The 57018-nt window shown below is 43.8% G+C and carries 56 protein-coding genes (2 of these 56 only partly in view); 26 read left to right on the top strand and 30 right to left on the bottom strand.

Going from position 1 to position 57018, the window contains the following annotated elements:
* A protein-coding gene (locus tag AC6R05_RS24255; RefSeq protein ID WP_500648972.1) for an NAD(P)H-binding protein crosses the window boundary here: on the bottom strand, positions 1-328 show its 5' portion. It extends 338 nt beyond the left edge of the window; 328 of the gene's 666 nt are visible here — the first part of the coding sequence; its start codon is at positions 326-328; its stop codon lies off the left edge, out of view.
* Positions 329-502: 174 nt separating this feature from the next.
* Here AC6R05_RS24255 and AC6R05_RS24250 point away from each other — a divergent pair, with 174 nt between their 5' ends.
* Positions 503-1072, top strand: coding sequence for a TetR/AcrR family transcriptional regulator (locus tag AC6R05_RS24250; protein WP_500648971.1), 570 nt, complete (start codon positions 503-505; stop codon positions 1070-1072).
* A 95-nt stretch (positions 1073-1167) separates the two neighbouring features.
* On the opposite strand, the gene AC6R05_RS24245 is transcribed toward AC6R05_RS24250, so the two are convergent.
* From AC6R05_RS24245 to AC6R05_RS24220, 6 genes are all read right to left on the bottom strand, one after another.
* Positions 1168-1662, bottom strand: coding sequence for a hypothetical protein (locus AC6R05_RS24245; protein ID WP_500648970.1), 495 nt, complete (start codon positions 1660-1662; stop codon positions 1168-1170).
* Positions 1659-2897, bottom strand: a complete 1239-nt coding sequence (locus AC6R05_RS24240; protein WP_500648969.1) for an anaerobic sulfatase maturase — start codon at positions 2895-2897, stop codon at positions 1659-1661. The genes AC6R05_RS24245 and AC6R05_RS24240 overlap by 4 nt, the downstream gene beginning before the upstream one ends.
* A 178-nt stretch (positions 2898-3075) precedes the next feature.
* Complete coding sequence (locus tag AC6R05_RS24235) at positions 3076-4848, bottom strand: arylsulfatase (RefSeq protein WP_500648968.1); 1773 nt, start codon at positions 4846-4848, stop codon at positions 3076-3078.
* Positions 4848-5252: a DUF4345 domain-containing protein gene (locus AC6R05_RS24230; RefSeq protein WP_500648967.1), complete on the bottom strand. Its 405-nt coding sequence runs from the start codon at positions 5250-5252 to the stop codon at positions 4848-4850. The genes AC6R05_RS24235 and AC6R05_RS24230 overlap by 1 nt, the downstream gene beginning before the upstream one ends.
* A gap of 271 nt (positions 5253-5523) precedes the next feature.
* Positions 5524-5967: a hypothetical protein gene (locus AC6R05_RS24225; protein ID WP_500648966.1), complete on the bottom strand. Its 444-nt coding sequence runs from the start codon at positions 5965-5967 to the stop codon at positions 5524-5526.
* A 36-nt stretch (positions 5968-6003) separates the two neighbouring features.
* Complete coding sequence (locus AC6R05_RS24220; RefSeq protein ID WP_500648965.1) at positions 6004-7419, bottom strand: coniferyl aldehyde dehydrogenase; 1416 nt, start codon at positions 7417-7419, stop codon at positions 6004-6006.
* A gap of 358 nt (positions 7420-7777) precedes the next feature.
* Between AC6R05_RS24220 and AC6R05_RS24215 the strand changes: the two genes are divergently transcribed.
* Positions 7778-9022 (top strand): iron-containing alcohol dehydrogenase, encoded by a 1245-nt coding sequence (locus tag AC6R05_RS24215; protein WP_285401276.1) that lies wholly within the window; start codon positions 7778-7780, stop codon positions 9020-9022.
* Between the two features lie 110 nt (positions 9023-9132).
* On the opposite strand, the gene AC6R05_RS24210 is transcribed toward AC6R05_RS24215, so the two are convergent.
* Positions 9133-9561 carry a DMT family transporter gene (locus AC6R05_RS24210; protein ID WP_500648964.1) on the bottom strand — a complete coding sequence of 143 codons (429 nt, stop codon included), beginning with the start codon at positions 9559-9561 and terminating at the stop codon, positions 9133-9135.
* Complete coding sequence (locus AC6R05_RS24205; protein WP_500648963.1) at positions 9558-10019, bottom strand: DMT family transporter; 462 nt, start codon at positions 10017-10019, stop codon at positions 9558-9560. Before AC6R05_RS24205 ends, AC6R05_RS24210 begins: the two co-directional genes overlap by 4 nt.
* A gap of 96 nt (positions 10020-10115) precedes the next feature.
* On the opposite strand from AC6R05_RS24205, the gene AC6R05_RS24200 reads away from it, so the two are divergent.
* From AC6R05_RS24200 to AC6R05_RS24190, 3 genes are all read left to right on the top strand, one after another.
* Positions 10116-11009 (top strand): LysR family transcriptional regulator, encoded by an 894-nt coding sequence (locus AC6R05_RS24200; protein WP_500648962.1) that lies wholly within the window; start codon positions 10116-10118, stop codon positions 11007-11009.
* Positions 11010-11161: 152 nt separating this feature from the next.
* Positions 11162-11632 (top strand): Dps family protein, encoded by a 471-nt coding sequence (locus AC6R05_RS24195; protein WP_150873190.1) that lies wholly within the window; start codon positions 11162-11164, stop codon positions 11630-11632.
* A gap of 206 nt (positions 11633-11838) precedes the next feature.
* The gene (locus AC6R05_RS24190; protein WP_500648961.1) at positions 11839-13104 is read left to right on the top strand and encodes a flagellin N-terminal helical domain-containing protein; all 1266 of its coding nucleotides are present in this window, start codon (positions 11839-11841) and stop codon (positions 13102-13104) included.
* A gap of 105 nt (positions 13105-13209) precedes the next feature.
* On the opposite strand, the gene AC6R05_RS24185 is transcribed toward AC6R05_RS24190, so the two are convergent.
* The 3 genes from AC6R05_RS24185 to AC6R05_RS24175 form a co-directional block, all read right to left on the bottom strand.
* The gene (locus AC6R05_RS24185; RefSeq protein WP_500648960.1) at positions 13210-14262 is read right to left on the bottom strand and encodes a hypothetical protein; all 1053 of its coding nucleotides are present in this window, start codon (positions 14260-14262) and stop codon (positions 13210-13212) included.
* 256 nt (positions 14263-14518) lie between these two features.
* The gene (locus AC6R05_RS24180) at positions 14519-14803 is read right to left on the bottom strand and encodes a MazG nucleotide pyrophosphohydrolase domain-containing protein (protein WP_150873184.1); all 285 of its coding nucleotides are present in this window, start codon (positions 14801-14803) and stop codon (positions 14519-14521) included.
* A gap of 26 nt (positions 14804-14829) precedes the next feature.
* Positions 14830-15561, bottom strand: coding sequence for a PhzF family phenazine biosynthesis protein (locus tag AC6R05_RS24175; protein ID WP_500649033.1), 732 nt, complete (start codon positions 15559-15561; stop codon positions 14830-14832).
* Positions 15562-15795: 234 nt separating this feature from the next.
* On the opposite strand from AC6R05_RS24175, the gene AC6R05_RS24170 reads away from it, so the two are divergent.
* The gene (locus tag AC6R05_RS24170; protein ID WP_500648959.1) at positions 15796-16272 is read left to right on the top strand and encodes a peroxiredoxin; all 477 of its coding nucleotides are present in this window, start codon (positions 15796-15798) and stop codon (positions 16270-16272) included.
* A gap of 56 nt (positions 16273-16328) precedes the next feature.
* Here the strand turns inward: AC6R05_RS24170 and AC6R05_RS24165 are convergent, their stop codons facing one another.
* From AC6R05_RS24165 to AC6R05_RS24145, 5 genes are all read right to left on the bottom strand, one after another.
* Complete coding sequence (locus AC6R05_RS24165) at positions 16329-17552, bottom strand: MFS transporter (RefSeq protein ID WP_500648958.1); 1224 nt, start codon at positions 17550-17552, stop codon at positions 16329-16331.
* Between the two features lie 411 nt (positions 17553-17963).
* Positions 17964-18521: an alkyl hydroperoxide reductase subunit C gene (ahpC, locus tag AC6R05_RS24160; protein WP_032553653.1), complete on the bottom strand. Its 558-nt coding sequence runs from the start codon at positions 18519-18521 to the stop codon at positions 17964-17966.
* A gap of 240 nt (positions 18522-18761) precedes the next feature.
* Entirely contained in the window at positions 18762-19931 is a 1170-nt protein-coding gene (locus AC6R05_RS24155; RefSeq protein WP_500648957.1) for a MerR family transcriptional regulator, read from the bottom strand.
* 61 nt (positions 19932-19992) lie between these two features.
* Positions 19993-20499: a GNAT family N-acetyltransferase gene (locus tag AC6R05_RS24150; protein ID WP_500648956.1), complete on the bottom strand. Its 507-nt coding sequence runs from the start codon at positions 20497-20499 to the stop codon at positions 19993-19995.
* A 187-nt stretch (positions 20500-20686) separates the two neighbouring features.
* Positions 20687-21988 carry a serine hydrolase domain-containing protein gene (locus AC6R05_RS24145; RefSeq protein WP_500648955.1) on the bottom strand — a complete coding sequence of 434 codons (1302 nt, stop codon included), beginning with the start codon at positions 21986-21988 and terminating at the stop codon, positions 20687-20689.
* A 105-nt stretch (positions 21989-22093) separates the two neighbouring features.
* Here AC6R05_RS24145 and AC6R05_RS24140 point away from each other — a divergent pair, with 105 nt between their 5' ends.
* From AC6R05_RS24140 to AC6R05_RS24130, 3 genes are all read left to right on the top strand, one after another.
* Complete coding sequence (locus tag AC6R05_RS24140) at positions 22094-22996, top strand: LysR family transcriptional regulator (protein WP_500648954.1); 903 nt, start codon at positions 22094-22096, stop codon at positions 22994-22996.
* A complete protein-coding gene (locus AC6R05_RS24135; RefSeq protein WP_500649032.1) occupies positions 22990-23688 on the top strand; it encodes an IclR family transcriptional regulator in 699 nt (232 codons plus the stop codon). The genes AC6R05_RS24140 and AC6R05_RS24135 overlap by 7 nt, the downstream gene beginning before the upstream one ends.
* Positions 23689-23828: 140 nt before the next feature.
* Positions 23829-24518 carry an SDR family oxidoreductase gene (locus tag AC6R05_RS24130; protein WP_500648953.1) on the top strand — a complete coding sequence of 230 codons (690 nt, stop codon included), beginning with the start codon at positions 23829-23831 and terminating at the stop codon, positions 24516-24518.
* 78 nt (positions 24519-24596) lie between these two features.
* Here AC6R05_RS24130 and AC6R05_RS24125 read toward each other — a convergent pair whose 3' ends face one another.
* Complete coding sequence (locus tag AC6R05_RS24125; protein ID WP_500648952.1) at positions 24597-26735, bottom strand: TonB-dependent receptor; 2139 nt, start codon at positions 26733-26735, stop codon at positions 24597-24599.
* 140 nt (positions 26736-26875) lie between these two features.
* Here AC6R05_RS24125 and AC6R05_RS24120 point away from each other — a divergent pair, with 140 nt between their 5' ends.
* From AC6R05_RS24120 to AC6R05_RS24100, 5 genes are read left to right on the top strand one after another with little or no spacing between them, the layout of a single operon-like run.
* A complete protein-coding gene (locus tag AC6R05_RS24120) occupies positions 26876-27832 on the top strand; it encodes an ABC transporter substrate-binding protein (RefSeq protein ID WP_500648951.1) in 957 nt (318 codons plus the stop codon).
* Entirely contained in the window at positions 27816-28805 is a 990-nt protein-coding gene (locus AC6R05_RS24115; protein ID WP_500648950.1) for a FecCD family ABC transporter permease, read from the top strand. The genes AC6R05_RS24120 and AC6R05_RS24115 overlap by 17 nt, the downstream gene beginning before the upstream one ends.
* On the top strand, positions 28802-29764 hold the full coding sequence (locus AC6R05_RS24110; RefSeq protein ID WP_500648949.1) for a FecCD family ABC transporter permease: 963 nt from the start codon (positions 28802-28804) through the stop codon (positions 29762-29764). Before AC6R05_RS24115 ends, AC6R05_RS24110 begins: the two co-directional genes overlap by 4 nt.
* Positions 29764-30582, top strand: a complete 819-nt coding sequence (locus AC6R05_RS24105) for an ABC transporter ATP-binding protein (protein ID WP_500648948.1) — start codon at positions 29764-29766, stop codon at positions 30580-30582. Before AC6R05_RS24110 ends, AC6R05_RS24105 begins: the two co-directional genes overlap by 1 nt.
* Positions 30582-31445, top strand: a complete 864-nt coding sequence (locus tag AC6R05_RS24100; protein WP_500648947.1) for a (2Fe-2S)-binding protein — start codon at positions 30582-30584, stop codon at positions 31443-31445. The genes AC6R05_RS24105 and AC6R05_RS24100 overlap by 1 nt, the downstream gene beginning before the upstream one ends.
* A 66-nt stretch (positions 31446-31511) precedes the next feature.
* Here AC6R05_RS24100 and AC6R05_RS24095 read toward each other — a convergent pair whose 3' ends face one another.
* Both AC6R05_RS24095 and AC6R05_RS24090 read right to left on the bottom strand, forming a co-directional pair.
* Positions 31512-32207 (bottom strand): pirin family protein, encoded by a 696-nt coding sequence (locus AC6R05_RS24095; RefSeq protein WP_500648946.1) that lies wholly within the window; start codon positions 32205-32207, stop codon positions 31512-31514.
* Positions 32208-32230: 23 nt separating this feature from the next.
* Positions 32231-32674 (bottom strand): DoxX family protein, encoded by a 444-nt coding sequence (locus tag AC6R05_RS24090; RefSeq protein WP_500648945.1) that lies wholly within the window; start codon positions 32672-32674, stop codon positions 32231-32233.
* 299 nt (positions 32675-32973) lie between these two features.
* Here AC6R05_RS24090 and AC6R05_RS24085 point away from each other — a divergent pair, with 299 nt between their 5' ends.
* Positions 32974-33465, top strand: coding sequence for a VOC family protein (locus AC6R05_RS24085; protein ID WP_150873126.1), 492 nt, complete (start codon positions 32974-32976; stop codon positions 33463-33465).
* A gap of 124 nt (positions 33466-33589) precedes the next feature.
* Here AC6R05_RS24085 and ocd read toward each other — a convergent pair whose 3' ends face one another.
* Positions 33590-34612, bottom strand: coding sequence for an ornithine cyclodeaminase (gene ocd / locus AC6R05_RS24080; RefSeq protein ID WP_500648944.1), 1023 nt, complete (start codon positions 34610-34612; stop codon positions 33590-33592).
* 169 nt (positions 34613-34781) lie between these two features.
* Here ocd and AC6R05_RS24075 point away from each other — a divergent pair, with 169 nt between their 5' ends.
* Both AC6R05_RS24075 and AC6R05_RS24070 read left to right on the top strand, forming a co-directional pair.
* Entirely contained in the window at positions 34782-35210 is a 429-nt protein-coding gene (locus AC6R05_RS24075) for an Lrp/AsnC family transcriptional regulator (RefSeq protein ID WP_500648943.1), read from the top strand.
* Between the two features lie 1042 nt (positions 35211-36252).
* On the top strand, positions 36253-37893 hold the full coding sequence (locus tag AC6R05_RS24070) for a methyl-accepting chemotaxis protein (protein WP_500648942.1): 1641 nt from the start codon (positions 36253-36255) through the stop codon (positions 37891-37893).
* Positions 37894-38017: 124 nt separating this feature from the next.
* Here AC6R05_RS24070 and AC6R05_RS24065 read toward each other — a convergent pair whose 3' ends face one another.
* The gene (locus AC6R05_RS24065; RefSeq protein WP_500649031.1) at positions 38018-38977 is read right to left on the bottom strand and encodes a nickel/cobalt transporter; all 960 of its coding nucleotides are present in this window, start codon (positions 38975-38977) and stop codon (positions 38018-38020) included.
* A gap of 130 nt (positions 38978-39107) precedes the next feature.
* The gene (locus AC6R05_RS24060; protein WP_500649030.1) at positions 39108-39830 is read right to left on the bottom strand and encodes a DUF1007 family protein; all 723 of its coding nucleotides are present in this window, start codon (positions 39828-39830) and stop codon (positions 39108-39110) included.
* A 433-nt stretch (positions 39831-40263) separates the two neighbouring features.
* On the opposite strand from AC6R05_RS24060, the gene AC6R05_RS24055 reads away from it, so the two are divergent.
* The gene (locus AC6R05_RS24055; protein ID WP_285400729.1) at positions 40264-40599 is read left to right on the top strand and encodes a hypothetical protein; all 336 of its coding nucleotides are present in this window, start codon (positions 40264-40266) and stop codon (positions 40597-40599) included.
* Between the two features lie 99 nt (positions 40600-40698).
* On the opposite strand, the gene AC6R05_RS24050 is transcribed toward AC6R05_RS24055, so the two are convergent.
* The 3 genes from AC6R05_RS24050 to AC6R05_RS24040 form a co-directional block, all read right to left on the bottom strand.
* Complete coding sequence (locus tag AC6R05_RS24050; protein ID WP_032550735.1) at positions 40699-41106, bottom strand: hypothetical protein; 408 nt, start codon at positions 41104-41106, stop codon at positions 40699-40701.
* 87 nt (positions 41107-41193) lie between these two features.
* On the bottom strand, positions 41194-41400 hold the full coding sequence (locus tag AC6R05_RS24045; RefSeq protein ID WP_150873119.1) for a helix-turn-helix domain-containing protein: 207 nt from the start codon (positions 41398-41400) through the stop codon (positions 41194-41196).
* Between the two features lie 10 nt (positions 41401-41410).
* Positions 41411-41959 (bottom strand): DUF2975 domain-containing protein, encoded by a 549-nt coding sequence (locus tag AC6R05_RS24040; protein ID WP_500648941.1) that lies wholly within the window; start codon positions 41957-41959, stop codon positions 41411-41413.
* A gap of 308 nt (positions 41960-42267) precedes the next feature.
* Here AC6R05_RS24040 and AC6R05_RS24035 point away from each other — a divergent pair, with 308 nt between their 5' ends.
* The 3 genes from AC6R05_RS24035 (at position 42268) to katG (ending at position 46673) form a co-directional block, all read left to right on the top strand.
* Entirely contained in the window at positions 42268-43173 is a 906-nt protein-coding gene (locus AC6R05_RS24035; RefSeq protein ID WP_500648940.1) for a 2OG-Fe(II) oxygenase family protein, read from the top strand.
* A 305-nt stretch (positions 43174-43478) separates the two neighbouring features.
* Positions 43479-44174, top strand: coding sequence for a VC0807 family protein (locus AC6R05_RS24030; protein ID WP_032550739.1), 696 nt, complete (start codon positions 43479-43481; stop codon positions 44172-44174).
* Between the two features lie 297 nt (positions 44175-44471).
* Positions 44472-46673 carry a catalase/peroxidase HPI gene (katG, locus tag AC6R05_RS24025; protein WP_500648939.1) on the top strand — a complete coding sequence of 734 codons (2202 nt, stop codon included), beginning with the start codon at positions 44472-44474 and terminating at the stop codon, positions 46671-46673.
* Positions 46674-46768: 95 nt separating this feature from the next.
* On the opposite strand, the gene AC6R05_RS24020 is transcribed toward katG, so the two are convergent.
* From AC6R05_RS24020 to AC6R05_RS24005, 4 genes are all read right to left on the bottom strand, one after another.
* Positions 46769-49078, bottom strand: coding sequence for a molybdopterin-dependent oxidoreductase (locus AC6R05_RS24020; protein WP_500648938.1), 2310 nt, complete (start codon positions 49076-49078; stop codon positions 46769-46771).
* 323 nt (positions 49079-49401) lie between these two features.
* Positions 49402-51015: a BCCT family transporter gene (locus AC6R05_RS24015; protein WP_500648937.1), complete on the bottom strand. Its 1614-nt coding sequence runs from the start codon at positions 51013-51015 to the stop codon at positions 49402-49404.
* A 70-nt stretch (positions 51016-51085) separates the two neighbouring features.
* Positions 51086-52210: a mandelate racemase/muconate lactonizing enzyme family protein gene (locus AC6R05_RS24010; protein ID WP_500648936.1), complete on the bottom strand. Its 1125-nt coding sequence runs from the start codon at positions 52208-52210 to the stop codon at positions 51086-51088.
* A 12-nt stretch (positions 52211-52222) separates the two neighbouring features.
* Complete coding sequence (locus AC6R05_RS24005) at positions 52223-53578, bottom strand: FAD-dependent oxidoreductase (RefSeq protein ID WP_500648935.1); 1356 nt, start codon at positions 53576-53578, stop codon at positions 52223-52225.
* Positions 53579-53724: 146 nt separating this feature from the next.
* Between AC6R05_RS24005 and AC6R05_RS24000 the strand changes: the two genes are divergently transcribed.
* From AC6R05_RS24000 to folM, 5 genes are all read left to right on the top strand, one after another.
* Positions 53725-54378, top strand: a complete 654-nt coding sequence (locus AC6R05_RS24000) for a GntR family transcriptional regulator (protein WP_500648934.1) — start codon at positions 53725-53727, stop codon at positions 54376-54378.
* Between the two features lie 402 nt (positions 54379-54780).
* Positions 54781-55287 (top strand): 2-amino-4-hydroxy-6-hydroxymethyldihydropteridine diphosphokinase, encoded by a 507-nt coding sequence (gene folK / locus AC6R05_RS23995; RefSeq protein WP_500648933.1) that lies wholly within the window; start codon positions 54781-54783, stop codon positions 55285-55287.
* A gap of 103 nt (positions 55288-55390) precedes the next feature.
* A complete protein-coding gene (gene folX / locus AC6R05_RS23990) occupies positions 55391-55768 on the top strand; it encodes a dihydroneopterin triphosphate 2'-epimerase (protein WP_500648932.1) in 378 nt (125 codons plus the stop codon).
* A gap of 11 nt (positions 55769-55779) precedes the next feature.
* A complete protein-coding gene (gene folE, locus AC6R05_RS23985) occupies positions 55780-56418 on the top strand; it encodes a GTP cyclohydrolase I FolE (RefSeq protein ID WP_500648931.1) in 639 nt (212 codons plus the stop codon).
* On the top strand, positions 56415-57018 hold the 5' portion of the coding sequence (gene folM / locus AC6R05_RS23980) for a dihydromonapterin reductase (RefSeq protein ID WP_500648930.1). The gene runs 113 nt beyond the window's last position; only the first 604 of its 717 coding nucleotides appear in the window; the start codon lies at positions 56415-56417; its stop codon lies beyond the right edge, outside the window. Before folE ends, folM begins: the two co-directional genes overlap by 4 nt.

Below are 57018 nucleotides of genomic sequence, written 5' to 3'. Positions count from 1 at the left end.
TGAGGTGTTTTACACCCATGTTCTTCATGCTTTGCGCTGTAGAAACAACAAGATCCACATCAATAGAACGCAATTTTTCTTTTGTTCCTGCCTTTTTAATCGTGGTTCCTAAAGCGATAACCCCGACTTCCGGGGAGATAGAATCAAGAGCGCTTGTTGGTACATTTAAGCGACTGTCGATTATCTGCTTTAACTTATGATGTTCTCTGTTAACCTCACGTCGAGACAGCGTATAGACGGTGCCGAAGTTCTCACTGTCTAATAAAGCGCTCAAAGTTTCTCGGCCAACTAAGCCACTTGCTCCAGCAATGATGATTGTTCTGTTCATATTTAATCCACCGTCTGTTTATGTTTAACACTAACGTTGCCTCGACCGTGTATATACTAGAACAAACATACCGACCGGTCTAGTCAGAATTTTGTTAAGTTTGTCAGAATTAGACTGGACGGTCGGTTTAGTGAGCGTATAATGCTACTAATCATTTAGATTCCGAGCTGACTTATGAAAGACTTAAAACAAAAACTTTTGGACGTAGGCTTTGAGCTTATAAGTGAACAGGGTTTTGCAGGCCTTGGGTTGATGAAGATTATTAATAGCGCTGAAGCAACGAAGGGGTCGTTTTACCATCACTTCAAATCGAAAGAAGACTTTGGGTCTGTGCTATTGACGAATTACTTCGAAGATCACCTAGAAACCCTCGATAGTTTCTTGATGGATACCTCTCTTTCTTACCAAGATCGAGTTAAAGCATACTTTGACTATTGGTGTTCAGAGAAACTGACTTCAGATTTTCAAATAAAATGCTTGGTCGTTAAATTATCTGGTGAAGTGTCTGGTACTTCAAACCAAATGCAAAAAGTGCTTAATGAAGGTGCAGAGAAGATCATTAGCCGCATGGGACACTTTTTTAAAGAAGGTGTTGAGAACGGAAGTTTCAATATGGTTGATGGCTATGATACGGCAAGAACACTGTATGGCTTGTGGCTAGGAAGCACTCTATTGGCCGCTATGCAGAAAGATCGTTCACTGCTGGATAACGCAATGAAAGAGACAATCAAACTGACGCACTAATGAGTCTACTTCTTCTCACATTTTGTAAAAATGCCTGATAAAAAGCTCATCATTCGATGAGCTTTTTGTTTTTCTATTTGGTATCAAAAAACCTATTACTGTCTAACAACCTCAAGAACAGAGGCAGGAATGATGGTCTCAAGCTCAACGTATTGGCTAAGATCTAGAAAAGCAAAACCGCTATAAGCTAAACTGCTCCAACCTAAGATAGATAGAACAAGCAGACTGAAAGTTTTCACCCCACTTTGATTTAATCTTTTTGAAACAAAAGTATAGCTAGGAATTCCAACCAATACTGGTGCCAAAATCGCCATCGACAATTGGCCGTATTGATTCCACTTTCTCATAAATTTTCTTAGCTTAGGGTTAAACACCACTTCTTTTCGTTTCTTGAACAGACGTGAATACACTGGAGCAATTTGCCAGCCAGCATACGCAGCGAGCATCGCTGGGATAAGGTTAAACACCAGCATTTCCGGGTAAGAATATGATAGAAAGGCTGCAATAGCTGGCCCTGAATAGGTCTTCCAAAGGCTTAAGAGAGCCATCGACAAACCGATGGCCAAATAGGTTTCAAATGCTAACGTCATGCTTTATCTCCACGCAATGGCTTACCGTTACGCTTCAATATGCCGGTAATAATGGGGTTGATATGAGTAAAGAAATCCATCCAACCTGAACACAAGTAATTAAGACCCACTTCACCAGTTGCAGTCGTTAGTATACGATTTTTCGGACATTCTCCGTGACACGCAAAGCGGTAATCACACTCTCGGCATTGTGTTGGCAACGACTTACTTTTTGCAAAACCGAATTGTTGCTGTTTAAACGAGAAAGCAAGAGAGCCCAAAGGTTTCTTCTCAATGTTTCCAAGTAAAAACTCATCGAACACATAATGGTCACAAGAATAGACATCACCATTTGGTTCAACGGCTAACCCTTTTCCGCAAATCTCGCTTAAAGTGCACATGCTGCTTTCATACCCCATCCAAACGCCGAAGAAATTGTCGAAATAAGGAATGAACACTTGGCCAAAATCGTGCTTAAGCCATTCATCAAAAATCGTTGTTAGAAAATGCCCCCACCCTTTGGCTGACACACTCCAAGGCTCTACCAACCCTTTAACTGGAATGATTGCCAGGTCACCATAGCTGTGCCACTGGCTATTTGTTGACGCAGAGAGTTTATCTACAACGGGAATGAACTGAATTTGAGACGGCTGCACCTCATCACGTAAAAACCGATAAACTTCAAGCGGCTTTCGGCTACTGACATCGTTAACACAAGTCAGTGTTGCGAACTGAACTTTATGCTTCTGAAGAAGCTTAATTCCACGCATCGTTTTTTCAAACGTACCTCTGCCTGCTCGATTTTTACGATAATAATTATGGATATCTTCAGGGCCATCAATGCTAACGCCAACTACAAAGTCATGTTTCTTAAAAAATTCACACCACTGTTCATTCAAGAGCGTGCCATTCGTCTGAATATCATTTGTGATGGTAGAAACTTCCGGGCAATACTTTGTTTGTAACTGAACAACCAATTCAAAATACTCAACGCCTAACAATGTAGGTTCACCGCCATGCCATGAGAAAATGATCTCCTCAGTATTTTGAGCTTCAATATACTGCTTAATGTAATTTTCGAGTGCGACTTCATCCATGGATACGGAAGAGCGCGATGAATAGTCCAATAAACCTTGCTTACCTAAGTAGTAACAGTACGTACAATCAATATTGCACACCGCACCGATGGGCTTTGCTAAAGCTTGAATTTTGCTGTGTGCCTTACCATTAAACTGTGGTGCTGAGATAGCTTTCATAGTTGCTCCCAATTATTGAAGAGTTTCCTTCTCTATCTAAATCCCGTTGTTTATTTCGAGGTATTGATGGCACTATACACAAAACAAACCGACCGGTCTACATTTTAATTTTAACTAAAAAAGCCCCTAAGAAAACTCAGGGGCTATAAGCCAACTTAACATCGTTATGTCTGTATTATTAATGCGACATGGTATGACCTGCCGCGCCTAACCACGGGTTCCAATCTTCAGCAACATCAACAATGTTATGGTCTTTCTTGTACTGCTCGTAAGTGACCATCATATCTTGATAAATCTCAGGATATTTATCTTCGATTGGCACAGCTTCAGCCGGGTCTTCTTTAATGTTATATAAGTGCCACTTACCATCACCGTACATACCAGTGCGGAGCTTCATTAACTTATAGTCACCTTGAATAACAAAGCCGTTCCCAAACAACTCGAATGCAAACCAATCATCTTCAGAACGCACGGTATCTGCTTGACCAGACAAGAAAGGCACCATAGATTTACCCGAAGGCAACGCGACTTGACGCTCTTTATAATCAGAACCAGGATGCGCGACACCTGCATAGTCAAGTATGGTCATCGGTAGGTCTTTCACGCTTAATGTTGTGTTAGACATTGCACCTTGCTGATCGAACCCTGTACCTTCGGGTGGACTCACTATAAGCGGAACTCTCACACCACCTTCGGAAACAAACCATTTCCACCATTGCAGTGGACCTGTCGTAGCGTTTGCCCATTCACTGCCTAGCTGTCGGCTTGAACGTGATGTACCGATTGCTTCATCAGACATATCAAAATGGTCTTCTGTCCAGTTCTTCCATAAGCTGTTGGCCAGTGGACCCATAGCGTCTGATCCTTCTGGGCCATTATCTGGCATATAGATAACCAATGTGTTGTCCAGCTCGCCCGTTTCTCTTAGGTAATCCAATACTCGCCCGATATAAAAGTCTTGAGCTTCAATCATCGCTGCGTATGTTGCCATTAGTCGTGCTTGAGTTTTCTTCTCGGCATCCGTTAAATCATCCCATTTTTTAGTAATTGGGTTGTCTGCTGGATAAGGGGTATTTTTCTGGTACACGCCAGCTTCGATCATCTGTTCGTAACGTTGTTTTTTAAGGCCTTCATATCCCAAGCTTTCATACATTTCTGTGTACTTATCAATCAATGCCGCAGGTGCTTGAAGTGGGAAGTGCGCCGTTGTAAGTGCGAGATAACCAAAGAAAGGTTTACCAGAGTCCTTGCCCTCTTCGATGTATTCAATCATTTTCCCTGTATAAAGATCATCAGAATAGATCCCTTTGACACGCTCGACTTGCTGACCATTCTCATAGAACTTTTGTTTCGTCACAGGCGGCTGTTTTCCTTCAGCCAGTGCTTTTTCAGCGACTTTTACCGATGGGTACATATCGGTATCATCCCAGTGTGCTGAACCACCTGAATAGACGCCATAAGTTTGGTCGAAGCCCCAATCCTGTGGTGGATTACCATGACCATCACCAGACCCCAAGTGCCATTTACCGGCATGATAGGTGTTGTATCCATTGTCTCTTAGTAGTTCAGTAATTGTTACGGCATCACGAGTCAGATAACCCTCATAACCTTTTTTGCCTTTTGATGGTGGGTAGATTGAGTAGTCGAACGACCCTAAACCCACTTCAATGCTATTGGCTCCAGTAAAGAGTTGACCTCGTGTTACCGACGAAACCGGAGACGCGTGAAAATTATTGAAGCGAATACCTTCTTCCGCGAGAGAATTCAGAGTTGGAGTGTTAATCTCAGACCCAAATGGTTGAAGATCGCCCATTCCGATATCATCACCAACAATAAGCAAAATGTTAGGTTGGTTTGCCTCTGTTGTAGCTTCTGTTGACGCTGCGCCTAATGATGGAAAGGCGATGAACGGAGTAATTAGACCCAAGGAAATTACAATTTTAGTCTTCATCAGTAAGCTCCAACTTTATTTTTCTGTTGAAAATTCGCGTTTGTTGAACCTTTAAGAACCACATAACCAGAGAACGCAATCACAGCTTCGATAACCGTGTATCCAACCAAAACAATATTTGGTGTGCCATCTACAAGCATGCTCACCACTCTTGCGGCAGCTAAACCACTCATAAACACAATCAAGCTATGCAGAGCTGATAACGTGTATTTGTTATTAAATGCTGCAACTAACCAAAACGTTCCCATTGCCACATAAAGACCCATGGTAGCTCGGAAAATGTTGGTCATTTCGATGCTGTTGACATCGATACCAAAGAACAACTCTTGAAACAGCCCGTAAGTTAAGGCTACAGGGAAGATCCCAAGAGATGCGACGAGTAGGAAAATATTTTCTTTTTTCATGTTAATAAACCTTCATTTAGTCAATAGCTTATAATTCATTTGGTAAATGTCAGTCCATTGACAAGCTCTTCCCTAAATCTAAAAATGGACAGTATTTAGATCAAATCTGAGGTTAGGTATTTCCATCTTGGTTACCTCTGGCATCAGTAGCGACCGACACACCTAAACTGACCAGTCGGTCTAGGTAATAGTTACGATTTGCTAGTACATGAGTCACATAAAGAATGTGCAGTCGCGTTAATTTAGAAAGTTGTAAGCAAATGAACTTGAATTAGCGTAAGTGCGCCGGTGTCTTGCTCTTATCACGGGTTAAGTAGTAGTAAACGTAGAGAAGCGAATAGACAGTAACAAAACCATCTAAAGCAAACACGCCACTCCAACCTAAGAACCACTCGTAATCATTAACGTGTACGTTATAGAGAAATAAACCAACGAACATTGCTTTTTCAAAACCACTGTAAATCATGGTAGAAGTTCGCAAAGGCTTGATGTAAGCCGAGACCATGAGCAAAACGCCGATACATCCAACCATGACACCCCAATGTTGATAAGTGGCTTGCAAATACTCCTTGTTCACCATCATTTGCTGGTCGTAAAAAAATAGGTTGACCATACTCCACTCGGGTGCGAGAAACGTCGCAAACGCACTTGCAGTCAGGAGGCCTGTAATCAATAAGTAACCACGGATTGTTTTTTCAAAAAAGCGTTCTAACATTTGTCTTTCTCTCACTATTGGATTAACGGTTAGCGATTACTTCCCAAGCATGGCTAATACTGCTGACTTGAATTCGTTATCTTCCGCTGAGAACAAATGTTTAATTTGGTGCTCATGACCACTTGTCATGACAGTCTTAGCATGTGAGAAGGTAATAAAGCCTTCTTTACCATGGTAATTACCCTTACCAGACTCACCGATACCACCAAATGGCGCATCATCGACCGCTAAGTGGAATACACAATCATTAATACACATACCTCCAGAATGGATAGTCTGTTTAATTCGCTTTTGTAGTGCTTCATCGAATGTCATTAGGTACAGCGCTAACGGTCTCGGCTTACTATTGATCAGCGCAATCGCTTCATCGATTTGTTTATACCCAATAATTGGAAGTAACGGACCGAAGATTTCTTCATCCATAATGTTAGATTCAAGTGACGGTTCAACCACTAGATGAGTCACTAGTCGGTGCTCGTTTTCATCGATGCTATCTACGTGGCAAGGCTCTACTCGTGTGCCTTTGCCAATTTCAGTATTAAGCAGCGAAATAACGCGATCATACTGACGGGAGTTCGCCACTGAAGTAAGATTTTCTGAGTGAATACCTTTAGGGAATAGTGCTTCATATTGACGCTTATATTCTGAAATGAATGCTTCTTTCTTGCCTTCCGGAACCATTACATAATCAGGAGCAACACAAACCTGGCCATTGTTAAGGCTTTTACCGTAAATAATTCGTTCTACCGCTAACTCCATAGAAACATCATCCGCTACGATCACAGGTGACTTACCACCAAGCTCAAGAGTTAAAGGCGTAAGGTTTTCTGAAGCAGCTTTCATGACTAGGCGTCCTACAGCTGTTGATCCGGTGAATAGCAAGTGATCAAAAGGAAGCGCTGTAAATTCTGCAGATAAACCAGCCTCTCCTTCTACAACCACGACTTCGTCATGACTAAAGAGAGTAGACAGCATTTCACTCAATACCTGGTTCGTATTTGGAGTGAACTCGCTCATTTTGATCATTGCGCGGTTACCCGCAGTGATTGCAGAAATAAGTGGGCCAACAGATAACATAACAGGGAAGTTCCATGGAGTTACAATACCAACCACGCCTTTTGGCTGATACACCACTTCGACTTGAGACAACGAAAGTAATGCTCCCGCACTACGCACTGATGGCGCCATCCACTCACTGATATGCTCAATGCTGTAATCAATATTCGCAACACACGGAAGCACATCTGCAATCAGTGTGTCTTGCACACTACGTTGACCATAGTCTTGGTTCATCGCATCACAAATTCGGTCGCTAAAATCAATCAGTGCCTCTCTTAGCAAATTAAGCTTCGTGACACGGGCGTCTAAGCTCGGCATTGGATCCGAATTGTACGCGTCTTTCATATTCTTATAGTGATGCTTCATTTCATTAAGTGAAGTAATGCTGTTCATTTTCTATACCTTTCTCGTTGGGTTGATTACACAATAATACAAAACAAACCGGTCGGTCTAGTACTTTTGCGAATAAATTTGTCCGAGGAATGTTAGACATAATGCTCATTTATTAGTGATGGATAAACTAAACGTCTTATTTTCAATAAATTAGCGTTCTAGACTCCCAGTTTTGACAGATGATTTATCAATTACTGATAACCGACATAAAGAAGTTTTTAAAAAAAACACACAAAAAACACTAGACCGACCGGTTTGTTTAAGTGTAGGGTAAATGCATACAGTAAAGAGAATGATGGAACTTACTCAAGGGAATAGAAACTTTACACCAAATTTTAACTTACAGTAGGTAACTCCGATGCTATATAAAACTGAACGATTTTTTGTAAACACATACCATGCACTTGCAAGCACCGCTTTCCCTCGCATGCCTGTTCCAGTACCAAATGTTTTAAATGGTGACAAATCACTTGATGCACTTGCGGAACATTTGAAGAGCAAAGGGATTCAACGTCCTGTAATTTTTACAGACAGCTTTTTTTGCACCCTTCCATCATTCCAATTGCTTATTGATGCACTCGAGAAAAGAGACATTGATTACAAAGTTTTCAACGAGATTCAGCCAGACCCTTCGTATGCCATCGTCGAAAAAGGTATCGCCGCATGCCACGATCACAACTATGACTGTGCTATCGCAATTGGTGGTGGTAGTTCAATCGATGGCACTAAGATGATCAACGGTTGTGCTAAACACAATTTAGATCCTCGTAAGATCACTCACGGTTTAATGAGTATGCTTCAGTTACGTCGCAAAGGCGCTTACTTCGTTGCCATTCCTACGACGGCAGGCACAGGCTCTGAAGCAACAACAGTAACGGTCGTGACAGACGAAAAAACCAACCAAAAGAATGCACTAGTAAGTTATGGAATCGTACCTGATTTAGCGGTTTTCGACTCAAGACTGACAATGGCATTACCTCCTCACATTACCGCAGCAACAGGAATGGACGCGCTTACACACGCGATGGAGTCATTTATGAGTACCTATGCGACAAAACAAACGGATGAAATGAACTTAAAAAGTATTCAGCGTATTTTCGAGTTTTTGCCTCGCGCATACAAAAACGGCACTGAAGATGATGAAGCAAGAAGTGAAATGGCATTAGCATCCTTTGACGCAGGTAAAGCATTCTCTAAAACGTTACTTGGTTGGGCTCATGGTATCTCTCACCAGTTAGGAGCGTTTTACAAAGTTCCGCATGGTTTAGGTTGCGCGATTGCCTTACCACACGTTCTTCAATTTGCATTACCAAAAGCGACACACCGCCTCGCAATTATTGCAGATGCTCTAGGTTTAGAAGGCGTGACAGAATCTGAGAAAGCACAAGCTGTCGTTGACGCTGTATTTGAGTTAAACCAAACGTTAGACATTAATTCGCAATTTAACATGCTTGAAGAAAAACACGTTTCTCAAATAGCACGTAACATCATTAAAGAAGGTAACATGGCCTACCCTTCACACCGCAATTTTGACTCATACGCTCACCTAGAAAGCTTCTTACTTGAACGCAGAGACTACGTACACAAGCCAATGGCTGCATAAAACATAAAAACACTTAAGTAGGTAATAAAATACGCCCGAGTCGACTCCGCTCGGGCGATGATTTTTCAGCTTTTAGTCATCTAAATTCGTATACCCCTGATCAATACAGGCTAGGTTTGATATTTAACTTTCGACACCACACCGACAATCACTAAGCCAGCTCCTAGTACTTGTAGGCTTAGGTTTTCCAACCCTGCGCTGTACATGTCTATTGCTAGACCAAACAACATCTGTCCACATACCACCAGCACAATTGAGTTTGTTGAACCGAGCTTAGTCATAACAAAACTATTAACGGCAACATATAGCGCACCAATCACACCACCTAAATACAGCCAAGACTGACCTGACGTCATTTGCAGTGGTCCCCAAAAAGATACAGAAACCATAGTGAAAAGGGCCGATAAGAACAGAAAACCAACCGTATGATTAACCAGCGACGCATAAAACGCCCCATATTTCGTGGAAAGCTGCCCATTAAACACTCGGCTCAATGTAATACAGAAGCCGTTCAATACGCCCAAGAAAACAAAAATCATTGGCTACCCGCCTTTCCGAAGATAATCAACAATGCGCCTGTTGTTACGAACAATGTAGGAACTAAATTGGCAAGCGACAGCCTCACACTAGGTTGATTGAAAAGTCCAAAGTGCTCGATTAAAAGTGACGACGCAAATTGCCCTATTAATGCCAGAGCTAAGGTTCCAGTAAGACCAATATCGCTCTGCACTGTTATCGATGCTAACACCACGGTAAAAGCACCCGGTATTCCACCAAACCAATATCGCTTCTTCACTTCTACTTTTTCGTGCGATCTGCCACGGCTCTTGAATATCAAATACAAAAGAAGAGCCAAGACGCTACCAACGCCATGAGCAATCCAAGAAGCAAAAAATGCAGACGTCGTTGCGGCCAACTCACTATTCACATTGATCATCAGAGCCAACAAAACGCCGCTGAATACGGCCATAGAGCTCCAGCCTAATTTTTCTAACATAACCATCCCTCACCTAAAGTTAGAGCAGATTATAATTAGATCGATTAATGAGTATAATAGGCAGTTAATAACAACTAAGTTGAGTAAAATTCAACAATGAGAGATGTATTTTCAGCCATTCCTGTTTTTGTTGCCGTCATTGAGTCAGGATCTTTTTCAGCTGCTGCGGATCGTTTAAACATGACCAAATCCGCGGTCAGCAAGCGGATTTCCAGTTTAGAGGATAACCTTGGTACGCGCTTATTCCATCGCAGTACTCGCAAACTTACACTGACGGAAGCTGGGGAACAATTTTCTGACTATGCGCGCAACGCCCTATTCATTGCTCAACAAGGGATCAATGCAACCACTCTCCATCAAGGGAAACCCAAAGGCACATTGAAAATCAATGCACCTATGACGTTTTCTAGATTGCACTTAGTCCCGTTATTAAAAGAGTTTCTTGACCAGTACCCGGATATCAAAGTGGTACTGAGCATGGATGACAAAGTCGTAGAGATGATTGAAGGTGGTTACGATGTCGGCATCCGAATCGGTGAGCTCAAAGACTCATCACTGATTGCCAAAAGGCTGGCTAAATGCCACAGCGTAGTGTGCGCCTCGCCAGAATATCTGTCTAAATCTGGGACTCCGAAAACACCCTCTGATTTAAAAGACCACAATTGTATCTACTACAGCCTATTCCAAGCCGGTGTTGAGTGGACTTTTTATCGTGATAACGAGAAATTGAAAGTAGAGCCAAAAGGTAACTTTGTGGTCAACAACAGCGATGCTATTTGTGAAATGCTGTTGCAAGGGCTAGGAATATGCCAAATGCCCACCTTCATCGTACGAGACCATCTAGATTCTGGGCGATTGATAGAAGTGCTTCAAGAGTACAACCTACCCGATCACAATATTTATGCTGTCTACCCAGAACGTCGTCATGTACCAGAGAAAGTCAGAGTATTTCTTGACTTTTTAGAGAACAAGCTGAGCTCGGTATATTAAAAGTCACTGCGAACAACAAACTTTCAGCACCCAAACTTACGATAGTTTTTACCTATCAAAAACATAGAAACAGTCCATTTTTATTAGCCATCTGTACGACATAAACTGTACCCAACAAAACAAAATAACCTAACAAGAACAAGGTACACAAAATGACTAAGAATTTTATTGGACTAGATAATCAACAATCACAACAACTTGCCCATGAGCTAAATTCACTGCTTGCTCACTACCAAGTTCTGTACATGAACGCGCGTGGGTACCACTGGAACATTAAAGGCGAATCTTTCTTTGAGCTACACGTGAAATTTGAAGAGATCTATACGGACCTTCAAACCAAAATCGATGAGATCGCAGAACGTATCCTTACACTAGGTCATACACCCGATCACGCATTCAGCCGCTACCTTGAAGTAAGTTCAATCAATGAACACCAAAATGCCACGCAAGGGAAAGACTGCGTCACTGGGCTGGTAAATGGTTTCAGCGAGCTATTAGTCAAACAGCGCGACATTCTTGAACAGGCAGGCGACGCATCTGACGAAGGTACAGCTGCACTTATGGGTGACTACATCCGTGAACAAGAGAAGCTAATGTGGATGCTGAACGCTTATCTTCAATAATCTAGCTGATTACTTCTAAATTGAAAAAGAGCTTAAAGCGATTGCTTTAAGCTCTTTTCGTATTGCCGGCAAAATTTTGCCGAAAATCAAAAACATAATCAAAACTAATTATTTGAAACCATCAAAGCCACCCAAATAAGCAACCGAGAGCATGGTATTAATGTTGCATATATAGAAAACAAAATAACCAACAATCTATAAATACCATGGCTTTAACCGTTCAAAGTAATTATGTCGCAGCAGAAGCACGAAACAGACTCAGAAGTTCAGAACAAGGATTAGCTTCCTCCATGGAAAAGTTGAGCTCTGGGCAAAAGATTAATCAAGCCAAAGATGACTCAGCTGGCTTGCAAATATCCAATCGCCTAAGCACACAAAGCCGTGGGCTGGATGTTTCGATGCGGAATGCAAATGATGCAGTATCAATATTGCAAGTTGCCGAAGGGGCGATCTCAGAGTACACATCGAGTATTCAGCAAATCAGAGATCTCGCTCTTCAATCTGTAAATGGCACAAATACCCCAGAAGACATTGAAGCAATTGAGAAAGAAATTCGAGCACTGGGTGACGAACTACACCGTATCACTCAAACCGGCCATTACGGAGGGTTGAACCTGCTCAATGGCTCAAAAGAAAGCTTACGTTTTCAAATAGGATCTAAAACAGGTGAAACAATGCTTTTCGGGTTACCAAATTTAGAAGCATTAAACGAAGAGCGAATTATTCGAACTACCCCTTCATCTTACACTGGAGATCCTATCCCTTTAGATTGGCGTACCGAAAAAGGAGATTACATTGACTTTCTTTTTGTTAAAAATAGTGGGGAGAGAAAAACACGGATAGAAATCCCTGAAGGGCAAAATATTGAAGGTGTAGTCAACTACCTCAACAATCAGTTTGACGAAAAAGTGAGATTTTTCATCACAGACCTTGAAGATGAAGATGGTGTAGAACAAAGCATCTTAGCTTATGCCTATGAAAAAGGCTCTGAGTACTCCAATGGAGAAATATTTGGAATATCAGGTGAACACTTTGCCAATTTAACCAAGCCAGATGGTTCTAGAAGTTATTTACTTAAAGGAGGAAATCCATTTGTCGCTTTTGGCTTGGACCGTAGCCTGACTGAGTTAATTCAACATGACTTCGAACACATAGAAGATTATGAACCGAATGAGACAGACTACATTAATGACCGTAATGCTTTGATTTACACGTGTGACCTAATCCTTCATCAAGTTAATAAGCTTCAAGGAAATATCGGGAGTACACAAAATCGGTTAGATAAAGCAATCAATAACTTGTCCAACCAAGAGATCAACATTAATGAAAGCAATAGTCGCATAAAAGACACTGACTTCGCTAAAGAAACGACAAACATGCTCAAAGAGAGAATACGTACAACGTCAACAACTAGCATGCTTGCTCAGGCAAACAACATACCTAAAAGCATCACTTCACTACTAACAAGCTGACGCTAGCTTCCCAGTTTAAACAATAGCGTTATCGTATCCCCTAACCCAACATAGAGTAAGGGGCATTCTCATACCTATTTTTTGATATTAGTACAGCAGAGCCATTTAACTCTTTGCACCATCAAAACAAGATAAGACATCTTGCTCGAAGTACGGCTCTTGGTTTACCCAGAACATGTAGTCGACTTTTAAAAACTTCGTAGCAAATGAGACTAAGCTTGGTACTAGGTTTTCACGCCCGCTTTCTACATCCATACTATTAGTTTTACCAATGTAGTTGCCATCTTGAACTGCAATACTCATGGGTACCGAGTAGTCACTCTCATGCATCATCGCAAGCGCATGGTTTAGCTGTCCTTTGCGTTTTGGCATCAAATCTGGTGCACCGAGGCCAACACCAATGCTCTCGCCATATTCGTAAATCGACTTAAGATAACCTTCATCTTCCCACGGCAGCCATTCGCCAGGCATAAAGTTCGCGTACTGAATTTTAGCGGAATGCTCGAAACCTGAACTCAAAGCATCCATATTCGACTTTATCGCTGCTACATAAGCCTCATTAGTGAAGCCCGGAGATATCTCGCTTGTCACGCCGATGGCTGATTCTTGAAGGTTTATGCCTTCAATACGGCCGTCGAACGCCTTACCCAATGCAACAATCAGTTTCGCAAAACGTTGATTGACGTCTTTGTTCCACCTTTTTGCCACCCAGCCTTCATGCACGCCATCATCCGTAATCTGTTTAACAACGCCACCATCGTACTTTTCCGTCAGAAGGTATTCAGGGACACCTTTAAAGGTGGTTGTAAACGTCGCATCCTGAAGCTGGAGAAATAGCTTTTTTCCGTGCGCTTCTAGATATTGGAGATCCGCTTCGATTTGAGAAAAGTCATATTCGCCCTCTACAGGCTCTAACTCCGCCCACGGATACATGATCTGAGCGCCAGCAAAACTATTAGATTTCAGTAATGGGTGATTTTGGATGCCGGCCCTGTCTCTCGCAAAATAGACAAAATGGCGAATATCGCTCTTTTCGATAGGACAAACTGCACTTTCATGCTTCTTGTATTCATTCGCATATCTCTCGCTAGGCTTGACCCATTCAGCGTGAGCATTGGAAGCACTACATATCAGTGCAGCTAGAATTATTCTCTTCATCAATAGTCTCTAGTTCAATCATTTAGCACCATAGTACAAGGGTAGTGGCGCCTATAAATCGGCTTTTTTGTGCCACAAGCATAAAGCGTAAGACGAAACGATCTACCTCTGCATTGTCATAACTTAGAGATACTGGTTCATAGTTTGGTAAAAAATTAGTAGAAGCTGCTTTGCACGTGATTATGTGACCATCCAAAGCAAGTTCGATAAAAAACATAGACGTTGAGCTCCGATTAAACGGATACGCTAAAGAGCATTAGCGGTTGTACTTAGCCTTGTTTAGAACTTCTTTAAGTTCGTGAGTTTTCTCTAAGTCCACGTCGTAGATGTTTGCCAAAGCACAGACGTAGTAGAGAACATCATACAACTCTTCAGCAATCGAGCCCTTTAACTCTTCTAATGCTGGTTGACCACTTTGCCCTTTACGAATGGCTTCCGACACTTCCCCAACTTCTTCTATCAACTTTAAGAAATAGTGATCCGACAACTCAGGGGCATGATCAAACGCTTTGATGTGGTTTTGTAATTCAGATAATTTCATAACTTCCTTATACGGTTATCTATTGCCTATGTTCGAAGAGTCACATTGGCCACAATGGTAATGAGCGAGTCCGAAGTCTTCTCGACATGAAAAAGGCCACCCGCTTTGGATAATTGGCGAACACTGAGAGCTTCCACGCCAAGCTTATCAAACCAATACGGAGCTAACGAGCATTGTGCTGACCCTGTCGCCAAATCTTCATCTATACCGATGTTGGGTGCGAAATACCTTAAAACGTACTCGCTATCGCCACTCGACGAAGTAACAATCAGAGCATGATGTTTACGAATCTGCTTAATTTTTTGTTGGTCAGGTAGAAAGTTGGCAACAGATTGTTCATCGGGCAAAACGATCACTAAATCGCGAGTAAAAAATACGTCATCCACTTGCATGAAACTGCCATTTAATGATTCAGGAATGACACCAGACTCACCTTTCCATGCCGGTAGTGTCATGCAATAACCCTCATCTCGCTTCTGAACCGTTACTGTGCCGTACTGACTGTGTAGATTTACTTTATTAAGTTGATACGTGGTGATAACAAAGGCACCGGCTCCTAAACTACCATGACCACACAGGTTAATTTCACTTTCCAATGAAAACCAACGAATCTGGAATTGTCCATTCGACTCAATCAAAAACGAAGTTACCGGTTGCCCTAGTTGTTGACTCAATTGGAGCAGTTCTGCGTCAGTCAACCACTCATCGAGCATCACCACACCGCAAGGGTTTCCAGATTGAAACTCCCCAGAAAACACATCGAAAATCATCGTTCTAATAATGCACCTACCTATCCTGTTTTAACCTTCAGCGAGCTATCAACGGTCATCAACTTGGAGAAAACGCTTAAGTAAACACCAAGATATCGCGAGTGATACGAATAGTCTATGACTCACTTTTAGTAATAGTCTCAATCCCTTACTCTCTGTCGGTGGTTCAATTCGCTATTGCTCGCTACACTGTTCAGTACAAACACAACAAGGAAAGCAAACATGATCCAGCAAGGCCAAACACTACCGAGTGCAACTCTTAGCGAACTGACCGATGAAGGAATGCAGAATCACTCAACTGAAGAGATCTTTGCAAACAAGAAAGTCGTACTTTTTGCAGTACCAGGCGCATTTACACCAACGTGTTCTGAAGCCCATCTACCCGGCTATGTCGTTTTAGCAGACCAAATCAAAGCTACTGGCGTTGACGCGATTGCATGCGTGTCTGTTAACGACGCATTTGTGATGAACGCATGGGGTAAGGCGCACAATGCAGACGAAATTCTGATGCTTGGCGATGGTGATGCAAGTTTTACTAAAGCTCTGGGATTGGAAATGGATACTGCGAGCTTTGGCGGTGTGCGTTCTCAAAGATACGCAATGATCGTGGAAAATGGCGTAGTCACTCAACTCAATGTTGAAGAACCAAAACAATTTGAAGCAAGCAAAGCCGAGACAATTTTAGCTGCTTTGAAGTAATCCGAAATACCGGATAGATAAAGTGAGGGCTCAGCCGAAACGCTGAGCCTTATTTTTTAATGTGTTGAATCTTGTTTTATGATTTTATTCAGTGAGAAAACCACTAACGCGAAGGCTGCAAATAGCGCATACACTAGTGATACTTGAGTCAGATCCGTATTATCGACTAGCTTTGTAAACAAGGCTGAGATAAGTGCACCAGCACCGAAAGTCGTCGCCGTGTATAGGCCGCTTGCAATGCCTGCGTTCTCTTTAAACTCTGCTAGTGCATTGGCAGGGCTGCTACTCAAAAGAATGGTACAGCCGATAGCGATGATCACCATTGGACCAATTAATGAGTACCACGCGTCAACACCGCTCATGGCAAACATCAATGCGCCACCAGCCACAATAAGTGTCAGTGAAAGTGCAATCAGCGACTTAATACTCATCAAAGCATTCACTTTTGGTGATAAGAAGCTTCCGACCATAAACACAATGGCAATCACCATGAACATCTGGCCAAACGCGACTTGTGATACTTGGAGTTTACCCATTAAGTACATAGGTGCGACCGTTAAAAGATAGATAAACAGACTCTGTGCAACCAAGGCAAAGAACAAGTAGGTTCTAAAACGAGTGTTAGTCAACACTGAAACGTAACGCTTAGTTAGAGAACCACTAATCTCGGACTGGCTGACCGTCCCCTTAGTTCTGTCATTAGGCAATGTTAGAACAATCCAAACCATGCTTATCGCACCCAACGTGGCCATGATGGTAAAGAGAGTGAACCATTCATTGTTTTCAATAATGTAGGCACCAGCTAAAGGCGCACTTACCGGCACAAACGCCAAAATGCCATTCAAATAGCTGTAGGCTTTGTTCAGTGTTTCACCCTCAAATCGCATACGAATGATTGCAAATATGGCGGTGAAACACGCGCTCCCACCAAAGCTTTGAAGTGCGCGATAGGCTAAGAACTGAGTCGTCTCATTTGCCGACACCCCAGAGATTAAATAAGAGCTTAAAGCGAACAACAAAAGACCAATCAGAGCGATATTTTTCTTTCCGATGGTATCAGCCATACCACCCCAAAACAGTTGCCCTAGTCCCCAGAACAGCATGTACACACTGATCGCTAGCGACGGTACTCCTTGGTTACCGAAAAATTCGCCAATCTGATATACCGCAGGTAAGAAGATGTCCAAGCCAAGTGGCAAAAGGGTAAAAAGAGGTAATCCGGCTAGTAAAGTTAATCCCACGCTGTATTTTGACGTAGCACTTTGAGTTGCTGTATTCATTGGTGATTTCCCATTGCAAACAAGCGGAATAGATTTTTCGTAGCTTGCTTTGTGTAAAGTGTATGGACGTACAATTGCTGTAATACGTCGATAGGGAGATCATAGGTGAAGAGATTAGTGACAACTAGACGAACAATACCTACATAATTGTTAGATAAAAACTAATAATAAACTTTCTACAGATGAAAAAAGCCACTCCTAAATCCATAGGAGTGGTGTCGAATTTGCGACAAGTTTCTAACAAGAACGTGTTGGACAGAGGGAGAACTTACGCCACACCATATGACTTACTTTCGTAAAACCAAGCGAACATATCTCGGTATCATGGTGAAGCGTTAGGATTTAGGGCGGCGCGCCAAAGCCCTTTAGGAGGCAGGCTAAGGCGCGCCTGTAGAACGGGTTAGCAGATGCTTAGATCTTACCTACTAGGTCTAGAGATGGTGCTAGTGTCTCTTCACCTTCTTTCCATTTAGCTGGACAAACTTCACCTGGGTTGTTGGCAACGTACTGAGCTGCTTTAACTTTGCGTAGTAGGTCTTCAGCATCACGACCGATGCCTTCAGCAGTGATTTCCATTGCTTGGATAACACCTTCTGGGTCGATTAGGAACGTAGCGCGGTCTGCTAGGCCTTGACCTTCACGCATTACGTTGAAGTTATTGGTGATAGTGCCAGTCTGGTCGCCTACCATGAAGTACTCGATAGTACCGATTTTGTCAGAAGTGTCGTGCCATGCTTTGTGAGAGAAGTGTGTGTCAGTTGATACTGAGTAAACTTCCACGCCACGAGATTGAAGCTCTGCGTATTTCTCTTGTAGGTCTACAAGTTCAGTAGGACATACGAAAGTAAAGTCTGCTGGGTAGAAGAAGAATACTGCCCACTTACCTTTCACGTCTTGCTCTGTAATTTCTACGAATTCGCCGTTTTTGAATGCCGTTGCGTTGAATGGTTTGATTTCTGTGTTGATCATGAATTTACTCTCTCAATAATTCGGTTGTGTTTGCGCTCTCTTGCGCTGTTGGGGTTATATTGCATCGAATCTTTAGGAGGGTAAATTTGGACTTTTCTATCAATTCAGTAGGTAAAACCTATCAAAAGAAACCTGAACAAAAACGGCCCAGTAAGTACCAATAAAAAACGGACCCAAAAGGTCCGCTAATTATTATGATGCTCTTCAACTAATAAACGCCTACCTATCAGATCCAGAAAATCACCCTTTCGCCAGTACAAACATGTGATAGCCAAACTCATGAGCGCGCTGTGTACATAAGTTAACTTCATGCTTAATATCCTTAAACGCTGCCGATCCCGCCATTTCGCTCTCAAGCTCAGCGACTCTTTCACCTAATGGGCCGTAATAGTTCAACCAAGCTTCCTCACTCATTGGAAAATGATCGACGACCTGATAACCCGCCTTGTTCATCTGCTCAATGCGCATTTGTACCAATTGGATATCCGGGTACTCTTGGTTCCAAAAGTCGATAGATTCTTTGCTCGGCGAATCCGTGCGCCAAACCATGTCGCTGATCATGAGGTAACCATTGTCACTTAGCAGATCTTTCCACGCAGAGAGGGCTTTCTCTACACCCATGATATAAGCGCTGCCTTCGGCCCACATTAAATCAAAGCTTCGTTTATCAAACGGTAGCTCAGTCATACTCGAACATTCCGTCTCGAGACGCTGAGACAAGCCGAGTTTCTCAAATCGTTCGGTTAATCTGTCTAGTGCTGACTGTTCATTATCAATCGCGGTAATCGTCGCTTCAGTCTGTTCTGCCAATACTTGGGTGGCCAACCCTTTACCACAACCAATCTCTAAGATCGTAGTCGGCTTAGTCGGTACTCGAGACAGTGCTTTATTAGTTTCTTCTTCGCTGCCTGGCCCCCATCGCTCTAGCGTTTCAAATACACGCATAAAGTCAGCCATATAGAGATCATGTTCGTTCATATCTTTTGATAACCATTTCAATCGCAACGCTTCTTTCTCACTAAAGCCTTGCTTCATTAACCAATCAAGATGAGCATCTGGAGCCAGCTTATCTAGCCCTTCATGCCATGCCTTTAAGTCACCTTCTCCGAGCATCGCCGCTAATAGGGCTCGTGACTTTTGTTTCTGCTCTATCTCTTCATCTAACGCTTTGAGTCGATTCTGAAGTAATTGCCTGTCTACCTTAGCCTCAAGGCAAATCTTGCACTCCTGCAACGTCAAACCACCCGCTTGTAACTGCTGAATCAAGCGCACACGCTGCACATCTTTGTCGTTGTATACGCGATACCCGTTCTCTAATCGGCGACCAGAGATAAGGTTTTGCTTCTCGTAATAAAGCAGTGCAGTTCGCGATAGCCCTACTTTCTTTGCCAGCTCAGATATTTGATACATGGTTTACGCTCATTCTTTTTAGCTTAAGTTCACTACTTTAAACTATGAAGTTATAGACAAGTCAACCAAAGAACGCTGAGTGATAACTCACTTCGCCCTCAGGGAACTCACCGTTGAATGACAATGCTAGGAAGTACTCGGCTGGCACTCCTGATAACGTTAACTCTGGCTGTGCTTTGAAGCCGAATCGACCGTAATATTGGGGTTCACCGAGCAACACAACGCCCTCAAAGCCTAAGTTTTGAACTTGTGAAAGTGCCTCACGAATCAAAGCACCTCCAATACCTTTACCTTGATGAGAAGGAGCTACGGATACTGGGCCTAAACCTAACCATCGGCTTTCGTTCCCACCAATTAGCACTGGAGACAACGCAATGTGTCCGATGAGTTGTTCTTCTTCCTGGTAAACAAGAGAAAGCGTTAACGCGTTTGCCTCTCGCAGTCTGTTCACGATCAAATGTTCGGTCGGTTTTGCACCTGGTTCATGGTGAGGGTGATTTTCAAATGCTTGGTAAGTGATTGAGTCTATGTAATTTAAGTCTGGCTCTGTTTCATGTCTAATGTTCATATCTGTTCATCCGATTAATGAATATTCGCCGACAACGATTTAACGTCTCAGCGTTTTCAATAATCAAACTATAAAGTGTAAAGCCATAGACAGGTCAACATCGTGTCGCAACTTTTTTATCTACCGATACGAATATCCATCAGATAGAACTAAGGCGCTCTTCTGAACGCCTTGTGTAGTTGGATAATTAAAGAGAGTTTGCCAGAGACTCAAAAGCATCCAGTCGAATCTTGGAAGTCTCCCTTGCTGCATTGGAAGCACTGTCGGCAGAAGAGAACGTCGCTATAACGACATTTTTATCTTGGTTGATGTAAAGGAACTGACCAAATACACCTCGGTAGGTCGCGATATTTTTCTCAGAGTCGTGCACCCACAAGAAGTTCTTGTATCCCTCTAGATGAGAGTCATACACTGCGCCCTCTTTCTGTTTGTAGATACTGTTGTTTGTGGCTTTTCTATCTTGCTCATCAACATTAAACGAATCTTTCACCCACTTCTCGGAGAATACTTGCTCGCCATTGTATTGCCCATTGTTGACCATGGCCAAACCCACGCGAGCAAAATCGCGCAATGTTGTGTTGAACCCGCCGGTTGCGATTGGGTTGTAGCCGATGTCAGCCATAAAGAAGGCATCATGCTCAGTGCCAAGCTTGTTCCAAATATTGTCTGCAATGAACTCGTTCAGCGGCTGACCCGATACTCGCGCAATCACCCACCCGATCACATCCACATTTGGACTGTGGTACTCGAAAGTGTTGTTGATTGGTAAATCTTCAGACTGTTCAAATATAGCTGCAAAACTGAGTAGGTCACGCGGCGTGTCATCTTTGGTTGGGTCGATAGCCATCAAGTCATACCCGGGCACAAACCCTAAGCGGCGGAAATATTCATAATGCACCTCGCCTGGCGCGATGTTGACGTAGTCTTCACGGTAGTTGAGCGCAGACGTCATATTTAGAACGGTGCGCAGTGACTGTTCACCAAAGTGAGTGCCAGCAAGCTCAGTCACATATTTGCTCACCTTTTCGTTCACATCGACTTTGCCTTGCTCTACTAATAAGCCCAGCGCTTGGCCAACAAGAGATTTGGTGCTCGACGCCCAAAGGTGCTTGTCTCTATGTCCAAAGTCACCAAAATATTCTTCATGTAGGACTTTGCCATCTTTAATAATGATGTATCCGTCGGTGAAGTCATTGATCATAGCGTCTCGAAACGTGTATTCGTTTTCGCCATATTTAAACTTGTGCTCAACAACTTCAGGACTCAAATTCTGTGGGATTTCGCTAATCGCACCGTCTCGCGGGACCATCACCACCGGGTGAATACCCATATTTTGAAACGACCAATGGTTGTAAGGGTGCTCTGTGTAGTTGCTTAATGTGACTTGATCAGCTGGCTTTGCAGGTACTGTCGACATGGGTTTGATTTCTGCAACCGCTGCGATAGAGAAGGTGCTCGCGATAACCGCGGTAAGTAATGATGGTTTCATGTTCAAACTCTCCAAGAATGGTCTTTATGTACGCAGCAAGAATATCGTGATAATTTCGAACATATAAATCCATAATGTACGCCCAAAACGTACAAAGGTGAAATCATGATCTCGATTGAGCAAGTTACCTGTTTCACTGCCGTATATGAGCGACAAAGTTTTAGTGCTGCCAGCACTCAACTCGGTAAAGCACGTTCTACGGTACGTGAACGTATTAATGCGCTGGAAGATCTCATGGGAGTCGAGCTGTTTATTATTGAAGGTAAGAAAGCAAAACCCACTGGTATTGCACACAGGCTTTACCCTCGCGCTCGCTTGCTAGCTCGTCAATCATTAGAATTTGAGAACATTGCCTTTTCAGCTTACAAAGGTGAGCTCAGTCGAATCAGTATCTACCACGACTCTTCAACGCCAGTTCAACTACTCGCACTCATTGATAGTAGCGTTAAACAAAAGCACAACGAGATAGCGATTGATTGGTTACAGAAGGATCGAAGTGAGAGCTTAAAACGTGTTGAAGATGGCGATGCATTTGTCGCTATCATGCCCGGACTTGGTAATCTCCACCCGACTTCCGGTGTGGGTAACATCAACTTGGGGACTTGTGAATTGGGTCTGTTTACAGCACAAAGCTCCTCTCTACTCGATCGTCCTCTATCGATAGCAGAACTGAGTGTTGAGCTTCAACTTATCACGGAAAATGATCGTTCAAACGGGCTACGGCACACTAACGTCAGTTGTCACAGCGAGATAGTCTCCAGCAAAACACTGCTCATAGAGAAACTAAAACAATCAGGCTGGACAGTATCCACAAAAGCGGACATGCAACCCTACATTGATAAGGGGGAGATCAGACAGCTGAATCTAATTGAAGCACCAGAGCTGATTAGGCAAGATTGCGTTTTGTTTTATAACCTATCTTCTGAAGCCTCTGAACTAGAGTCAGACATCATCGCAACAATTACGCAAATCGCGAAAAATCACCTGAAAGGACAAATCATATCGTGAGTAATACACGCAAGATTCAGTCAGTAGAGCGCACTTTCTCGATACTTGAGGCTCTATCTCTAAGCCCAACAGAGTTATCGCTTCAAGAGATCAGTGTAAGTGTGGGACTAAACAAAACCACAGCGCATGGCTTACTTGCGACACTACACTCGCTTGGGTATGTCACCAAGAACAAGGCGGGTTACAGTTTAGGTTTGCGCTTTAGAGAGCTCTCAAAGCCATTGGAACAGAAAGACGAAGCGATCCGTTCACACTTCTATCCTTTAATTGAGCGTATGGCACAAATGACAGATAACACTGCTTATCTCGCTGTGCAAAGTGGCGAGCAAGAGTATCTATACATCGATGCCGTTGAAAAGAGCAACCCATTAACCATTCGCAGTCCACGTGGTAAACGTGAAGGACTCATATCATCAGCAATAGGAAAAGTATTCCTGACATTCGACGAGTCTCTACTTCGTCAGCTAAGACTCAAAGGGCAGATATCGTCACAACTAGAGACAGAGTTAACAGAGGTCAAAAAACGGGGCTTCGCACTCGACTTAGAACAAGCTGAACCAAATCTGCACTGTCTGGCAATTCCTTTATATCAAGAAGGCGAATTAGTTGCTGTAGCGGGAGTCAGTGGTGACGCTAAGGAACTCAACCGTTCTCGTTTGGAGCACTTCGCCAAGCTGTTTCTAAGTAAATGATCAAGGCAAAGACGGGCGAACTCGTTTACCTCATCATTCGACATTGTCGAATATACTGCCTTTAGTTATTGCTTTTATGCCTGTTGGTATCGAGGTCCAATAAAATAATCGACATCAAAGTAATCAATTGAGGATAAGAAATGTCGACTGTTTTAATTACTGGCGCGAATCGTGGTCTAGGACTGAAATTTGTACAACAGTATCTAAACAAAGGGTGGGATGTTATTGCCACCTGTCGTTCACCAGAGAGTGCTAAGACTTTAGTTGAGCTGTCACACACGGCCAACGTTGAACTGATGAAACTCGATGTGACAACAGAAGAAGATATCATTCAGTTGGGTAAATCTCTCGAAGGTAGAGCCATTGACCACTTAATTCTAAATGCTGGCGTATTAGGAGAGAACTGCTCAACACTTGGCGAAATGACACAATCCAAATGGCTAGAAGTGTTGAATGTTAACACCGTAGCCCCTGCACTGATCATTCAAGCATTGAGAAACAATGTCGCTTCAAGCGAGCTAAAAACCATCGTAGGAATCTCCAGCCGAGTGGCCAGTATTGGCGACAACGGTTCTGGCAACATGTATAGCTACAGAACGTCTAAAGCTGCGCTCAATCAGATCCTAGTATCCGCAGCGAGAAACCTTGCAGAGTACGGCGTAAAAACACTCGCGGTACACCCTGGCTGGGTTCAAACGGACATGGGTGGAACAGATGCTACTTTCACTCCTCAAGAGAGTGTCTCAGGGATTATCGCTCTTGCGGAATCGCTACCGTTCGAAGAGTCTGGTAGTTTCAAAGTATTCGATGGCTCAGAGGTTGAATGGTAAGCCTCTAACCTTCATAAACGAAAACAGCCCCAAACTGTTCAGTTGTGGGGCTGTTTTTTGTCGATTAAAAGCTAGAGGTTAGTACTTCACTTCATAGTTTAAGTGGAAACGGCGCCCTGGAGCATTGTAGTAACGGTTCTTGTGTTTGTCCGATTGTGCGTAAGGTGTCATGTATTCTTCGTTAAATAGGTTTTCAATTGCGAAGCTTACCGTACCAAACGGTAGATCGTAGTCCATACCTGCATTTGCAACAAAGAAGCTATCAACAGCGTATTTATCACCAGAAGTAATTTCATCTTCTAGATCACGGTTGCCAGAGTAAACAAAGTTCACGTTGTAACGGCCAAAGTCGTTAGTGTCGTAGAAGAATGCCGAAGTGATCTTCAATGGAGAAATACGGCTACCGTCTAGTGGCTCCCATTCACCTGTTGTATCAAGCTTACGCTCACCTTCTTGCCATGAAACAGTGTTCTCTGTACGTAGGTTAGCCATGAAGTTGTAGCCTAGTGTTGCCTCTGCGCCCCATACTTTCTCTGGAGCTCGTACGCTTTCTAGCTGACCTTGGTCGTTTGCATCAAGCGTCGCACCTAGGTCTGATTCACTGTAGAACGCAGCAAGAGAGTAATCCGCTTCAGCAACTAGACCACGAATACCCACTTCATAGTTATCAGTAATGATAGGCTTGATCGCCCCATCTACTGAGTCACTATCACCATCACGAATATCACGAAGCGCTTCATTAGTTGACATACCTTGAGCGTATGACGCAAACACTTGGTGATCATCTGTTAGATAGTGCGTAATACCAACGTTAAACAGGAACTCATCGAAGCTTGGAGTACCACCTTCAACGGCTTTACCAGCGTTGTCATAAGTATTACCTACGATAAAATCATCGACACTTAAACGCACATATTCGTAGCGGATACCGTAAGAAACAGAGGTATTCTCAGAAACATCACTTACAAACTGAGCAAAAGGTGCAATTGCAAACTGTTCTACATCAGGTGTGTTATTTACGTAGCCTACGCTATTTGGTTGCTTGAACGTTTGTTGTTCAGCATCCATACCCCACGTTACAAATGCCCAGTCAACATCACTTGAGATGTTTAATTTCATGCCGTAACGATCGAAATCGGTTTCGTTATGACCGTAAGATATTGGGTTACCCGGTTGCGTTTTATCTGCCATACCAAAGGTGTAAGTCTCAGTATCTTGAGTCATCCAGTAACCCGTTACATCAAGCATACCTAGACTAAAGCCAAGGTCTTGGTAACGAGCTTGGTAGTTAGCAAAAGTACGTGATACTTCATTCGCGTCTGCGCCCGCCGCTTTTGCAGCTTCATGGTCATAACCATAACCCGCGCCACAATGCTCAGCTTCTACAGGGTTATTGCCGTCAATAGCATCACCAGTAGGACACCAACCGTCGTTGTCAGTGATATTACGAATACCAAAAGTCAGCGTTAATGAGCGATCTTCATCGATGTTACGGTTCCAAACACCATTAAAGTTGATGTTATCCATATCATCTTCGTTGTTGATAGAAGGCAGACGATCACCATTAGCATCGTAGCTACCACCGCGTTGCTCATAGCCTAAACCAACACGCCATTGATCTTTTTCATCACCACCTTGAGCTTCTTGGTAAACATTCCATGAGAATGCATCGCTACCAAACTCTTGGAAACTTGTACCAACTTTAGTGCGGTACGAAACCTCACCTTCTTCTGGCATTTTGGTAATAACATTGATAATGCCGCCCTGCGCGCCAAGGCCGTACACTGCAGAACCACCACGAATAACTTCGATTCGCTCCACGTTTTCTGGGTCAATTGACGAGAGCTCTTGACCAAAGTCCAGGAAACCATTGTTTTGAGCCACACCATCAATAAGTAGCAGAACACGACGACCACGAATCTGGTTTTGGCCTTTGCTGCTTAGGTTACCGTGAATAGACGTTCCCATGCCTGGAACAAGAGTTGAAAGCACGTCGTTAATACTGCGGCTTTGTTTCAATTGAGTCGACAATTGCTCTTTGTCGATCACCGTAACCGAGCGTGGAACGTCATTTAAAGTCTGTTGACTACGGCTCGCTGTAACAACGATAGTTTCCATTTCTTTAGTTTCAGAGCTTTCTTGTGCAATAGCTGAGAAAGTTGATACAGAAATAACACTTGCTACAGCCAAATGTAGCTTGTTTTGTTTAAATTTCATCGAATACCACTACCTATATAAATCGAAGATATTTCTCTACAAATCATATATGCCCTATGTTATTGAGGGCTTTATCAATGCGTGGTAGTCTAGCACGCATGTAAATAATGTAAATATCAACAATTATCATTTACCATCTCATGAACATTAATAAATCCACAGATAAATTCATAAAATCAATATTATTTGGGGTACTTATTTGTAAATCTTGGCCAGCTCTATCCATTACGAATGATGACTTAGGTCAAGTTATTAAACAGGCTGAATATGATCACTTCCCACGAGTCGCAAGTGTTTCAAATTTTGGTGCTGAACTGCTACTTGCTCTCGGTGAAAAGCCAGTCGCTTTGTCTGACTTCCCTCAAGGACAACCTGAATATTTAGATGCTCTGGATGACATCCCAGCACTAGGGAATCGCTCAAGAACCAGTTTTGAGGCTCTCTATAACTCTCAACCTGATCTTGTAATTGGGTTAAGTCGAATGCTGGCGCCTTACCATCAGAGATATACAGAAATTGCCCCATCATATGGATTCGACTTAATTACATTAGAAGATGGTTACTCAGCGGTAGAAAAAGCAAGCTATGCACTCGGGAGAGCCGAACAAGGGAAAAAACTCAATCAATGCTTTGATCATTTTATCTCTGATTTGCAAAGCCAAATCGGAAACAGAGAACTATCGGGGCTATTTCTCACTAGCGCCGGTGTAACTCCACGAGCTTATTACTCGCACTTTGGCGCAGTGTCTCTCATGGAAGAACTAAAGATAAAAAGTGCTAGCGGAGCGTCTCCCTACTCCAGCAAAACGCCATTTTCCGGGCAAATAGGTTTGGAGTGGCTAGCACAATTGGACCCCGACATCATTTTTATGTACGAAACCGCTAAGCCCCAATTTACCGACTCAAAAGTTTGGCACAGTCTCAAGGCGGTTAAAAATAACCGAGTGTACAAAGTATCAATGAGCTGGCGAGAGCCCGAAGGACCCATTTCTCGTATCTGGGTGACTATGGATATTGCACATAAGGCCTATCCAGCGCTGTTTGAAGCACCAACTACTGAGCGTGTATATGAGGTGTTGAATGAATCTTGCTCTTAATCCCACAACTTCAGTTGTTGGTACGATTAAGCGTCTTGCGACTGTGCTTGCGTTTGTTGCAATCGTTTTACTCTCTTTAAGCACAGGTATTTACCAGTTCAGCTTTAACGACCTTATCGCTTTTGTTACCGATACTAGCTCAAGCAAAGAAGCGCTCGTCTTTTGGGAACTGCGATTACCAAGAACGCTTATCGCCTTATTTGGCGGAGCAGCTCTGGCAGTTTCTGGGTATCTAATGCAAGACATTGTGCGCAATCCGCTGGCTTCACCAAACCTTACTGGTGTTATGTCGGGAGCTGCATTAAGCGTATTATGCGCGACCATGTTTTTATTGCCATTACCGCCGCTATTTTGGGGCGTTCTTGGCGGCCTACTCGGCGGTGCGATTACGTTATCAATCAGTTGGAAAAACGGCGTTACCCCTGCCCGCCTTGCATTGGCAGGCATTTCGGTGAGTGCTTTTTGCCAAGCTGCGGTGACTTATATCCTTCTTTCAGACCGAGTAGACAATGAAGCCCTGTTCTTTTGGCTAACTGGCAGTAATGCCGGTGCAAACTGGGAGGTATTCACTCCACTTGTTTACACTGTCATCCCGCTATTTGTCCTTCTGGCTATCACCCATCGTCAACGCGCTTACTTGCTGCTTGATGATACCGTCGCTCGCGGGCTAGGCATTGCAATTAACCAGTATCGCCTTGTGTTTGGAATCATCTCTGTGGTTCTGACTGCGGTTTCTGTTGGTGCCTTTGGCCCTGTTGGCTTTGTTGGATTGGTTGCCCCTCATGTCGCACGAATGATGGGTTTAGGGCTTGGTGGTGCATGCTTGATTGGCTCAGCACTTGTTACAGCCGCGGATTTATTAGCACGAACTCTACTTATGCCATTAGAAATTCCTATTGGCGTGATTACCGCACTCATTGGCGCACCATGGTTTCTGACTCTGATCATCAAAAAGCTAAAGGGACACTCATGATACGTCGTAGTTTAATCCCAGTTATGGTCGCCCTAATTCTCGCACCAATAGCTTTTATCTTACAAAGCGAAGAGCTACGCCAATCAGGTGCTCTATTCATCGCCCAAGGAACCTACCATCCATTTTGGTCACTAACATTGCCACGTTTTTTACTCGCGTTAATGGCGGGCATGATGCTGGCAATTTCTGGTTACCTTCTTCAAACCACGCTCAAGAACCCACTTGCTGACAGCGGCATTCTAGGCGTGAATGCCGGTGCATCACTTGGTGCGGTTTGCGCCATTCTTCTACCCTCATGGTTTGGATGGGAGATATCGGTCGAGAAAGCACTACTTCTGTTTGCTATGGCTGGCGGTTTGCTAAGTGCCATTCCAGTATTAATTGCGAGTCGACTAGGCAACGCGAGCTTAACCTTGCTAACTGGTGTTGCTATTACGGCGATTCTTGGCGCTGCAAGCTCAGCGCTGATTTTCACGATTGGTCAGGGCAAAACAGACATCGCATTACAGTGGATGGCGGGTGGCATGTACGGTCGAGGCTGGGAGCAAGTCTCTTACCTATTACCTTGGTTCTTTGGCTGCATTGTTTTTGTCGCTTTGGTTTATATTCCACTGAAATGGGTTCGTTACGATGACTCGGTGCTCCGAGGCATAGGCATCAATGGGGCACTGCTACGAGTGTGTTTGCTTATTGGTACTGTGTTGATCACGGTACCAGCCGTATCTGCCGTTGGTCCAATAGGCTTTATTGGCTTGGTCGTTCCCCATGTTGCGCGCCTTCTTTGTGGAAACCATCCGCTGTATAGCATCATTACCACACTTATTTTAGGCTCTTCGTTCTTGGCGCTATCTGACTTCTTAGCTCGTCACTTGCTGTATCCAACCGAAATTCCAGCAGGTGTTATCACGGCACTCTGCGGCGTACCATTTTTCTTATTCTTATTAAGGAAGCACTCATAATGACTCTGTCGAACCAACCGCAAACCTCATCTGGATTAGAAGGTCAGTCGTTAACGTCCGGTTATAACGACACGATGATCCTTAATGATGTGAATATTCGCCTACAAGAAGGCAAGGTCACTGCATTTATTGGCCCCAACGGCTGCGGCAAGAGTACCTTAATGAAAACACTGACCGGAGCTATCAAAGCGAAGACCGGTAATGTGAGTTTCAAAGGGAAGCCGCTGAATCAATGGAAACTCAAAGAGCTAGCAAAGCACGTTGCGATCTTGCCCCAACACCCTGCAGCACCTGAAGGCGTATTAGTTGAACAGTTAGTAGCGCTTGGTCGTGTTGCTCATAAGAAATGGTATCAAGGTAACAGTGAAAGAGACCAACAAGTGATTTTAGAATCGCTTGCCTCGGTTGGCCTTCATGGTTATGAAAAGCGAGACGTTAACTCCCTATCTGGTGGCGAACGACAACGTGTTTGGCTTGCAATGTGTTTGGCTCAGGAAGCGCAGTGGTTATTACTTGATGAACCGACAAGCTACCTTGATCTTGGCCACCAGCTAGAGCTTCTAGAGGTTCTGGATAAGTTGAATAAACAACGAGGGCTTACCATCGTTTATGTACTTCATGAATTGAGCCAAGCCGCGCAGTTCTGTGATGAATTAGTCCTAATGAAAAAAGGCCAGATTCTCAACCAAGGCGCGCCACTTGACGTATTAACCGATGAGACCCTGAAGTCAGTCTTTAAAGTCGATGGAACAATGGAAGTGATTAATGGCTTCACCTACTGTTTGCCAAAATCGTATGTTCGTGAGGAAGCGATCTAATGGAAACAATACAACAACAATTTCTACCACTGATTGAGTTGCCACAAGATGCCAATACGATAACACTTAAGCAGCAACAAGCTATCTTGCATAAGCACGAACCATTCTTGCGTTTAACCGTGACTACTCACCCAGTAGGAACCAAAGGTCGTGATTGGTTTGAGACAAAGTTTTCTGAAACACTGCATGCTTACGCGGAATCACTAGAGGCCAAGCTACCATTCAGCACACCAGTATGGCACAAAACGTTTAATGCGATTCTGTTCTCTTCGCTGGTCGCGATGCGTGTGGTGTTCAACCGTGTACCAAAGCTCTCTTTGGACAATATCTATATTTCAGTTGCTGATGACCACCGCATCGACAAGGTCGAAATCTTAAATTCAACCCCTTATTTCAGCTTGGATGATTCCGGGGAAAAAGTGGCGTCACAGGAAGCGCTTGACGATAAGTTGGTGGAAACCATTCTCGCGCTTTCTGCTTCATTATCGGATAAGTTTAAGAAGCACAAAGTAAACCCGCGAGTGTTTTGGGGCAACATCCTTTATGCCTGTAACATCAGCTTTTCAAAGCTTGCAAACCAGCCTCTTGATGAGAAAAAGCACCTGATAGATGAAACTGTTGTTTCCGAGTGGCAGCGAAACCTGTACAGCAAAGTGTTACCGAAAGGTGGTGAGCTAAACGAAATCAAGAAAGTGACGTTCAATGGTTTCCAAAAGATCTATACCCGCAGAGAAACCTGCTGCTTGAAGTATAAATTGGATGGTAAGGATAAATGCGCAACCTGCAATCTGCATGATGAAGAAACTCAGCAACAGCTGATGCTAGATAAGCTCAAGAAAGCGATCGAGCACACTGAAAATTAAGGACTTATCTCGCCTAGAACGGCAAAAAGCGACCCATTTTAAATAGGTCGCTTCATTTCTTCTTCGTTATGGCAGATCAAATACAAGTGCTGTCACTGGCTCTGCTGATTGGTTGGTGAAATTCAACTGACTCTGAGCTTCAACTTTAGCGCCATCACCTTTGTTTAGCTCTACTTCATCAACCGAGAGCTGCCCAGCGACCTGATGAACGTATACTTTTCGCCCCTCACTGATCGAAAACTCAATGTTCTGCCCTGGCTCAAGGATAAGCTGGTGTAGTGAGGCGTCTTGTTTTATGTGCAATGTACCATCTCGACCATCGGGGGTTGCTATCGCGGTAAGGCCAAGCGTTTTACCAAAGTCTTTCTGCTGGTAACCCGGCTTATTGCCGACAGTATTTGGTTGTATCCAAATTTGTAGGAACTTTAAGTCGTCACTCTGTGAACCGTTGTATTCACTATGATAAATACCACTCCCGGCAGACATGAGTTGGAACTCTCCAGCAGGTAACGTTTGTACATTACCCTCGCTGTCTTTGTGCTCAATTACCCCCTCTAGCACGTAACTAATGATCTCCATGTCGCGGTGTCCATGAGTATCAAAGCCCGCGCCCGGTTTGACTAGGTCATCATTGATCACACGCAATGCCGAAAACCCCATGTGTTTTGGATCGTAGTAGTGACCAAATGAGAATGTATGTTTGCTATCTAACCAACCGAAGTTTGCTGTTCCTCGATCGTTTGCATGACGTAATGTGATCATAATAACCCCCTTCAATTCCTGGTTTAAGCCAGTTTCTTAGCTATAGCTTCGTCAAGTGCTGCTTTTCCTGCACCCGAGAAAGCCAAAGACACACTTGCGGCTAGTAGTGCTAAGCCAAACTCGTAGCCGTTGTTTGACATGAATAGACCGTTTTCAAAATGAACCGCGAAGATGGCAACTAACATGGTTACCGCTAACGCTGCAGCCGCAGGGCGTGTGAGCAACCCGAGAAGGATAAACAGACCGCCGAAGAACTCAGCGCTGCCTGCCAAGAATGCCATCAACACTCCCGGGCCAAGTCCAATTGATGCCATCCATTGTCCTGTGCCCTCAAGGCCATAACCACCAAACCAGCCAAACAGTTTTTGAGCGCCGTGCGCCATAAAGATAATGCCAACGGGTACTCGAAGTGCCAATGCGCCAAAGCCAGCGTTTGATTGTGCGAGTTTTTGAATAAGTGCTTTCATAATCGTGTCCTTAAAGTTATTCGATCAAAATGAGGTGGCTTGATTGCTCTTCCTCAGCTGTTGATGAACAGTCTAGGTGTCACTAAGAGCAGAAAGAATCCGGCAGTTTTGATGCATTAATTCGAATTTTTCGAACAAGATTTATTGAACTATTTCTCCAATCCAATTAATTACAAAAAATTATTATTAATATAAATTATGATAATTTCATTTAATCAACCTAACATCCTATTATTCTCTCCATCGAAGCGAAACGCTGAAAACAAGACAATTTATCTAGACAGATTTTGGAGCAGAATATGAAAATGAATCACGTTGGTATCATGGTTGGCGATATGGACAAAGCGGTAGAGTTCTACACGAAAGCGCTAGGTCTTCGCGTTGTAATGAACAACACTAAAGTGATGGAAGAGCGTGAGTCGGCAATTGGCCGTATGTGTATTGCTGTATTTGGTGAAGGCTTCAAAGGTTTCAACATTGCGCACCTAGTAACATCAGATGGTATTGGCGTTGAGCTATTCGAAATGGTTGACCGCGAAGAGCGTCATAACGTTGACTTCTCTCGTCTAGGTATCTTCCACTTCTGTTTGCAGCTACCAAAAGAGCAGTTTGAATCAGCAATCAAACGTGTTGAAGAGTTTGGCGGTAAAGTACGTATGGACATCATGCGCTACCACCCAGAAGACGACTCTAAGCAAGCACAGATGGTTTACCTAGAAGACCCGTTTGGTAACTTATTTGAATTCTACTCGCACTCTTACGAAGACACATACGCTTCTGACTACGAGTAATTATCTCATTCGGAAATAAGCAAGTTTTCAATGCCCATTAGTCGTTAGTGCTAATGGGCATTTTCTTTTTATGGGACTTTAACCCGAATACAACAGCGCAAATCTAAACGTGCTTGGTTGCGAGTTATTGCGTCGCTTTCATCAGACCAAACAGATCTTTAGGATTGCTCATGCGTGGCACTAACTCTATTGTTTCGCCAAACCCGAGCTGAGTAGCAAGATCGTAGATATAACGCAGTACTGAAAGATCTTCGAGGGCAAAGCCAACCGAATCAAAGATGGTGATCTGCTGTTCACTTTCTCGTCCAATGCTCTTACCTGCAATCACTTCCCATAGAGGGTATACCGGGTGCTGATCTGGCAACTGTTGGATATCCCCTTCAACACGAGTTTGCGGCTCATGTTCAATAAAGATTTTGCTACCAAGCAACACATCAAGATGCAACTCGGTTTTGCCCGGACAATCCCCACCCACGCCATTGATGTGCATACCCGGCTCGACCATATCAGGCGTCAAGATAGTCGCATACGCCTTATCCGCGGTCACCGTTGTGACAATATCAGCACCACGCACACACGATTTTGCACTGTCGGCTTTGATCACCTTAAGATCAGGGTAAACCTCAAGATGCGCAGCTAATTTATCCATCGCATCTGAATCAATATCGAAGATTCGCAGCTCTTTAATGCCAAGAATGGCATGAAATGCGATGGCTTGAAACTCACTCTGAGCTCCGCAACCAATCATCCCCATTGACTGGCTCTCTTTTCTTGCGAGCGCCTTTGCCGCCATCACCGAAGTTACCGCTGTACGCAGAGCCGTCGAGATAGTCAGTTCGGTCAACAAGCGCGGATAACCAGTCGCTACCTCCGATAATGCTCCAAACGCCATCACAGTCGAAAGCCCTTGGTTTGGGTTTGATGGATGACCATTCACATATTTAAAACCATATAAGTTATGGTCTGCTACTGGCATTAACTCGATAACCCCAACCTCGCTGTGCGCTGCGGTTCGAGCCGATTTATCAAACTCTGGCCAACGACGGAAATCTTGTTCCATATATCCAAGTAGATCAGCCATGAACGTATCGGCACCTTGCGCATTCACTAGGCGACCTAGCGCCTGTACATCCAAAAATAGTGTCATCTAACAGCTCCTCAATCTCTTATTATTCCAATGCATACTGTGAATGGAGATAGTCTAGACGCGACTTGAGCCAACAAAAAGACAGAAAAGTGTACAAATATTTATCTAAAAATGGCATTTTGATAGCATCATTTATCAATATGTCAGTAAAAACTATTCAGGAGAAAGCGTGAGCAACCTAGACGACAAGGACCGCGAATTAATCGCTCTGCTAAGAAAAGACGCACGTATGCCAGTAGTCAATCTCGCCAAGCAGCTCAAGGTATCACGCGCGACAGTACAAAACCGGATCACCAAGCTGGAGAAGTTAGGCGTGATCCTCGGCTATACCGTCAAACTTAGTGAAGATACTGAGCAGAGTCAGGTAGAAGCGATCATTAGCATTTGTGTAGCAGCAAAGGATGAGAACAATGTACTTAAGAACCTGCAGAGTTTTCCTGAGGTATTGAGCGTGTATCACACGAACGGGAAATGGGACCTGATAGCCAATCTGCGCAGCCCAAACCTTTCAATGTTGGGTGGTGTGCTAGGCCGAATACGCTCTATCGAGGGCATTGAGCAGACCGAAGCTAATTTGCTGATAAACAAAATTTTCTGATGGGAATAATCGTTAGCCCTGAATAGGAAAAACAACGTGACTATTGACTATTGGGCGTCAGAAACTTGCTAGATTAGCAAATCATGAATAATTACAGGTATGGGAAAGATGGTGATTATATGGCGCGCGGCAAGCAAAACCGCGCCGGTATAAAGGTGTGATTTCGGTATGAACTAAGTGCAGTTTCGTTGGATCAATGCATCGAACTGCGTAACTTGTCACTTCGAGCGAAAGTAAACATCAAGACAAAACAGAAGAGCAGTAAAGCTGATGAGATTTGTAAGGTAAGCAAGCTTTCAGATACTAGAGGTAACGCCAATGAAAAAATGCATAGTGCTACAATAAACAGTTCGAAAGCAGCGCCTATAAGTGAATAATTATGACGAAAAAGTGCCCATCTATAACTCATTGATAACTCCATTATTGAGTTTAGTTAAAAAAAGCGAAGGAGCATGCTCCTTCACTTTTTTCGAGGATGATAAATCACCCCCAAGCTGAGCATGCACTTTACAAAATAACATTGATAATATAAATACTTACAATCAAAAAAATAGACATGACGCATGTTGATACATAGATGTAAATGTAGCATTTCTTGTTACCTTTATAGCAACAGTGAACATTCGTTCAAAAAACAACCATATTATTCATAATTGACCGTTATAAACCACCCTCTGTTGTATTTTCGGTTTACAAAGTAACTCACCGTTTTGCCGAGATTTTAGATCTCATATTCGAATAAGCTTTTCTTTTTTCTTTCGAACTAAAGCCGTACAACTCCACATTATTCTGCTTACAAGAGCGTAGCTTTTCACATTAGTTTTATTAAGGCAAAGTTTGGATAATCTATTATTGTTAACTTCTCGAACAAAGCAAAAATGGGATAAAACATCTTTGCTAAAAATCACAAATAAACAAATCTCTCAAATATGGTAGCCCGTTTAAGTTAGATGCAGCGAATGTTGTAATAGTGTTAACATGCATCACCAAAAAAACTACAAGCCACCCTCTACTTCTCTGAGGGTTATAAATGAGGTGTAGCGTGAACTACTTATCAAAGATGACTGTGCGGAATCGCCTAGCTTTTGGCTTTGGGGCCATATTAGCTCTAATGACTCTGCTGACAATTTTGGGGATCCAAAAGGTTAACTCCATCGACAAAACGCTTGCTGAAATTACTGACATAAATTCAGTTAAACAGAGGTATGCCATTAACTACCGCGGCAGTGTTCATGACAGAGCCATTGCAATTCGTGATGTTGCAATCGCAAGAAACGTACAAGAAGTCATGTCGTTCGAGAAAACGATTCGTGAGCTTGAAAGTTTCTATACCGAATCCGAGCAGAATATGGAAAGAATGTTAGCCAGTGGTGCTCCATTCTCTAGCAAAGAGCGTGACATTCTTGCTCGAATAGATGAAATCCAAAAACACACTCTTCCTTTAGTTGAAGAAATTTTGACCGCCAAAAAAGACATGCAGCCAGTAACGGATGTCGTCCTTGATCAAGTCAGGCCGGCATTTATCACATGGCTAGATACCATCAATGAGTTTATTGATTACCAAGAAGCGGAGAACCAAAAGCTCACACCTGAAGCGAGAATGGTCGCTGGCGGTTTCCAAAACCTCATGCTAATCCTTACTCTTATCTCTCTCATTGTTTCTGTCGTTATTGGAGTTCTCATTGAGCGCAGCTTCAGAAAATCACTGGGGGGTGAACCATTTGTTGCGCAATCGGCGATTAAGCAAATGGCACAAGGGGATCTCACGAATGTTGCATCCAACGATTATCACGGCAGTATTCTTGATTCACTCTCTGATATGAACCAAAAGATAACCAGCATCGTCAAGAACATTATCGGGGCTTCAAATAGTCTTGCAGGTAAAATCGAGGATGTCTCCCAAGGCTCTTCTCAAGTACTAGAATCGGCGACTCACCAAGCGAGATTAACGCAAGAAACGGCTCAAAAGTTGGACGAACTGCGCCACAGTATCGATCAGGTATCCTCTATAGCGACTCATACAGAAGATAACTCAGAGATGACAGTAGAGTTTGCACTTCAAGGTCGTCAAGTAGTGAACGAGGCTGCACTCGAGATGGAGAAGATCTCCGCAACGGTTAACACAACAGTGGAACAAATAGAGCGTCTAGAAGACAGAACGAAGCAAATTGGCAGTATTGTCAACGTAATTAGTGAAATCTCTGATCAAACCAACTTGCTGGCGCTGAATGCCGCTATCGAAGCTGCCCGTGCTGGTGAATCAGGCAGAGGCTTTGCTGTTGTAGCCGATGAAGTGCGTAGTTTGGCTCAAAGAACCGGTGATGCTACCTCTCAGATCGCGACTATGATTAACGAAGTTCAAACTGAAACAGCAGCGTCAGTCGCCGCCATGAATACGACGCAGCCTCAAGTTGAAAACGGTAAAGCGCAGACTCAAAGTGCTTCAGAATTACTTCAAAATATCGAGCAGCAAGCCAATGACTCTCTCAAGAAAGTTAAAGAAGTCGCATTGGCAACGTCAAGTCAGGTAACGGTTGTAGGCGATATCTCAAACGCGATGGGCGATATTTCACAAATGTCTAGCGAATCAATTGAACATATGCAGAGTAATGATAATGCGACCAATGCATTGAATGAATTGGCTTCTCAGCTCAAGCAAGAAGTCGCTTATTTCAAAGTGTGATGACAACCATTGTTTACTCAGAAGTCTCATCTGACGAATGATCGTTAGGACGTTCAATTAAAAAGGATTGGTAGTCATACCAATCCTTTTTTCTATATATAATCCACCTGTTCACTCGATAACATTACATCGTAAAGACAGGCGACATGCCGCTCTCTTGTCCATTTAGAAGTAGAGTTCCGATAACGATTAGTAACATTCCACCAAACAGCTGCAAGTAATGGCCGGCAACTTTCCATGTTTCGTTACCGTTTTTATTACCTGCCGATAGATAACGTTTTACTAAGTGTTTTCCAGTAAGCGTCATTATGGCGATCAGCGAAGTGGTCAACGCGGTGCCGACAGCCATCGCCAACGCACTCAATACGCCCATCCAATACATACCAACAACATTGGCAAACAGCAGTACCATAACCGCACCAGTACACGGTCTTACGCCGATAGTAACGATAATTCCGGCATATTCTCGCAAGGTTGAAGCTTTATTAATTGCTTCTGCATCTGCTACATGCTGATGGCCACATCCACAGTCTGCGTGATGAGTATGAGTTACCGGCTTTTGAATACTCATAGAGTTTAAGGTTGGTGCTTGCATTGTTAGCGGTAACTGTCCACTCGTCGCCAGGCCAGTAATGGCTTTCACTTTGAGTTTAGGTTTACGCATAGTTTGATAGATGTTGCGCAGCGCTTTCCAACAGATCAAAGCACCAACAGCAGCAACCAAAGCAAAACTCAATAAAACAAACATATTTGCTTTATCATTCACTACGCGCATTGAAGCGTTGAAGCCCCAAATCAAAACACTAACCAGCAGAATAGCAACCAATGCCTGCAACAACGCGGAAACGACAGTAAGAACCAAACTCGCTTTCGCCTTTGTGGGATGTGTTGCTAAGTAGGTCGAAACAATCACTTTACCGTGTCCAGGTCCCAGTGAATGAAGCATACCGTAAACAAAGCTAAAACCAATTAAGTAACTCCCTGCAGCCCATGGTGAAGACTTTGCTTCATAGAGCAAATCAGCTAGTTGGGCGTTTACTTCTCTTTGCCACTGAATACTTGATAAAACCAAAGACGGCCACATTGTCCAAAGTTGGTAGAGACCAACAAGAACAAGCAGTGCTGCGCCGGCACCGATCAGGCAGTGGTTCGTTTTGAATTGACTTTTCTGCATTGGATTAGAACCTATGGTTGTTCATTTATAACCAACAACATCACTGAGAATCGGTGACTGTGGCACAATTAAGTTTAATGGTTTGAGTAAAAAGCTGGCCTAACGTGTTATCAGGATCGGCATCTACCGATAGCGACATTGCGTAGCTCATCTGTTCTGGGGTTGGGTTAGGTTCAACTAGATCCAGTGAGCACTGCCTTTCCAAGTCAGGAGACAAGCTAACGTCGCTCTGAGAATTCCAGGACATGTCGACAAAATAACTCGGGTCAAAGATGAGTAGGCGCAGCGTATCTCTTGTGACAGCTTTAGGTTTAGAAAGTGGCAGATCAAAAGTCATCACCAGTTTCGCTTTATCACGTTCAAATTTAGCATTCTTGGCAACGCTGTATTTTATCGGTGTCTCTTCATCATAAAAATAAGTGAAGTAATGCTCATACATCATGTTCTCAATGACAGACGCAGCGAGTTTTTCAAAGGTTTCTTGTTCACTCTCAGCGGCTAAGTCTTCACCGTCTAGCATATACATCGAAGTCATAGCATCAAATGACCACTCCATGGACAGGCCGGTAATCATCCCATTTTCCCCTTCTATATGAGTTTTCATCTCAACCCAAGAGTGAGGATGAGCCTGTAAGCTAGCCGAAAAGGGAAGTAATGCGAAGCCAAAAGCCGCACATTTTTTTAAGTGGGTCTTCAATAAGCGCTTGACGCAGACGGACAGATTGCGAAAAGAAGAGTTGATTGATACAGATTGCAATTTCATGGTTAACATTGGTAGCGCGACGTAATGTTATAATATAACAAAGCATGCGGAAATTGCATCTAGTTTGAAGGTGATTAATCAAAAACAGTAAGTATACAAATATCTATAAATTCAACATTACCAATGTAAATACCTATTGCTTAATAAACCTATATGCCACTCATATTAAATAAAAAGCAATCACTAAATGTTAACAATAAATTACATTATAACATCACAAAATATATGTTATAACGTATCAAGAATAAAACCCAAGATCCAAAACAAAGTAAGTCATTGATATAAATGATTTTTAACTTTTGCCACGCACCTCAAATCATTACCATAAAATACGAGCACATAGACCTACCAAATGCTTATTCCTTGGTTATAATTTAATTTGTTCCACTAGTTTTATGTATATTAAATTAACGTCAAAATAGGAATATCAAGGATGGCTTGTACAAATACTCACTCTCACCCTGAACATGTTCATGGACCAAACTGTGGTCATACGGCAATACGCCATGGTGACCATATAGATTATTTAGTTGACGGTGAACTCCACCACCCTCATGGGGACCACTGCGATACTCATGCCGTGGAAGTCAGCGACAAAAACCCTTCACACTGCCAAGCGACTCATAGCTGTGGCGATCATGTTCATGGCCCAGGATGTGGCCATGAGGCGATCAAGCACGGCGATCATATCGACTACATTGTCAATGGCAGGCTGCATCATCAGCATGGTGACCACTGTGATGATCACGGCCCAGTAGAACTCGCTTAAAACACACGATTTTTCAGTGTGTATAAAAACAAAAAGCCACCAACTTTGCCAAGTCAGTGGCTTTTTTAGAAGAGTCAAAATATATAGCTTAAGCGGAAACTATCGTTTCTTACCCTGCTGTACTAATTTCTCATGCCAAGCAGTACTTCCATCTCGCTTGCTCACTTCATATTCGGCACAGAATTGAGAGATGGTCATATTGTTATCTCCCGTCGCTAACTTAAGCGCCAATTGAACTTGTTGAAGCTTACTTTGCAATCGTAAAATTTGTCCTGCGTTTGGACTTTTTTCTTTCGCATATTTCAGTGCTGCGTGTTTACGTTCCGCCGCACCTGCTCTTCGGTCTGCTTCGCCTAACAAAAACTTTAGCTGACCAATCGTTTTACCTTTCTTAAAAGCAGGTTCAAGCAGCTCTGCGCATTCGTCGAAACTCGGGTTCTCAACATATGGGTCGATTTTGTGAGCTTGTTGGCGCATCCACTCTAGCGCTAATTCTTCGTCTGACATCGTGAAACCTTGGCGAACAAAAGAGGCATATAATATCGCTCATTAAGGCTGGGCTGCAACATCGGATTGTAGCCCTAGCAACCCTCTTTAAGTCGTTTGATAGACGATGATGTCCCCGGGTTGGCACTCTAAGACTTCACATATCTTCTCTAACGTACTAAATCGTATCGCTTTCGCCTTACCATTTTTGAGAATCGATAGATTCTGTTCACTGACGCCAACCTGTTCAGACAGCTCCTTCAAACGCATTTTGCGTTTCGCCATCATTACATCAAGGTTAATAACTATGTTCATGCTTCGCGCCTTAGATGGTGTGTCTTTGCTCATCAGCAATTTTTTGAGCTTCATTCATAACGTATGAAATAACCAATACAATCATTCCACAAAACAGTGTAACAACATCTAAGCCTGTAAAGCTAATAGATAAAATGCGTTGCCCTGGAGGATTGTTGAAACTCAGAACCACAGAAATGAGACCACCATAAACAAGCCCCCCAAATGCCCAGTAAAAGAAACTCAAACCTAACTTGCGATAGTACTTAACTGTCTCAACAGTAAACACTTCACTCGCTTCATAACTCTTGAATAGCTTGGTTAAGATCAGAAGCGCGTAGAAGATAACACCACAAGGAAGAAGGCTCACAACTAGAGCCCAAAATCGTGTCTCGATGGATAGCGGCTGAGATGTGTAACTGGATATATCGTGACTGAACTGAATAATGCCACTCGTCGTTAAAAAGTCCCATGGTGTTTGGACAAATGCCCAAAAGTAGACCACTGACAGTGGAAGAAGCAGCATTAAAGCTTGCAAGACCACTCGAATCTTTCGGCTGTATCTTTGAATTTCTTTCATATGAACTCTCCCACATATTGGTATGTAGGCTTGATTATAGTCTGCCAAATCTAATAAACAATAAAAATTTATCGTTTATCATTAAACTTTCAATCTAAAACGATAGGTGACGAATTAAAAACAAAGAGTTGGTGACTACAATTCGACCAAAACAAGTGCGTTAATTTATGGCTTAATCCACCCTCAATTGATTATTGAAGCCATTTTATCAACGATTTGTTGATAGTGTTTCTTTATGGGCCTTATTTATCTACAAAATGATAAGTAATAAGTTCGTTCCATGAGAAAACGGAATAGGAAATGGAACGATGACACTGAATCAATTACAACAAGCACGCGATGTGCAACGCCCAACCCGAGAAGCGATGTTACAAAGAGCGCCTGAAGTCCATGCGTTTTGGAACAACAACAGAACACTCTTTCAAAACGCATGGGGTGAGTGGGAAGAGAGTCAAAGCTTAGCACCACTCACAGAGTCACTTATCGACCATAAACTGCGTAATGCGATAAATAGTTCATGGGCAGATCCAGCAAAAGAAAACTTAGTTGAAGAGTTGATAAGCGAAGTCGCACCTGGCGTTTTCAAGTTTCAATTCTTTGATATTGATAGCATCAAACAACTTCGCAACTACTTTTCATCAGCGGCGAGTGCAGACATCCCGCTAAGACCGCCTTACGGCATTGCGTTGAATCGAAGTGGCGCAATGTTGGACGCACGTTCGGAAGGTTATCTAGCCGCACCAAGCTTTCAGACGTTCTATCGTGAAATGCTGGATAAGTACATGAGACCGATCGCCAGACTTCTGTTCCCTGAAATAGTCGGTTACGACGCACAAACATTCGGTTTTTCAATTCGATATGAACCGAACACGGATACTTCTTTGAGAATGCATACTGATGCATCTTCGGTAACGATGAACATCAACATGAACCTTCCTGAAGAAACCTACTCAGGTTCTGAAGTCAGCTTTTATGATCCAACGACCGGAGGGTTAGTTGACCAAACCTTTGAACCGGGCGTAGCGTTGATCCATAGAGGTCATGTACCCCATGCAACTCACCCAATCACTCAGGGTGAACGTTCAAACATCGTGTTGTGGCTGTATGGAAATCATGGGCAAATACCGATGCAGGGTGCAAGCTATACATCTGTCGATGCCAACCAGCGTTGGACCACTCCTACTGACAAACTAGACGCATTTGCTCCTTTTTAACCGAACATCAGAGAGTTAGCGAATTGCAGTGGTTTCACTTTTTAGACGTTGGACGGCCTGTATAGCAAATAGTCGTGCCCAACTGACCGAAAGGAAATATAGAGAATAAAAGCCACTGTCTTCGCTTCTCATAACAACTTTTGACCCTGTATCCTTGCCTGACTCTCCAGTTTGTGGCTCAATGGCGGCAAATATTTCATAACTCGTTACACAACGCGACGCATGAACACTTTACATCTGCTGCCATGCAATCGACACTTCTAATGAAGTAACTAGCAGCGATATAACAGAGTCAATAAAGCATTATGAACAACACGACCGAAAAAAAGTCGAATCCCCTATTCGAGATCCTTTTTAACGTATTTATCCCATCTTTTATCTTGATGAAGTTTAGCGGAGAAGAACACCTAGGCACCGCTATGGCGCTGGTTGTTGCCTTGCTGTTTCCTGTCATTTACGGTGGCATGGATCTTATACGTAACAAGAAATTCAATTTCATCGCCGCTCTTGGTTTCATCAGCGTTTTATTAACGGGTGGCATTGGTCTACTTGAGCTAGACACTCGTTGGTTAGCACTTAAAGAAGCCTTGATCCCGGGGCTTATCGGCTTAGCGGTATTGGGCTCAACCTTTACTCGCTACCCATTGATGCAAAAGATGCTGCTTAACGACAGCGTGCTTAACTTGCCGCTCATCAATGAACGTCTTGAAGCCAACGGCAAAAAAGAAGCCTTTGATCGCTGCTTGATGTCTTCAAACTACCTATTCGCAAGTACGTTCGCTTTCTCTTCAGCAATGAACTACTTCTTAGCGACGTGGATTGTGACTAGCCCTGCAGGCACAGCAGCGTTTAACGAAGAGCTAGGCAAACTGACTCTTTACAGCTACCCAGCGATTGCAATCCCAAGCATGCTGATGATGTTTGGTATTTTTTACTACATCTGGCGTCAAGTGCGCGCAATGACTCACTTGGAAACCGAGCAAATCTTTCACACTAAGTAACGGTTTCGGCTAAACAATACAACGCCTCAAACGGAACAATTCGTTTGAGGCGTTTTCTTATCCAAGTTAAGTACCCTAATTCACCTGCCCACCACCCTTCCCAAAAGAGATCAATAGGATTTTTCTATCAAAGAAATAGAAATAAGTGATCTGCTTTTTTCCAGCTTTGATGCCATTCTTAAAACACAACGATATAGACCATAGTTTATAAATGGTTATCTCAGCGCACCAACAGATTTAGTTCATCGCTAAGTGGAATTGGAGAGCGTTTAACTGTGTCACAATCAGGAGATAGATATGCACGGTGAGCAAAATGGTAATGCGGGCAAGTGCCCAGTAATGCATGGCGGGAATACAACCCTTGGTGGTAAAGCAACGAAAAACGTCGATTGGTGGCCTAACCAATTGAACCTAAAAATCCTTCACCAAAACGATAAAAAATCGAACCCGCTGGATGAAAACTTCAATTACGCTGAAGCGTTTAAAGCACTGAACCTTAAAGCAGTTAAAGCCGACCTTGAAGCTCTGATGACAGACTCTCAAGATTGGTGGCCTGCAGACTATGGCCACTACGGCCCATTCATGATCCGCATGGCATGGCACGCAGCGGGCACATATCGAACTTCAGACGGACGCGGGGGCGGTAACACGGGTAACCAACGCTTTGCACCACTCAACAGTTGGCCAGATAACGGCAACCTAGACAAAGCACGTCGTCTTCTTTGGCCTATCAAGAAAAAATACGGTAACAGCCTTTCATGGGCAGATTTGTTTATCCTAGCGGGTAACGTGGCAATCGAATCAATGGGTCTACCTACCTTTGGTTTCTCTGGCGGTCGTCAGGACATTTGGGAACCAGAAGAAGATATCTATTGGGGTGCTGAAAGCGAATGGCTGGGTGACGAGCGTTATTCTGGTGACCGTGAGCTTGAAAAACCACTAGCAGCCGTACAAATGGGTCTAATCTACGTAAACCCGGAAGGTCCGAACGGCGAGCCTACTATCCTGGCATCAGGCAAAGACATTCGCGATACTTTCGCTCGTATGGGTATGAATGATGAAGAGACCGTTGCTCTAGTCGCAGGTGGCCATACCTTTGGTAAAACGCACGGTGCTGGTCCTGAATCAGCTATGGGTCCAGAGCCAGAAGCAGCACCACTTGAAGAGATGGGCTTTGGTTGGAAAAACAGCTTCGGCAGCGGCAAAGGCGACGACACAACCACCAGTGGCATTGAGGGCGCTTGGACACCAAACCCAATTCAGTGGGATAACGGCTACTTCGACATGCTATTTGGTTACGACTGGGATCTAGTGAAAAGCCCAACAGGTGCGTGGCAATGGGAGCCGATTGGTGTGACTGAAGATCACATGGCACCGAAAGCCCACGACGCTTCTGTGAAAGTGAAAACCATCATGACCACGGCAGATATGGCGATGCGCATGGACCCTATCTACGGTCCGATTTCGAAACGATTCCACCAGAATCCTGAAGAGTTTGCTGACGCATTTGCCCGCGCTTGGTTCAAATTAACGCACCGTGATATGGGTCCGAAGAGCCGTTACTTGGGTGAAGAGTCTCCAGCAGAAGATTTGATCTGGCAAGACCCATTACCAGCAGCAAGCTTTGGTGCACTGTCAGACAGTGATATCGCAGAATTGAAACAAGCAATTCTAGCAACTGACCTAACGGTATCTGAACTGGTTTACACAGCGTGGTCTAGTGCATCGACATACCGAGGTTCAGACTACCGAGGTGGTGCAAATGGTGCGCGCATTCGTTTAGCTCCTCAAAAAGATTGGGAAGCAAACCAACCAGAGCAGCTGGATAAGGTACTGACCAAACTAGAATCCGTTCGTTCTGCATTCAACACTAATGACCGTGGTGTTTCAATTGCTGACCTGATCATTCTGGCAGGTAACACTGCGATTGAAAAAGCAGCTAAAGATGGTGGTTTTAATGTCGATGTACCATTCTCAGCAGGCCGTGTTGATGCGACAGATGAGCACACAGATGCTGAATCTTTTGCAGTTTTAGAGCCAGAAGCGGATGGCTTCCGTAACTTCTCTAAAAAGCTGTTTACCGTGCCAGCAGAAGAGATGCTACTTGATAAGGCACAACTACTTGGTCTTTCAGCACCAGAAATGACGGTACTTATCGGTGGCCTGCGTGTACTAGGCGCGAACCACAACAATACGCCTCATGGTGTGTTGACCGATAAGGTTGGCGTTTTAAGCAATGATTTCTTCGTAAATCTTGTTGATATGGCGACTGAGTGGAAACCTGTTTGTCCAAACAACAGCGCTTACTTAGGCACCGACAGAGCAACGGGTGAGAAGAGATGGACAGCAACTCGTGTTGACCTAGTCTTCGGTTCTAATTCTCAATTGAGAGCACTCGCTGAACTTTACGCGTGTGATGATGCGAAAGAGAAGTTTGTAAAAGACTTTATCGCGGCATGGACGAAAGTCATGAACGCAGACCGTTTTGACCTGAACTAAGGTTTAGGCTCAGAAAAACAAAGGGTAGCATTTCGCTACCCTTTTCTTTTGATTCATCAGAATCCTCGTACAACGCGAGTCAACGAGGAAGTTCACTACTCGGCTGACACCTCTGGCGAGTCAAATACAGTGATCTCCGGCAAATCGCCTTCAAATTTCTCTATATTGACCAACGCGCTGTGAGCAGCAGTACTTTGTGACAGCTTCGATGTACGTTTATCGTGAGTGAGAACATTCGGGTTACCGTGTTTATCAAGGCTGCCTTTCTCATTTGGATTCATCGGGTCATACCATGAACCAGTGCACAGATAGATGGTTCTTTCTCGAATGTCTTCAGTAACAACAGCACCAGCTAGACATGCACCTCGATCATTAAAGACCTTAACGATATCGCCGTCTTCAATTCCTCGAGCCTTCGCATCTACCGGATTGATCATCACTGGCTCACGCCCTTTAATCTTAGCGTTTCGGCTGTAACTACCGGAGTCGAGTTGGCTATGCAGCTTAGTCTTCGGTTGCCCTGAAATCATATGAAGCGGAAAGGTTTCCGCTTGTTTTGACTTCAACCATTCTGTCGGAGGTAGCCAGGTAAACTGCCCTGGGCAATCGTCGTATCCAAACGAGGCAATACGTTCGCTATAAAGCTCGATCTTACCGCTTGGTGTCGTCAATGGATGCAAATCTGGGTCTTGTCTAAATTCTGCAAGCAATACAGTGTCTGGGTTAGGATCTGCAAACTCGATAACGTCCCCATTTAAAAACGTATCAAAGTCTGGAAGCTCAACACCTAAATTTTTCGACTCAGGGATCAGCTTTTGCCACATGCTCTCGAGCCATTGTCGTGAGGTCTTGTTCTGAGTGAAATCCTCTTCAATTTCCAAACGCTTTGCTATCTCTGTGAAAATATCAAACTCATCACGAGCTTCACCAACAGGCTCAACAACTCTAGGCATTGGGATCAAGCTGTTGTCACGAGAGCCAGCACCGATATCCTCTCGCTCTAACGTTGTCGTTACCGGCAATACAATATCGGCAAACCTTGCCGTTGATGTCCAGTTGATCTCATTGACGATGATGGTTTCAGGTTGCTGGAATGCCTCAATTAAGCGGTTAATGTCTTGATGGTGATGGAATGGGTTACCACCGGCCCACCAAACCATACGGATATCCGGATAAGTCAGGTTCATACCGTTGTATTGGTACTCATCCCCCGGATTGAGCAACATATCGGAAATACACGCCACCGGAATAAAAGCATCAACGTCGTTTTTGCGTTGTGGGAATGCTGGCCAGCGAATAGGACGATGCATCAGTCCAATCCCACCATCAGATCCATACGCAATCGCGTAGCCACCTCCAGGTAAGCCAATTTGGCCAAGCATAGAAGCTAGAGTGATCGTCCCCCACAGCGTCTGTTCACCATGTTCCGTTCTCTGAACCCCTGCAGCTGTGCAGATAAAGGTGCGTGACTTTGCCATCTGGCGAGCGAGTTGTTTAATGCGTTCAGCTGGAATTTCCGAGAGAGCACTCGCCCACTCTGCTGTCTTAGCAACGCCGTCTTTCTCACCAAGCAGGTACGCCTTAACTTCATCAAACCCAACGGTATATTTGTCGAGGAATGCGCTGTCATGAAGGTCTTCAACAAGCAAGGTATGCGCAAGTCCAAGCATGATCGCTGAATCAGAGCCCGGTACTGCTGCCAGCCATTCTGCTTCAATTTCTGCCGGAGAGTCTGAACGACACGGATTGATGTCGATAAACTCCACACCTGCTTTGCGACATGCCAGCAGTTCGTCTTTCAATCGGTGACGTGTACAACCACCAGGAGAAACTTGAGCGCTCTTTAGTGGTACACCACCAAACATTACGACCAACTCACCCTCTTTGGCGATCGTCGACCAGCGAGTTGCAGTAGATGTCAGTTTGTCAAAATCACCGACTATATGTGGTAACAGGATAAGTGCCGTATTGTAGCTGTAGTTACCTTGACTACTTACGAAACCACCAGCGCAGGTTAAAAATCGCTTAAGCTGGCTTTGTGCATGGTGAAAACGCCCCGCACTACCCCAACCATAAGAACCACCGAAGATCGCTTCATTGCCGTGCTCGTTACGAGTGGATTTAACCGCTTTACTGATCAGGTCGAAGGCTGTTTCCCAAGACACTTCAACAAAAGGTTCTTGACCTCGTGTGTTGTTTTTATGTTGTGGGCCATTCTCAAGATAGCTCTTGCGAACAGCCGGCTTCTTTATTCTGGCTGAGCCATATAGAGAGCTGTGCATGTTGTCATTAATAGGAGAAGGATCCGTATCAAGTGGATGTGCACTGACGCGAACTAATTTGCCGTCCTTGACCTCTGCAATCCCTGCCCCCCAGTGACTGGAGGTTGTGTACTTTTTCGTCATATTGTTACTTAGTTAAGTGATGAGAACATCGCTTCACCGCAGTGTTGGCGAGCAACGCTTGTCATAGGTGCCAAAAGGTAGGCTTTGGATGAAGTTTACCCTTGTGGAACACGATTGTTCCAGACCTGATTCAGGATATTTAAGAATACGTTATTACCAATAGCCGATATTCGTGAGTACAGACCGGACAAAAGCGAAATACATTACGGGGTTCATGCAAGCTTAGACGGTTTAGAGTTAACCAAGCAAAGCGAGGGTTGCCAGAACGACAAATGACAAGTCATTTACACGTAAGGCGTAAATGACTTGTTGTTACGTGAGGTCTAGCTTAATACAGGTTCTGCATCAACAGCCTCTTTTTCGTTATCAGCTTTTTTTGGTGACACTTTTAACTGATGCATACGTTGAATCTCTTGAGCAGTGAATTGTCCATAGTCTTCATTCATATATTTAAAGGTCTTCATCAACATAAAGCTCACCAGAACAAGTAAGGGTGCTGCAAATATCAATATCGCAGATTGCATAGAGCCTACTGGTGCTTTCACTATGATGAATACAGCTGGAATCGCGATAATAACCAGACACCAGAAGATCTTCAGCATTCTTGCTGGGTTCTTATCTTTATCGAGCACGTGTTGAGTTTGACAAGCAACGGTAAACACAGAACCATCCAACGTGGTAACCAACAATAAGAAGGTGGATACAATAAATACAACCAGAATCAGTGATGAGAAAGGCAATGTGTTTAGCGCTTCTACAATCGATTGGCTGGCTTGGCCATCAGATACCATTTGGCTAATGTTCACCTGTTTGTCTAGCTGAGTTTTCATCATGAATGAACCCACGATAGAAAATAGGATTGTAGTGCCGACAGTACCGCCTCCCACCATACAAGCGATGACTTCACGCAGTGTGCGTCCCTTCGATACTTTTGTGATGAAAATACACATCAAAGGAATGAAGATCATCCAGTAAGCCCAGAAGTAAGCGGTCCAGTTTTGAGGGAACTTGTCTTGAGTAATTGCATCTGTATAAAGGCTCATATGGATGAAATTAGACGCCCACAAACTGATCGAAGTGCTGGTATTCTCCAAGATAAACAGAGTCGGACCAAAAATAAGGATGTAAATAACCAAAGCAATTAGGAAATAAGTTCCAGAGCTTGAGATGTTTTTCATCCCTTTCTCGATACCGACAAAAGAGCTGACAATAAGCAAAGCAGCAACAATACCGAGCATTCCAAGTTTAAGCATCAGGGTGTCTTGCAATCCAGTTAATTGCGCCACTGCCGCAGACACGATTGGCACACCCAAAGCAAGTACGATAATCAGGCCAAAAACTAAAGCAATAGGGTAAGTAATATCGATGATACGACCAACGACCTTACCTACCGCTTGGTTTTGAATCATGCCTTTTATGATATCGCTGATTTTTAGCGATGGATTTTTGCGAACATAGTAAGAATACATGATAGGCACAGCGCTGATAGCATAAAGCGCCCAAGCCGTAATACCCCAGTGGTGTAAAGAGTAAGTGACTGCCCATTCATGCGCTGTCACCGATCCCGCTTCAATGGCAAATGGTGGTGTTTTAATGTAGTACGACCACTCCAAGAACGCCCAATAAACAGTACCTGAGCCTACACCGGCCAAAGCCATCATAGTAATGTAAGCAAAATTGGAGTATTCCGGTTTTTCATTACCCATTCGAATGTTGCCGTATTTGCTCACCATTAAGTAAACCGAGACAACGACCATGGCAAAACCGAACCATAAGATAGGGGTACCGAGGTTGTAAGCAATCATGGTAAATATATCACCAGCGATGCTAATAGCGCGCTCAGTATCTGTTAGGAAGAAGACTGATAGCCCACTTATAATGATCAAAGAGATTAAGACCGTAGTTCGGTCAAAGTTGCTAGAGTTGTAAGTTTCCATAGAGGACTCCTTGTTATTCTCCCCACACCTCTGAGAGGAGAACAACTGTTTCACGTCAATTTTGTTTTAATTATTCGAATACATAGGTAGCGATCGATGCTTCTTTTACAGCGTCCCAATCCATCTCAACGCCTAAACCATTACCCTCTGGTGCGTGAACAAAACCGTCTCGGTCTGTTCGGATTTGAGTTTTAGAAGCAAGCTCGAAGCTTTCGTATGGATAAAACTGTTCGAAGAACTTACAGTTATTGTGTGCAAGGGCGACATGTAGGTTGGCCGCTTGCGTAATGGTGTAACCCATACTCTGTATTTCTAAGTTTTTAGAGTGGCCTTCAGCGATTGCGAAACACTTATTAAGCGGAGTAATGCCGCCACAAACTGTTGCGTCTTGACGAACATCTGACCAAAAACCATTGCCTAACGCATAAGTCACTTCTTGAAGCGTCAGTAGACAATTGCCATGGCTTGATATTTCTAGGTCTGTTTTATCGACTAAACGTTGATAGGTTTTGTAGTCATAGTCGGAAACCGGCGCTTCTAACCACTCCCAATCGTAACTTTCCATCAGCTTAGCCATCTTCATTGCTTCTGCTGGTGTATAGAAAGTGGCCGTATCGAGCATGAATCGAATACCAGTCTTGCCGTATCGCTCTTGAATCGCGTTTACCAGTTTTACGTCTTTTTCATATACGCAGTAGCAATGAAGTTTTATTGCGGTAAATCCGTGCTCAATACAGCCATCAACATATGGGAAGTATTCTTCAACCGTGTCGAACATAGGAGTAGATGCATAAGACTTCATTTTATGGCGTGCGCCACCTAGCAGCATATATAGTGGCATGCCCGCTTTCTTACCTTTGATGTCCCATGCAGCAATATCAATGGGTGACTTGGCTGGCAGACCACCCCAAGAACAACGCGCGCCTAACCATGTGTTAAGTTCATCCGTCATTAATGGATTTTTTCCGATTAACCCAGGCACAATGGTACGCATAGCTTCAATGATGCAACGGTCAAAATCGTTCTCTGTATAGCTGATAGTCGCACCAACACCTTCGGTTCCATCGTTACAAATAATACGCACGATGTTGTTGGTATAGAGTAGCGGCTCTTGGTTGTCGGCCCAAGGGATCGGTGGAGCATCGCGATCGGCTACAGCATAGAGCTCAACTCGTTTGATCACAGTATCTTTCATTGGGTTTTCTCCTTATAAAGCGCTGCCATTTTTAATCATGACTGCGCGGATTTCCTCGCCCGTAAGGTCGCGGATTCGTCTATTCTCGTTAATTGCTTTTACAGCTGCGATTCCTGCTGCGTGCCCATACTCAAAACATTGCGCCGTTACTCGTGCCGATGCGAGAGCCTCATGTTCAGCACTCAAGCAGCGTCCCGCGGCGATAATGTTTTCACCAACGATCGGGACCAACGTGTTGTAAGGTACGTCGTAGTAGTCATTGATCAACCAATGCAGTTTTGGTTTGTCGCCTGAGTGCAGTTCAATTGGCCAAGGTGTGCGACAGATACCATCTTTTCGCTTGTTGCAATTGATAACATCATCATTAGTTAGCGTCTCGACACCAACGATGGAGCGTGTTTGTCGGATGCCGACCTCAACACCAGTATCGACAACGTAGGCATTTTCACAGCCGGGAACAAAGTGGTTTAGGAAGCGGGCATAATCACGAACTTGACGACGACCAAAAACTTCAGCTTCTGTAAAGTCTTTAGGGTCAATCACATTCAACATGCGGCCGTCTTGTCCGGCGAGGCGCGTTGCGTTGACCATAAGTTCGCCTGGTCGAGTGGTTGGAAAAATCCAAATTTTATGACGTGGTAAGGTGTATTCACCGCTCTTGTTGGCAGCGAGAATGTTTTCGGTCACTTTTGGCGGGCATATCGTATCTTCGCCGTAGTAGTCCAAATATTTCTCCATATCGACATCGGCAATACGAAAGAACATCGTCGGGTTTTGGATACGACCTTGATCACCGAAGTAGTAGTCCATACCTGCGCGAGCAATTACCGCAGCATCACCGGATGCATCAACGATCATGTTGCTAAGGATGATACTTTGACCAGCATTGGATTCGATGACTACACCTTTGAACGCATCTTTTTCCATGATCACACCCGTGACTGATGTATGGAAAAGAGTCGTAACACCAGCATCTTCAAGTAGATCGTCGGCGACTTCACGCCATATCAAAGGGTCATGGGTAACAGTAAATGTCTTTCCATATTTTTGAGGTTCAGTGACTCCATTGCGTTTCTTCAACTCTTGACGGAACCGCTCAGTGAATCCGAATACTACTTGTTCAGGTTGAGCATTCTCTTCGTCTGAAGCCATGAACATACCGCAAATGGTACCCGACAAACCGGCTACTGCTGCTCCACCACAAAAGCCGTATCTTTCAACTAACCAGGTGTCTTTCCCCATAGAGCCAGCTGTTTCAGCAGCAGCTACCCCAGCAGCACCACCACCGATCACTAGTACATCAACTTCAGCCAAAATTGGCAGATCCGGTACTTGTTCAAAACGACGAACAATTTTCCAATCTTTCATACTTACCTCACTAATAGATAACTGATGTTCATCTGATATATCAGTTGTGTGTTTGAAATATATTCCCTTTTTTTTGTGGTACAATAGCGAAACTGGTTATCGTGAGATCGCTCACTAAAAAATTGATCAAAGGAATAGCGCGTAGAATGTCCATAAACAACGCAAATAAGACTGATGTGGCTTATAACCAATTGGAAAGAATGATTATTTTCCGAGAGCTGGAACCTGGAAGTATGGTGAGTGAAAAGCAGCTTGCCGAAGGAATGGATCTTGGTCGGACGCCAGTAAGAGAAGCTCTTCAACGTCTATCATACGAACGCATGGTAGAGATCCATGCTCGCAGAGGGATCCAAATCCCACCTATTTCGGTCGAAAGTCAGCTTAAGATTCTTGAGGTTCGCCGTGATATCGAAGCCTTGTGTGTAAAATATGCGTCTGCGAGAGCTAGTGTCGAAGAGAAACAGCAAATGTTGATACTTGCAGACAAGCTTGAGGAGTGTGCGAAAAACCAAGACGACCTAAAATATGCGACGCTACTGAAAGAAATCCACATTTTATTAGTCAAAGCGGCAGCAAATGAGTATCTGCAGTTAGCAATGGCTCCTCTTCAAGGCCTATCACGCCGCTTTTGGTTTGCCTACAAAAATCAAGATTCTGATCTTGTAGATGCCTCATCTCACCATGCTGCTGTATTGAGAGCGGTAAGCCATACTGATGCAGAAGAGGCCGTCGCTGCATCACACCGCTTGAACGATTACCTAACAGACATGGCGTATAGAAGTATTACGGCAAGAAAATAACGCCTAAAAACACCAAAGCGGTACAAATTTTACTAAGGGCCTTTCAACCTTAGAGAAAAATTCACAGAAATACCGTCACATTTCGCCCAACATGTATTAGTGTCAGCTGTTGGGCGTTTATGGAGCGCCTGTAGGAGGAAATATTTTGTCGCGGTGAGATTTCGAGGTTAGCAATCTTCATATCCTTAAAATCAACATCCCACGTCTCTTATTGCTTAAATGTTCATATAGCGATCAAACCATTCAATCATCTGCTCTGGGTGGTCACCACAGTAGTTGTAGCCAAAAACAGTTCGGTTATCCCTACCCTTTATTCGATTCACTTTCCAACACTTAAAAACACACCTGATCTTAACCGCAAAGTAAAACGTAACTGGTTGCCTAAAAAGGGAAGAAAATTCTATGGCCACCGTTTATGTAAGCATCGGCAGTAACATTGACCGAGAACATCACGTTACAGCGTCTCTTAAAGCACTAGAGGATCGGTTCGCTCCTCTACGGGTTTCTAGGTTTTACGATTGTGTACCTGTTGGATTTGAAGGGGACAATTTCCTTAACCTTGTCGTCGGCTTTGAATGCGCTCTTCCAGTTGCTGAACTATCAAGCATTCTACGTCAAATCGAATTGGAGAATGGTCGCCAGCGTGAGACCAAAGCGTATGCACCACGAACAATGGATATCGACATCCTTCTCTACGACGATTTGGTAGGCATCATTGACGGAGTAGAACTGCCTAGAGGTGAAATCACCGAATACGCTTTTGTGCTTCGACCACTTGTCGATATAGCTGCTCAAAAACGCCACCCTACTCTCGACACTTCCTATCAGCAGCTCTGGGATAACTTCGACCAATTGAGCCAGAAAACCGTCCCTATCCCTTTTGAGCTCGATTTCACATATCGCCTGTAAACATTTTGATAAGAACACTGACTACTGAGTCGCCCGAGTTTTATTGATCTTTTCTCAAAACAAGCACGTAACTGACTTCACTTTCTAAGGATTGGACACTGTTATGAACCACAACGCCATTATCACTATTACAAACCTCCGACTAAGAACCTATATCGGCTTCAACGAAGAAGAGAAAACCAAGCAACAAGACATCGTTATCAACGCAGAAATCCACTATCCAGCAAACAACTTGTGTCTCTCTGATGATGTGGATAATGCGCTAAATTACAAAAACATTTGTAAGAAGATCATCCAGCACGTCGAGTCTGGACGGTTCCTGCTTATAGAAAAATTAACCAGCGATGTGCTCGGAATCTGTATCGACCATTCATGGGTTCGATACGCTCAAGTGAGAATTGATAAACCTCACGCACTTCGTTTTGCGGATTCCGTTTCTCTCACCCTGAGCTATGAAGCAGACCAAGACAACAATTCATAAGGAGCGAGGCAATGTTAACCACAGAAGCAGAAAAAGTAAGAGAAGCTTTGCTCGCCAAAGGGCTTGAAACGCCAATGACACCGAGCGAAATGAACAGTGATCAAAAGTACAATCGCATCAAAGGGCTGCTAACGGAAGTAGTGAGCACACTAGGATTGGATTTAACCGATGACAGTCTCGCTGAAACGCCACACCGCATAGCCAAGATGTACGTACACGAGATATTTTCAGGGCTCGACTACAATAACTTCCCAAAAATCAGCGTCATAGACAACAAAATGTCCGTCGATGAGATGGTTAAAGTGTCCGACATCGACTTAACCTCGACGTGCGAGCATCACTTCATCACCATCGACGGCCTAGCACAAGTCGCCTATATCCCTGAGTCTAAAATACTGGGGCTATCGAAAATCAATCGTATTGTTCGCTTCTTTGCTCAGCGCCCGCAGGTTCAAGAGCGTCTAACTCAACAAATCCTTGTCGCGATACAAACTCTGGTTGAAACAGAAAATGTTGCCGTAACCATCAAAGCCACTCACTACTGCGTGAAATCGAGAGGCGTTATGGATGCTAACTCTGAAACCACGACAACCGCGTTGGGCGGTATCTTCAAAGCTAACCCTCAAGCCAGAGCTGAGTTCTTAAGATGAGTGAGACGATTCTAATAACTGGCGTGGGCAAACGACTAGGGTTCACGCTGGCGCAGCAACTTTTGTCAGATGGGTATAAAGTGATCGGGACTTACCGAAGCGACTATCCTCAATTGCAACAGCTGCGCGACTGTGGGGCTGACTTACAACAGGTCGACTTTTATCAGCAAAGCAACCTAGAGGATTTTCTTCATTACGTTGGTCAGGAGTACAAGATACTTCGAGCTGTCATACATAATGCCTCCGACTGGAAACCAGAAAACAAAGACAACCCGAGTGAGAACGCCTCACAAATCATGAACCAGATGATGACGGTACACGCGAGCGTGCCCTATCTTGTCAATTTAACGCTCAAAGACCAATTGATGGCTAGTGACAAAACTTCAGACATCATCCATATCAGTGATTACGTTGCGGAGAAAGGCAGCAAAAAACACATCGCTTACGCCGCAAGTAAAGCCGCGCTCAACAACCTAACGCTTTCGTTTTCTGCCATGCTTGCTCCGAAGGTAAAAGTAAACACCGTCTCTCCGGCTATGATTAAGTTCAATGATCATGATGACGATGCTTACAAAGCCAAAGCTCTACAAAAAGCTTTGA

This window comes from Vibrio sp. R11-SG3-ISO9, assembly GCF_059834255.1.
This window is presented reverse-complemented; position numbering and strand designations above follow the sequence as displayed.

What these genes read in the sequence shown, in the direction of transcription:
- AC6R05_RS24250 (WP_500648971.1), top strand. Translation starts at nt 503, where the DNA reads ATGAAAGACTTAAAACAAAAACTTTTGGACGTAGGCTTTGAGCTTATA.
- AC6R05_RS24245 (WP_500648970.1), bottom strand. Translation starts at nt 1,662, where the DNA reads ATGACGTTAGCATTTGAAACCTATTTGGCCATCGGTTTGTCGATGGCT.
- AC6R05_RS24240 (WP_500648969.1), bottom strand. Translation starts at nt 2,897, where the DNA reads ATGAAAGCTATCTCAGCACCACAGTTTAATGGTAAGGCACACAGCAAA.
- AC6R05_RS24235 (WP_500648968.1), bottom strand. Translation starts at nt 4,848, where the DNA reads ATGAAGACTAAAATTGTAATTTCCTTGGGTCTAATTACTCCGTTCATC.
- AC6R05_RS24230 (WP_500648967.1), bottom strand. Translation starts at nt 5,252, where the DNA reads ATGAAAAAAGAAAATATTTTCCTACTCGTCGCATCTCTTGGGATCTTC.
- AC6R05_RS24225 (WP_500648966.1), bottom strand. Translation starts at nt 5,967, where the DNA reads ATGTTAGAACGCTTTTTTGAAAAAACAATCCGTGGTTACTTATTGATT.
- AC6R05_RS24220 (WP_500648965.1), bottom strand. Translation starts at nt 7,419, where the DNA reads ATGAACAGCATTACTTCACTTAATGAAATGAAGCATCACTATAAGAAT.
- AC6R05_RS24215 (WP_285401276.1), top strand. Translation starts at nt 7,778, where the DNA reads ATGCTATATAAAACTGAACGATTTTTTGTAAACACATACCATGCACTT.
- AC6R05_RS24210 (WP_500648964.1), bottom strand. Translation starts at nt 9,561, where the DNA reads ATGATTTTTGTTTTCTTGGGCGTATTGAACGGCTTCTGTATTACATTG.
- AC6R05_RS24205 (WP_500648963.1), bottom strand. Translation starts at nt 10,019, where the DNA reads ATGTTAGAAAAATTAGGCTGGAGCTCTATGGCCGTATTCAGCGGCGTT.
- AC6R05_RS24200 (WP_500648962.1), top strand. Translation starts at nt 10,116, where the DNA reads ATGAGAGATGTATTTTCAGCCATTCCTGTTTTTGTTGCCGTCATTGAG.
- AC6R05_RS24195 (WP_150873190.1), top strand. Translation starts at nt 11,162, where the DNA reads ATGACTAAGAATTTTATTGGACTAGATAATCAACAATCACAACAACTT.
- AC6R05_RS24190 (WP_500648961.1), top strand. Translation starts at nt 11,839, where the DNA reads ATGGCTTTAACCGTTCAAAGTAATTATGTCGCAGCAGAAGCACGAAAC.
- AC6R05_RS24185 (WP_500648960.1), bottom strand. Translation starts at nt 14,262, where the DNA reads ATGAAGAGAATAATTCTAGCTGCACTGATATGTAGTGCTTCCAATGCT.
- AC6R05_RS24180 (WP_150873184.1), bottom strand. Translation starts at nt 14,803, where the DNA reads ATGAAATTATCTGAATTACAAAACCACATCAAAGCGTTTGATCATGCC.
- AC6R05_RS24170 (WP_500648959.1), top strand. Translation starts at nt 15,796, where the DNA reads ATGATCCAGCAAGGCCAAACACTACCGAGTGCAACTCTTAGCGAACTG.
- AC6R05_RS24165 (WP_500648958.1), bottom strand. Translation starts at nt 17,552, where the DNA reads ATGAATACAGCAACTCAAAGTGCTACGTCAAAATACAGCGTGGGATTA.
- ahpC (WP_032553653.1), bottom strand. Translation starts at nt 18,521, where the DNA reads ATGATCAACACAGAAATCAAACCATTCAACGCAACGGCATTCAAAAAC.
- AC6R05_RS24155 (WP_500648957.1), bottom strand. Translation starts at nt 19,931, where the DNA reads ATGTATCAAATATCTGAGCTGGCAAAGAAAGTAGGGCTATCGCGAACT.
- AC6R05_RS24150 (WP_500648956.1), bottom strand. Translation starts at nt 20,499, where the DNA reads ATGAACATTAGACATGAAACAGAGCCAGACTTAAATTACATAGACTCA.
- AC6R05_RS24145 (WP_500648955.1), bottom strand. Translation starts at nt 21,988, where the DNA reads ATGAAACCATCATTACTTACCGCGGTTATCGCGAGCACCTTCTCTATC.
- AC6R05_RS24140 (WP_500648954.1), top strand. Translation starts at nt 22,094, where the DNA reads ATGATCTCGATTGAGCAAGTTACCTGTTTCACTGCCGTATATGAGCGA.
- AC6R05_RS24130 (WP_500648953.1), top strand. Translation starts at nt 23,829, where the DNA reads ATGTCGACTGTTTTAATTACTGGCGCGAATCGTGGTCTAGGACTGAAA.
- AC6R05_RS24125 (WP_500648952.1), bottom strand. Translation starts at nt 26,735, where the DNA reads ATGAAATTTAAACAAAACAAGCTACATTTGGCTGTAGCAAGTGTTATT.
- AC6R05_RS24120 (WP_500648951.1), top strand. Translation starts at nt 26,876, where the DNA reads ATGAACATTAATAAATCCACAGATAAATTCATAAAATCAATATTATTT.
- AC6R05_RS24115 (WP_500648950.1), top strand. Translation starts at nt 27,816, where the DNA reads ATGAATCTTGCTCTTAATCCCACAACTTCAGTTGTTGGTACGATTAAG.
- AC6R05_RS24110 (WP_500648949.1), top strand. Translation starts at nt 28,802, where the DNA reads ATGATACGTCGTAGTTTAATCCCAGTTATGGTCGCCCTAATTCTCGCA.
- AC6R05_RS24105 (WP_500648948.1), top strand. Translation starts at nt 29,764, where the DNA reads ATGACTCTGTCGAACCAACCGCAAACCTCATCTGGATTAGAAGGTCAG.
- AC6R05_RS24100 (WP_500648947.1), top strand. Translation starts at nt 30,582, where the DNA reads ATGGAAACAATACAACAACAATTTCTACCACTGATTGAGTTGCCACAA.
- AC6R05_RS24095 (WP_500648946.1), bottom strand. Translation starts at nt 32,207, where the DNA reads ATGATCACATTACGTCATGCAAACGATCGAGGAACAGCAAACTTCGGT.
- AC6R05_RS24090 (WP_500648945.1), bottom strand. Translation starts at nt 32,674, where the DNA reads ATGAAAGCACTTATTCAAAAACTCGCACAATCAAACGCTGGCTTTGGC.
- AC6R05_RS24085 (WP_150873126.1), top strand. Translation starts at nt 32,974, where the DNA reads ATGAAAATGAATCACGTTGGTATCATGGTTGGCGATATGGACAAAGCG.
- ocd (WP_500648944.1), bottom strand. Translation starts at nt 34,612, where the DNA reads ATGACACTATTTTTGGATGTACAGGCGCTAGGTCGCCTAGTGAATGCG.
- AC6R05_RS24065 (WP_500649031.1), bottom strand. Translation starts at nt 38,977, where the DNA reads ATGTGGCCGTCTTTGGTTTTATCAAGTATTCAGTGGCAAAGAGAAGTA.
- AC6R05_RS24060 (WP_500649030.1), bottom strand. Translation starts at nt 39,830, where the DNA reads ATGAAATTGCAATCTGTATCAATCAACTCTTCTTTTCGCAATCTGTCC.
- AC6R05_RS24055 (WP_285400729.1), top strand. Translation starts at nt 40,264, where the DNA reads ATGGCTTGTACAAATACTCACTCTCACCCTGAACATGTTCATGGACCA.
- AC6R05_RS24050 (WP_032550735.1), bottom strand. Translation starts at nt 41,106, where the DNA reads ATGTCAGACGAAGAATTAGCGCTAGAGTGGATGCGCCAACAAGCTCAC.
- AC6R05_RS24045 (WP_150873119.1), bottom strand. Translation starts at nt 41,400, where the DNA reads ATGAACATAGTTATTAACCTTGATGTAATGATGGCGAAACGCAAAATG.
- AC6R05_RS24040 (WP_500648941.1), bottom strand. Translation starts at nt 41,959, where the DNA reads ATGAAAGAAATTCAAAGATACAGCCGAAAGATTCGAGTGGTCTTGCAA.
- AC6R05_RS24035 (WP_500648940.1), top strand. Translation starts at nt 42,268, where the DNA reads ATGACACTGAATCAATTACAACAAGCACGCGATGTGCAACGCCCAACC.
- AC6R05_RS24030 (WP_032550739.1), top strand. Translation starts at nt 43,479, where the DNA reads ATGAACAACACGACCGAAAAAAAGTCGAATCCCCTATTCGAGATCCTT.
- katG (WP_500648939.1), top strand. Translation starts at nt 44,472, where the DNA reads ATGCACGGTGAGCAAAATGGTAATGCGGGCAAGTGCCCAGTAATGCAT.
- AC6R05_RS24020 (WP_500648938.1), bottom strand. Translation starts at nt 49,078, where the DNA reads ATGACGAAAAAGTACACAACCTCCAGTCACTGGGGGGCAGGGATTGCA.
- AC6R05_RS24015 (WP_500648937.1), bottom strand. Translation starts at nt 51,015, where the DNA reads ATGGAAACTTACAACTCTAGCAACTTTGACCGAACTACGGTCTTAATC.
- AC6R05_RS24010 (WP_500648936.1), bottom strand. Translation starts at nt 52,210, where the DNA reads ATGAAAGATACTGTGATCAAACGAGTTGAGCTCTATGCTGTAGCCGAT.
- AC6R05_RS24005 (WP_500648935.1), bottom strand. Translation starts at nt 53,578, where the DNA reads ATGAAAGATTGGAAAATTGTTCGTCGTTTTGAACAAGTACCGGATCTG.
- AC6R05_RS24000 (WP_500648934.1), top strand. Translation starts at nt 53,725, where the DNA reads ATGTCCATAAACAACGCAAATAAGACTGATGTGGCTTATAACCAATTG.
- folK (WP_500648933.1), top strand. Translation starts at nt 54,781, where the DNA reads ATGGCCACCGTTTATGTAAGCATCGGCAGTAACATTGACCGAGAACAT.
- folX (WP_500648932.1), top strand. Translation starts at nt 55,391, where the DNA reads ATGAACCACAACGCCATTATCACTATTACAAACCTCCGACTAAGAACC.
- folE (WP_500648931.1), top strand. Translation starts at nt 55,780, where the DNA reads ATGTTAACCACAGAAGCAGAAAAAGTAAGAGAAGCTTTGCTCGCCAAA.